At 45.7% G+C, this 57,671-nt stretch carries 51 protein-coding genes, 1 tRNA gene and 1 pseudogene (1 of these 53 only partly in view); 26 read left to right on the top strand and 27 right to left on the bottom strand.

From position 1 onward, the window contains the following. On the top strand, nt 1-121 hold the final stretch of the coding sequence (locus R7Z47_RS04510; protein WP_053307156.1) for an outer membrane beta-barrel protein. 431 nt of this gene lie to the left of the window's left edge; only the last 121 of its 552 coding nucleotides appear in the window; its start codon lies off the left edge, out of view; its stop codon occupies nt 119-121. A 68-nt stretch (nt 122-189) separates the two neighbouring features. On the opposite strand, the gene R7Z47_RS04505 is transcribed toward R7Z47_RS04510, so the two are convergent. The 5 genes from R7Z47_RS04505 to R7Z47_RS04485 form a co-directional block, all read right to left on the bottom strand. Then, on the bottom strand, nt 190-1,095 hold the full coding sequence (locus R7Z47_RS04505; protein WP_258485621.1) for an EamA family transporter: 906 nt from the start codon (nt 1,093-1,095) through the stop codon (nt 190-192). Nucleotides 1,096-1,161: 66 nt separating this feature from the next. After that, nucleotides 1,162-1,866, bottom strand: coding sequence for a phosphonate utilization transcriptional regulator PhnR (gene phnR / locus R7Z47_RS04500; RefSeq protein ID WP_005442366.1), 705 nt, complete (start codon nt 1,864-1,866; stop codon nt 1,162-1,164). 9 nt (nt 1,867-1,875) lie between these two features. After that, nucleotides 1,876-3,600 (bottom strand): putative 2-aminoethylphosphonate ABC transporter permease subunit, encoded by a 1,725-nt coding sequence (locus R7Z47_RS04495; protein WP_213895814.1) that lies wholly within the window; start codon nt 3,598-3,600, stop codon nt 1,876-1,878. Nucleotides 3,601-3,608: 8 nt separating this feature from the next. Beyond that, on the bottom strand, nt 3,609-4,715 hold the full coding sequence (locus R7Z47_RS04490) for a putative 2-aminoethylphosphonate ABC transporter ATP-binding protein (protein WP_005432488.1): 1,107 nt from the start codon (nt 4,713-4,715) through the stop codon (nt 3,609-3,611). A gap of 788 nt (nt 4,716-5,503) precedes the next feature. Further along, entirely contained in the window at nt 5,504-6,514 is a 1,011-nt protein-coding gene (locus R7Z47_RS04485) for a putative 2-aminoethylphosphonate ABC transporter substrate-binding protein (protein WP_262606717.1), read from the bottom strand. Between the two features lie 266 nt (nt 6,515-6,780). Between R7Z47_RS04485 and phnW the strand changes: the two genes are divergently transcribed. The 3 genes from phnW (at nt 6,781) to phnX (ending at nt 10,182) form a co-directional block, all read left to right on the top strand. Next, on the top strand, nt 6,781-7,884 hold the full coding sequence (gene phnW / locus R7Z47_RS04480) for a 2-aminoethylphosphonate--pyruvate transaminase (protein WP_262606718.1): 1,104 nt from the start codon (nt 6,781-6,783) through the stop codon (nt 7,882-7,884). 26 nt (nt 7,885-7,910) lie between these two features. Further along, complete coding sequence (locus R7Z47_RS04475) at nt 7,911-9,290, top strand: aspartate aminotransferase family protein (RefSeq protein WP_262606719.1); 1,380 nt, start codon at nt 7,911-7,913, stop codon at nt 9,288-9,290. Nucleotides 9,291-9,366: 76 nt separating this feature from the next. Beyond that, complete coding sequence (gene phnX, locus R7Z47_RS04470; protein ID WP_005384359.1) at nt 9,367-10,182, top strand: phosphonoacetaldehyde hydrolase; 816 nt, start codon at nt 9,367-9,369, stop codon at nt 10,180-10,182. An 86-nt stretch (nt 10,183-10,268) separates the two neighbouring features. On the opposite strand, the gene R7Z47_RS04465 is transcribed toward phnX, so the two are convergent. Further along, nucleotides 10,269-11,297 (bottom strand): LacI family DNA-binding transcriptional regulator, encoded by a 1,029-nt coding sequence (locus tag R7Z47_RS04465; RefSeq protein WP_005384358.1) that lies wholly within the window; start codon nt 11,295-11,297, stop codon nt 10,269-10,271. Between the two features lie 248 nt (nt 11,298-11,545). Here R7Z47_RS04465 and R7Z47_RS04460 point away from each other — a divergent pair, with 248 nt between their 5' ends. Genes R7Z47_RS04460 through R7Z47_RS04450 form a run of 3 tightly spaced genes read left to right on the top strand, consistent with a single transcriptional unit; the run spans nt 11,546 to nt 13,601 of the window. Then, complete coding sequence (locus tag R7Z47_RS04460) at nt 11,546-11,989, top strand: PTS sugar transporter subunit IIA (protein WP_005374077.1); 444 nt, start codon at nt 11,546-11,548, stop codon at nt 11,987-11,989. A gap of 58 nt (nt 11,990-12,047) precedes the next feature. Further along, complete coding sequence (locus R7Z47_RS04455; protein WP_005374080.1) at nt 12,048-12,335, top strand: PTS sugar transporter subunit IIB; 288 nt, start codon at nt 12,048-12,050, stop codon at nt 12,333-12,335. A 9-nt stretch (nt 12,336-12,344) separates the two neighbouring features. Further along, the gene (locus R7Z47_RS04450; protein WP_005384349.1) at nt 12,345-13,601 is read left to right on the top strand and encodes a PTS ascorbate transporter subunit IIC; all 1,257 of its coding nucleotides are present in this window, start codon (nt 12,345-12,347) and stop codon (nt 13,599-13,601) included. A 201-nt stretch (nt 13,602-13,802) separates the two neighbouring features. Here R7Z47_RS04450 and R7Z47_RS04445 read toward each other — a convergent pair whose 3' ends face one another. Then, complete coding sequence (locus R7Z47_RS04445; RefSeq protein ID WP_011999176.1) at nt 13,803-14,165, bottom strand: ATPase; 363 nt, start codon at nt 14,163-14,165, stop codon at nt 13,803-13,805. A 9-nt stretch (nt 14,166-14,174) separates the two neighbouring features. Then, the gene (locus R7Z47_RS04440; protein ID WP_025768035.1) at nt 14,175-16,205 is read right to left on the bottom strand and encodes a S8 family serine peptidase; all 2,031 of its coding nucleotides are present in this window, start codon (nt 16,203-16,205) and stop codon (nt 14,175-14,177) included. Nucleotides 16,206-16,671: 466 nt separating this feature from the next. Here R7Z47_RS04440 and R7Z47_RS04435 point away from each other — a divergent pair, with 466 nt between their 5' ends. Then, complete coding sequence (locus R7Z47_RS04435) at nt 16,672-17,928, top strand: type 2 secretion system lipase (protein ID WP_017819748.1); 1,257 nt, start codon at nt 16,672-16,674, stop codon at nt 17,926-17,928. 151 nt (nt 17,929-18,079) lie between these two features. Here the strand turns inward: R7Z47_RS04435 and R7Z47_RS04430 are convergent, their stop codons facing one another. Beyond that, a complete protein-coding gene (locus tag R7Z47_RS04430) occupies nt 18,080-18,682 on the bottom strand; it encodes a TetR/AcrR family transcriptional regulator (RefSeq protein ID WP_005384344.1) in 603 nt (200 codons plus the stop codon). Between the two features lie 111 nt (nt 18,683-18,793). Between R7Z47_RS04430 and R7Z47_RS04425 the strand changes: the two genes are divergently transcribed. Beyond that, nucleotides 18,794-19,336: a carboxymuconolactone decarboxylase family protein gene (locus R7Z47_RS04425; protein WP_005374097.1), complete on the top strand. Its 543-nt coding sequence runs from the start codon at nt 18,794-18,796 to the stop codon at nt 19,334-19,336. Nucleotides 19,337-19,431: 95 nt separating this feature from the next. Here R7Z47_RS04425 and R7Z47_RS04420 read toward each other — a convergent pair whose 3' ends face one another. Genes R7Z47_RS04420 through R7Z47_RS04410 form a run of 3 tightly spaced genes read right to left on the bottom strand, consistent with a single transcriptional unit; the run spans nt 19,432 to nt 23,964 of the window. Next, a complete protein-coding gene (locus tag R7Z47_RS04420) occupies nt 19,432-20,808 on the bottom strand; it encodes an efflux transporter outer membrane subunit (RefSeq protein ID WP_213893583.1) in 1,377 nt (458 codons plus the stop codon). 14 nt (nt 20,809-20,822) lie between these two features. Next, complete coding sequence (locus R7Z47_RS04415; RefSeq protein ID WP_262606720.1) at nt 20,823-22,787, bottom strand: MacB family efflux pump subunit; 1,965 nt, start codon at nt 22,785-22,787, stop codon at nt 20,823-20,825. Nucleotide 22,788: 1 nt separating this feature from the next. Beyond that, nucleotides 22,789-23,964, bottom strand: coding sequence for an efflux RND transporter periplasmic adaptor subunit (locus R7Z47_RS04410; RefSeq protein WP_005384341.1), 1,176 nt, complete (start codon nt 23,962-23,964; stop codon nt 22,789-22,791). Nucleotides 23,965-24,734: 770 nt separating this feature from the next. Between R7Z47_RS04410 and R7Z47_RS04405 the strand changes: the two genes are divergently transcribed. The 4 genes and pseudogenes from R7Z47_RS04405 to R7Z47_RS04390 all read left to right on the top strand — a co-directional run bounded on the left by R7Z47_RS04405 (nt 24,735) and on the right by R7Z47_RS04390 (nt 27,961). Next, nucleotides 24,735-26,078, top strand: coding sequence for an OmpP1/FadL family transporter (locus tag R7Z47_RS04405; protein ID WP_262606721.1), 1,344 nt, complete (start codon nt 24,735-24,737; stop codon nt 26,076-26,078). 78 nt (nt 26,079-26,156) lie between these two features. Continuing rightward, nucleotides 26,157-26,875: pseudogene (locus R7Z47_RS04400) on the top strand (carbonic anhydrase). A 79-nt stretch (nt 26,876-26,954) separates the two neighbouring features. After that, nucleotides 26,955-27,506 (top strand): YtfJ family protein, encoded by a 552-nt coding sequence (locus tag R7Z47_RS04395; RefSeq protein ID WP_005374105.1) that lies wholly within the window; start codon nt 26,955-26,957, stop codon nt 27,504-27,506. Between the two features lie 20 nt (nt 27,507-27,526). Beyond that, entirely contained in the window at nt 27,527-27,961 is a 435-nt protein-coding gene (locus tag R7Z47_RS04390; RefSeq protein ID WP_005480927.1) for a hypothetical protein, read from the top strand. Nucleotides 27,962-28,040: 79 nt separating this feature from the next. Here the strand turns inward: R7Z47_RS04390 and R7Z47_RS04385 are convergent, their stop codons facing one another. Both R7Z47_RS04385 and yjjG read right to left on the bottom strand, forming a co-directional pair. Then, on the bottom strand, nt 28,041-28,580 hold the full coding sequence (locus R7Z47_RS04385) for an NUDIX hydrolase (protein WP_262606722.1): 540 nt from the start codon (nt 28,578-28,580) through the stop codon (nt 28,041-28,043). Between the two features lie 51 nt (nt 28,581-28,631). Beyond that, a complete protein-coding gene (gene yjjG / locus R7Z47_RS04380) occupies nt 28,632-29,306 on the bottom strand; it encodes a pyrimidine 5'-nucleotidase (protein WP_005374109.1) in 675 nt (224 codons plus the stop codon). Nucleotides 29,307-29,444: 138 nt separating this feature from the next. On the opposite strand from yjjG, the gene R7Z47_RS04375 reads away from it, so the two are divergent. The 4 genes from R7Z47_RS04375 to R7Z47_RS04360 all read left to right on the top strand — a co-directional run bounded on the left by R7Z47_RS04375 (nt 29,445) and on the right by R7Z47_RS04360 (nt 31,879). Continuing rightward, nucleotides 29,445-30,368 carry a LysR family transcriptional regulator gene (locus R7Z47_RS04375; protein WP_262606723.1) on the top strand — a complete coding sequence of 308 codons (924 nt, stop codon included), beginning with the start codon at nt 29,445-29,447 and terminating at the stop codon, nt 30,366-30,368. 115 nt (nt 30,369-30,483) lie between these two features. Then, nucleotides 30,484-30,798 (top strand): hypothetical protein, encoded by a 315-nt coding sequence (locus tag R7Z47_RS04370; RefSeq protein ID WP_167415756.1) that lies wholly within the window; start codon nt 30,484-30,486, stop codon nt 30,796-30,798. A 47-nt stretch (nt 30,799-30,845) separates the two neighbouring features. Next, nucleotides 30,846-31,532 (top strand): helix-turn-helix transcriptional regulator, encoded by a 687-nt coding sequence (locus R7Z47_RS04365; RefSeq protein WP_005374113.1) that lies wholly within the window; start codon nt 30,846-30,848, stop codon nt 31,530-31,532. A gap of 164 nt (nt 31,533-31,696) precedes the next feature. Continuing rightward, a complete protein-coding gene (locus R7Z47_RS04360) occupies nt 31,697-31,879 on the top strand; it encodes a hypothetical protein (RefSeq protein ID WP_005393690.1) in 183 nt (60 codons plus the stop codon). 70 nt (nt 31,880-31,949) lie between these two features. Here the strand turns inward: R7Z47_RS04360 and R7Z47_RS04355 are convergent, their stop codons facing one another. From R7Z47_RS04355 to R7Z47_RS04335, 5 genes are all read right to left on the bottom strand, one after another. Then, nucleotides 31,950-36,068, bottom strand: a complete 4,119-nt coding sequence (locus R7Z47_RS04355; RefSeq protein ID WP_318129843.1) for a M66 family metalloprotease — start codon at nt 36,066-36,068, stop codon at nt 31,950-31,952. Between the two features lie 31 nt (nt 36,069-36,099). After that, complete coding sequence (locus tag R7Z47_RS04350) at nt 36,100-36,969, bottom strand: hypothetical protein (protein ID WP_005384146.1); 870 nt, start codon at nt 36,967-36,969, stop codon at nt 36,100-36,102. Nucleotides 36,970-38,004: 1,035 nt separating this feature from the next. Next, nucleotides 38,005-38,235 carry a hypothetical protein gene (locus R7Z47_RS04345; protein WP_085569221.1) on the bottom strand — a complete coding sequence of 77 codons (231 nt, stop codon included), beginning with the start codon at nt 38,233-38,235 and terminating at the stop codon, nt 38,005-38,007. Between the two features lie 87 nt (nt 38,236-38,322). Continuing rightward, nucleotides 38,323-38,877, bottom strand: a complete 555-nt coding sequence (locus tag R7Z47_RS04340; protein ID WP_031780875.1) for a sugar O-acetyltransferase — start codon at nt 38,875-38,877, stop codon at nt 38,323-38,325. Nucleotides 38,878-39,006: 129 nt separating this feature from the next. Then, nucleotides 39,007-39,405, bottom strand: a complete 399-nt coding sequence (locus R7Z47_RS04335; RefSeq protein ID WP_005374132.1) for an OsmC family protein — start codon at nt 39,403-39,405, stop codon at nt 39,007-39,009. Between the two features lie 202 nt (nt 39,406-39,607). On the opposite strand from R7Z47_RS04335, the gene msrB reads away from it, so the two are divergent. Both msrB and R7Z47_RS04325 read left to right on the top strand, forming a co-directional pair. After that, complete coding sequence (gene msrB, locus R7Z47_RS04330; protein WP_005374134.1) at nt 39,608-40,750, top strand: peptide-methionine (R)-S-oxide reductase MsrB; 1,143 nt, start codon at nt 39,608-39,610, stop codon at nt 40,748-40,750. A gap of 33 nt (nt 40,751-40,783) precedes the next feature. Beyond that, complete coding sequence (locus R7Z47_RS04325) at nt 40,784-40,930, top strand: DUF2256 domain-containing protein (RefSeq protein ID WP_005374142.1); 147 nt, start codon at nt 40,784-40,786, stop codon at nt 40,928-40,930. A 61-nt stretch (nt 40,931-40,991) separates the two neighbouring features. On the opposite strand, the gene R7Z47_RS04320 is transcribed toward R7Z47_RS04325, so the two are convergent. From R7Z47_RS04320 to R7Z47_RS04310, 3 genes are read right to left on the bottom strand one after another with little or no spacing between them, the layout of a single operon-like run. Beyond that, a complete protein-coding gene (locus R7Z47_RS04320; protein WP_017819732.1) occupies nt 40,992-41,699 on the bottom strand; it encodes an SDR family oxidoreductase in 708 nt (235 codons plus the stop codon). Then, complete coding sequence (locus tag R7Z47_RS04315; RefSeq protein ID WP_138939785.1) at nt 41,699-43,243, bottom strand: cryptochrome/photolyase family protein; 1,545 nt, start codon at nt 43,241-43,243, stop codon at nt 41,699-41,701. The genes R7Z47_RS04320 and R7Z47_RS04315 overlap by 1 nt, the downstream gene beginning before the upstream one ends. Beyond that, nucleotides 43,243-44,595, bottom strand: a complete 1,353-nt coding sequence (locus R7Z47_RS04310) for a DASH family cryptochrome (protein ID WP_005384162.1) — start codon at nt 44,593-44,595, stop codon at nt 43,243-43,245. The genes R7Z47_RS04315 and R7Z47_RS04310 overlap by 1 nt, the downstream gene beginning before the upstream one ends. Nucleotides 44,596-44,944: 349 nt before the next feature. Here R7Z47_RS04310 and R7Z47_RS04305 point away from each other — a divergent pair, with 349 nt between their 5' ends. Beyond that, nucleotides 44,945-45,958, top strand: coding sequence for a GGDEF domain-containing protein (locus tag R7Z47_RS04305; RefSeq protein ID WP_047102820.1), 1,014 nt, complete (start codon nt 44,945-44,947; stop codon nt 45,956-45,958). Nucleotides 45,959-46,048: 90 nt separating this feature from the next. Here R7Z47_RS04305 and R7Z47_RS04300 read toward each other — a convergent pair whose 3' ends face one another. After that, a complete protein-coding gene (locus R7Z47_RS04300) occupies nt 46,049-46,627 on the bottom strand; it encodes a malate synthase (protein WP_064354490.1) in 579 nt (192 codons plus the stop codon). A 174-nt stretch (nt 46,628-46,801) separates the two neighbouring features. Here R7Z47_RS04300 and R7Z47_RS04295 point away from each other — a divergent pair, with 174 nt between their 5' ends. Beyond that, nucleotides 46,802-48,358 carry a DUF3612 domain-containing protein gene (locus R7Z47_RS04295; RefSeq protein ID WP_154204162.1) on the top strand — a complete coding sequence of 519 codons (1,557 nt, stop codon included), beginning with the start codon at nt 46,802-46,804 and terminating at the stop codon, nt 48,356-48,358. 387 nt (nt 48,359-48,745) lie between these two features. Here the strand turns inward: R7Z47_RS04295 and R7Z47_RS04290 are convergent, their stop codons facing one another. Next, the gene (locus tag R7Z47_RS04290; RefSeq protein WP_258644750.1) at nt 48,746-50,101 is read right to left on the bottom strand and encodes a sensor domain-containing diguanylate cyclase; all 1,356 of its coding nucleotides are present in this window, start codon (nt 50,099-50,101) and stop codon (nt 48,746-48,748) included. 132 nt (nt 50,102-50,233) lie between these two features. Between R7Z47_RS04290 and R7Z47_RS04285 the strand changes: the two genes are divergently transcribed. Both R7Z47_RS04285 and R7Z47_RS04280 read left to right on the top strand, forming a co-directional pair. Then, nucleotides 50,234-50,839: an alpha-ketoglutarate-dependent dioxygenase AlkB family protein gene (locus R7Z47_RS04285; protein WP_053349380.1), complete on the top strand. Its 606-nt coding sequence runs from the start codon at nt 50,234-50,236 to the stop codon at nt 50,837-50,839. A 69-nt stretch (nt 50,840-50,908) separates the two neighbouring features. Then, complete coding sequence (locus tag R7Z47_RS04280; protein WP_064369491.1) at nt 50,909-51,997, top strand: DUF3541 domain-containing protein; 1,089 nt, start codon at nt 50,909-50,911, stop codon at nt 51,995-51,997. A gap of 53 nt (nt 51,998-52,050) precedes the next feature. Here the strand turns inward: R7Z47_RS04280 and R7Z47_RS04275 are convergent, their stop codons facing one another. Next, nucleotides 52,051-53,259 carry a NupC/NupG family nucleoside CNT transporter gene (locus tag R7Z47_RS04275; RefSeq protein WP_017635515.1) on the bottom strand — a complete coding sequence of 403 codons (1,209 nt, stop codon included), beginning with the start codon at nt 53,257-53,259 and terminating at the stop codon, nt 52,051-52,053. A gap of 412 nt (nt 53,260-53,671) precedes the next feature. Here R7Z47_RS04275 and R7Z47_RS04270 point away from each other — a divergent pair, with 412 nt between their 5' ends. From R7Z47_RS04270 to R7Z47_RS04260, 3 genes are all read left to right on the top strand, one after another. Next, on the top strand, nt 53,672-53,854 hold the full coding sequence (locus R7Z47_RS04270) for a hypothetical protein (RefSeq protein ID WP_021035910.1): 183 nt from the start codon (nt 53,672-53,674) through the stop codon (nt 53,852-53,854). After that, nucleotides 53,819-53,902, top strand: a tRNA-Leu gene (locus R7Z47_RS04265). Before R7Z47_RS04270 ends, R7Z47_RS04265 begins: the two co-directional genes overlap by 36 nt. A gap of 32 nt (nt 53,903-53,934) precedes the next feature. Next, nucleotides 53,935-54,546 carry a DUF2913 family protein gene (locus R7Z47_RS04260; protein ID WP_005374167.1) on the top strand — a complete coding sequence of 204 codons (612 nt, stop codon included), beginning with the start codon at nt 53,935-53,937 and terminating at the stop codon, nt 54,544-54,546. Between the two features lie 78 nt (nt 54,547-54,624). Here the strand turns inward: R7Z47_RS04260 and R7Z47_RS04255 are convergent, their stop codons facing one another. Continuing rightward, a complete protein-coding gene (locus tag R7Z47_RS04255; RefSeq protein WP_005384172.1) occupies nt 54,625-56,025 on the bottom strand; it encodes a tryptophanase in 1,401 nt (466 codons plus the stop codon). A 298-nt stretch (nt 56,026-56,323) separates the two neighbouring features. Next, complete coding sequence (locus R7Z47_RS04250; RefSeq protein WP_213965380.1) at nt 56,324-57,568, bottom strand: NADH:ubiquinone reductase (Na(+)-transporting) subunit B; 1,245 nt, start codon at nt 57,566-57,568, stop codon at nt 56,324-56,326. Nucleotides 57,569-57,671: the final 103 nt, after the last annotated feature.

Here is a 57,671-nt window from a genome sequence, read left to right as displayed (position 1 = left end):
AGCGGCTGGCGGTATCGGCTGGAGCTATAAACACTTTGGTTTGAATGCTGAGTATGTGTACTCAAAGAACAGTGATTTTGATTCCGGTGGCGTGATGTTTGGTGCGCAACTGCGTTTTTAAACAACGCTTACAAGTTAATACAAAAGGCAGCGAGAGGCTCATTCGCTGCCTTTTTTCGTGAATATAGGTCAATACGCAAGCGCAAGAATGATCCCCGCCACGATCGAAGTAACGCCAAGCCCTCGGGTGAAATACCATTTCTCTGACAGAAACCAAATCCCCATAAACAATCCAAACACGATGCTTATTTGCCTTAGTGCCACCACCAAACTCACATTGTCTGTCATGGTCATCGCAAACAGCACCAAGCCGTAGGTGGATGCCATCATTACCCCTGCCATGCTGGCTGTTTTGCGGATCTGCCACGCAGTCTTAATCTCATCTGGCTTGCCTGTAACCAAGCACCACACAAGGGCAGGAATACCAATTGCCCAAAACTGCACGCCTAAGTAAAAGATCGCACTGTACTGATCATTCAAGATCTCTGATGCTTGTCCTGTGAGTAAACTCAGCGCTTCTTTGTCGACCACCGAGTAACCCGTTGTGCCTATTGCAGCAATCAATGCCCAGAACACACCGACGTTCAAATAAGAGCTCAGCGTCATCTGACGAAAGTTCGTCAGTGGTACCAGCATACAACCAAGGGTAATCAGCAAGAATCCAAGCCACTGCTGACTGGATAATTCATGCCCTAATGCCACACTGATTGCGCCGACCATCATCACAGGCAACGCCCGAGCAATTGGATAAACCACCCCCACGTCTGCGTGCTTATAAGCGACAATCAAACCGACTAGATAGACCATTTGTGAAATGCCGCTAATGAACAGCAATCCCCAAAACTCGCTCGGTAATGATGTCCAGCCAATGGTCGCCACATACCAAATCAAATAAGGGGTAAGAATGAAACATGCAGAGAAGCTGGCTGCTATAGTAAACGCGAGTCCAGAGCCTGAATTGCTTTTACCAAGGATATTCCAGCCCGCATGGAGAACAGCAGAAAAAACGACGAGACCAATCGCCAACAAATCCATTTCAATGTTCCTGTCTGAATAAAATAAAGGCCCCGAGATGGAGCCTTAGATGATGAGAAAATCCACTTAACGATTGAGTTCCGCCAGAGATTCAATGCTGATGGCATCGTGTCGCCAATACTCGATATCGCAATCAATCAACTCACCGTGCTGGTTGTAGTTGATGCGCTCCACTACCATCGCGGGCGTACCGGCTGTCGCACGCAGTGCCTGAGCCATTTCACCCAATAAAGTGCTGGTTGAAATGCGGTAGCGAATCTTTTGATACGTCACGCCATAATGATCGCGGTAAATGTCCGTCAGTGAATTTGATAAATCGTAATCCAACAGGTTCGGAAACAGCTCTGGGCGAATGTAGTTTGTTACGAATACCACAGGTCTGTCTTCAAGGTATCGCACACGGTCGACTCGATACACGTCCGAGAAAGGTTGCAAGTCCAGTAAGCGCGCGGCTTGTTTGTTTGCCAACGTCCCTTTTGCTGCAACCAACTCCGTTTTTGGCACACGATTTTGCGCTTTCGCCATGTTCGGGAAGTTTAGCGTTTGGGTGGGGTCGTAACGCAATGGCTCAGGTGAGATAAACCAACCTCGGCGATCTTCGCGATAGATTCGACCTTCCGCTTCTAGTAGTGATAAAGCTTCACGCAGAGTGACGCGTGTAGTATCGAACGACTCCGCCAACTTACGCTCTGCTGGCAGTTTTTGACGCGGCGATAGCATGCCCGCTTCAATCTGTTCAACAATCGAATCTTTAATTTTTACGTATTGCACGAAGTGTCCTTATCTTTTGCGCCAAGCTTGTGTGCGATTCTCTAACAATTTACCCAAAGTCATCTGAACAATCTTCGCAATTGCGGCAGCCATCATAATCATCACCGCCATTGCCGCTGCAGCGCCAGTTTGACCTGCATCGTCCATATTCAGAATCGAGACCGAAGCCGGAATCGTATCGGTTGAGTAAAGGAATACTACCGCAGAAGTGGTGGTCAATGCATTAACAAACAAGTAAGTCGCAATGTCCAAAATCGCAGGTAAACACACAGGTAATGTCACTTTAAAGAACAACTTGTATTGAGGAAGCTTCACCGATGCTGCCGTGGCTTCAATCTCCGATGGCAACTGCTTTAGCGCTGTCAGGGCGGTCATGTGACCCACCGTGTAGTAATGCACTACCGTATTAATCACCAAGAATGCCATGGTGCCATAAAGCACGTTCAAAGGATTGTTCGCATCATTGAAGTAAAAGATGTAACCCAAGCCAAGCACCATACCCGGAACCGCCATTGGCACCACGCTGAGCATTTGCATCACTTGACGAATTGGACCGAACGCACGCCCTTTCTCAATGCAGTAAGCACCGACAAAGATGATGGCTGTACCAATAACCGCTGTCCAACCTGCCAGCGTTAGCGAGTTGAAGAATGGGCTCCAACCGTAAGTGCTCATTTCAGCAAAGTTGTAGTTGTTTAGCGTCAACGCTTTATTCCAAGGCCAGAACGTCACTAACGAGCCATACACCGCCATACCCAAAACCGCCAACACTGCGATAGAAATGATGCTGCAGTAAACCAAACAAATGCTGTCGCGCGCTTTGTTGGGTTCTGGCTGATATGGCACCGAGCGAGTGTCAAATAAGCTCTTTTGCTTTTTCTGTACCCAGCGGTCTGCGCCGAATGCCATTACCGCAGGAAATAGCAGCATAATGCTGGTCACCGCACCCATGGCAAAGTTTTGCTGTCCCACAACTTGCTTGAAGATGTCAGTCGCCAGAACGTTATAGCTGCCACCAATCACTTTCGGCACACCAAAGTCCGTGATAACCAGTGTAAAGACGACGATAAGCGTACTGATCAAACCGTATTTCGCCGCAGGTAACGTCACCATAAAGAAAGTTTTGATTGGTGAGGTTTTAAGTGCGCGGGCTGCTTCATACAAGCGGGAATCTGAAGTACGTAGTGAAGTGGTTAAGATCATCAATGCATGAGGGAAGGTCCAGAAAATCAAACCCATCGAGATCCCAATCACGCCGTAAATCGAGTTTCCTAACAGCATCTCTTTGGCAATGCCTTGATTACCGAAAAGGAAAATCAAACTGATCGCTGGTAACAACGAAGGCGCAAGAATTGGCGCAGTACCTAGGATTTGAAACAAACCTTTAAACGGCATGCATGAACGAGTCAGCGCGTAGGCATAACCGAACGCAAGCACACCCACTACCGAGGTCACAATCACGCCCAAAGTGAAGGTGTTGCCCACCGACACCCACAAGCTTGAAGAAGAAAAGTACGTCGCAAAGTTTGCCAAACCAACGAATTCGCCATTGGCATTTTGCACACTCTTGGTCAACATTGCCCAAAGCGGCATTAAGATGAACAGCACCATCATGGTCGACAAACTAGCGAGCAGACCGAACAACACAAGGTTGTCGCGGCTAACACGTCCGAGTAAGGATTTTGCTTTGTCTTGTGTGGTCAGGCTATTCATCGTCATTGTCTTCGCATCCATGTTTACACCTACGCTGCTAGCGCTTTATCAACCGAGGGCACGGCGTAACCATGCAGCCCTTCTTCAGCAAACTGGATGTAACGTACATCGCCCGCCTTGATATTGAGTTTTTGAACCGTTTCCACAGGCACATCCACTACGATGGTTTTCGTTGAGCTGTCGTTTTGCAATACGCAATCAATGCGGAAAAACGCCCCTAGAAACTCGGTTGCGGTAACTCGCACAGGTAAAGAGTTGGTGTAGTTTTCAACGAACTTGATGCTTTCAGGGCGCACCGCAAGGTCGAAGCGGTCACCTCGTTGAATCTTACGATTGGTCAAGCTTGGCGCTGGCATCAAGGTTTCGGCAATCCGTACTTGGGAGTCCGTAGCTACTGAGGTTTCTATAAAGTTCATGCTGCCGACAAACTCAGCAACAAAGCGCGTCGCTGGTTGTTGGTAGATCTCTTGAGGTGTGCCGACTTGCTCAATCACACCATGGTTCATTACCACGATACGATCCGCCATCGACAGCGCTTCGTCCTGATCGTGCGTAACCATGATGGTGGTGATGCCCAGCTTGCGTTGCAGCTTACAAATCTCGTCACGTAAGTGAACACGTACTTTTGCATCCAGCGCTGACAGCGGCTCATCCAATAACAGTAGACCCGGAGATAGCGCCAATGCACGAGCCAAAGCAACACGCTGCTGCTGACCACCAGAAAGTTGGTTAGGGAATTTCTCGCCAGAGGTTGGAAGACCAATGGTTTCTAACCAGTAATCCACTTTCTCTAACGCTTCTTTGGTCGACATACCTTGGTTCTTCAAACCCACTGCAATGTTCTCTTGCACAGTTAGGTTCGGAAACAGTGCGTAAGATTGGAATACGATGCCAAAATCGCGTTTCTCTGGTGGTAGGAATGTGGTCTCTTGACCATTTTGAAAAATCGCACCAGACGTTGGCAAGTCTAAACCTGCAATGGCACGTAATAGGGTGGTTTTACCGCAGCCAGAAGGACCTAGAAAACAAACGAACTCGCCCTTTTCAATCGCTAGCGAGATTTTCTTTAATGCAGTGAACTGTCCGAATTGCTTCACTACATTTTCGATATTTAGGTAATGTTGGTTAGTTGACATAACACACGCTCCAAATGGTATATACCAACTTTAATTTTGGAGTGTTACGTTCCAATGACAAATTTATAGCCAGAAGATGACAAATAGATGAAGAGAAGCGAAGTTTGTTTCCACACTTGCAACCCCCTCCAACTCCCCCTTTTCTCGACATGCTTTGCCAAGCATTTGAACGCGGTTATCAAGGGGGAGGGTTTTCTTTGCTGCAGTGAGTTCGGTGCCTTCCCGACGTCATTCTGAAGGAGCCTAGGCGAGTATTCAGAATCTACTTGAAGCGTGTTGGATGTTGCATTGTGAATTAAATTATCCGCTAATGCTGAACCAGTCTCTCCCCTTTACTAGCACGACTGTTGCAGTCCCCCGAAGTTAAAGCCAAGGGGAGGTTAGGTGGGGTTGATGGTTTAACGTTGAGTTAGGTGCTTACAACCTCCTCCAACTCCCCTTTTTTCGGCATGATTTGCCAAGCATTTGAATGTGGTTATCAAGAGGGAGAGTTTTCTTTGCTGCAGTGAGTTCGGTGCTTTCCCGACGTCATTCTGAAGGAGCCTAGGCGAGTATTCAGAATCTACTCGAAGCGTGTAGTGATGTTGCATTTTGAATTGAATTTTTCGCGAATGCAGAACCAGTCCCTCCCCTTTACCAGCGTGACTGTTGTAGTCCCCGGGAAGTTAAAGCCAAGGGGAGGTTAGGTGGGGTTGCTACTTTTAGGCTTTTTACTCTCACCTCTTCTAAAAACGAAAAAATCCACCTCAACCGAGGTGGATTTCAGCGTTCAACTCAAGCAAATTCAATTAAGACTTTGGCTCTGATTTCGCGTCGAACTTCTCAGACCAAGCCGCTAGAATCTCTGCACGCTTGCTGCCCATTTGCGCGAAGTCCATCTTCGCCATGTTCTCTTGAACGTTCGGGAAGTTAGACACGGTCGCTTTCACTTCTTTATGTGCCACCACTGGGTACATTTCTACGTAAAGCTCGTTTGCTGCTTTAGAGATTGACCAGTCGACAACACGTTTCGCTGCATCAGACTCTTTTACTAGACCAACAGCTTCTGATTCCCAGCCGATGCCTTTTGGTGTGATAACCGCTAGTGGTGCGCCTTGTGTTTTCAGCTTCGCGCCGCGGCTCGCCATCGAGATACCGATAGCTACTTCACCCATACCCGCTTGAACACATGGTTTAGAGCCAGAGTGCGTGTAGTGTGTAATGTTCTTGTCTAAGTCACGCATGTAATTCCATGCCTGATCTTCACCCATGTTTTGTAGCCAAGCAGAAACCTGCATGTAGCCAGTGCCTGAAGACGCTGGGTTCGGCATTGCAATGTGACCTTTGTAAACCGGCTTCGTTAGGTCTTCCCAAGACGTTGGTTTCGGTAGGTTAAGTTGTTTCGCTACCGCTTCGTTGAAACAAACTGCGTTAAAGAACGCATCGTTACCGAACCAAGCTTGGTTTGATTGAGGGTCGTTTAGATTCGCGTGCAGCTCTTCCAAACCTTTTGGTGTGTAAGGCTTAAGAAGCCCCTCATCTTTAAGCAGTGCCATTGACGAGCCAGCAAGACCCCAAACCACTTCCGCTTGAGGGTTGTTCTTTTCTGCCAGCAATTTCGCCGTCATGATACCGGTGGAATCGCGAACCCACTTAATCTTGATATCTGGGTTATCTTTCTCAAACGCAGACTTGTATTTAGCAAGAATGTCAGTTTCGAAAGCGGTGTAAACCGTGACTTCCTGTGCTGCCATTGCATTCGTAGCTAGCAGAGAGACAAGTGCAGCCAGCGATCCTTTCATCAAACGGTTTTTCATCATTTTCTCCAGTTAATTTGGCTAAGTTTTAATTTGGTCTGTACCAGTTGACGATATACACCCTACTGAGCCTTTGTGACGAAATCATGACCATTAAATGGCAGTTTTACGAAAATTTGCGATGAATAATCGTTCAATTGATTCGCCATTTTCTGGATATTAAAGTTTTATGAAATTGGAGATTCGCCTATTTACTGCCCTTTTCTTCCTCGCTAGAGTGAACTCGAAATTTGGTGTAGACCAATTAGCCTATTCTGATGGAAATCGAGATGAAAAACGAATACCTACTACTGACTCCAGGTCCTCTATCTACTTCTGAAACGGTACGTGAAGCCATGCTAAAAGACTGGTGTACTTGGGATGATGAATACAACAAAGACATTGTAGAAGTGATCCGCACTAAGCTTGTAAAACTGGCGACGGAGCAAGACGGCTACACCAGTGTACTAATGCAAGGTAGCGGCACCGCATCAGTCGAAGCAACGATTGGCAGCGCCATTGGCAAAGATGGAAAATTGTTGGTTGTCGACAACGGTGCTTACGGTGCGCGTATCGCTCAGATCGCTGATTACCTAAATATTCCATGCCATGTAGTTTCCCCAGGCGAAACATCACAGCCACACTTGAACGAGGTGGAAACTGCATTGGCATCGGATCCTGCTATCACACACGTGGCAATTGTTCACTGTGAGACAACCACTGGTATGCTTAACCCAATTGAGGCATTTGCTTCTGCGGCAAAAGCACACGGTAAAGTCGTGATTCTCGATGCCATGTCGAGCTTTGGTGGCATTCCTATCGATATCGCAGAGCTAGGCATCGATTTTATGATCAGCTCAGCGAACAAATGTATTCAAGGCGTACCGGGTTTTGGCTTGGTGATTGCAAAACAAACTGAGCTCGAAAAGTGCCAAGGTCAGGCACGTTCTTTGAGCCTTGATCTTTACGACCAGTGGCACTGCATGGAAGTGAACCACGGTAAATGGCGTTTCACGTCTCCAACGCACACGGTTCGCGCTTTCTACCAAGCACTATTAGAGCTGGAGCAAGAAGGCGGCATTGAAGCTCGTCATCACCGTTACCAAACTAACCAGAAAACACTGGTTGCAGGTATGCGTTCTTTGGGGTTTGAGCCACTACTGAGTGATGACCTTCACTCGCCAATCATCACTTCTTTCTACTCTCCGACGCACAGTGATTACCAGTTCAAAGCGTTCTACACACGTTTGAAAGAGCAGGGCTTCGTGATCTATCCGGGTAAGGTATCGAACGCAGATTGCTTCCGCATCGGCAACATTGGTGAAGTTTACCCAGCAGATATCGAGCGCTTAATCGGTGCAATTGAAAAAGCAATGTACTGGCAAGTTGCGTAAAGCAGCCTTCTGATTGAGAGAGCGTTATGACTCAGAATATCAAACCGACCCACTTCCGCAGCGAAGGCGATGTTAACACAACACCAGCGCGCCAAGCTTGGAATGCATCGATGGACGATGAACGCACACAAGCATTGTTGAAGCGTGATTCGGAGGTCTTTCTTCATCAAGCCATGTCGACGCCTTGCTTAGATACCTTGGAAGCAGCAGAAGGCATCTACATCCAAGATGCTACCGGTAAAAAGTACATGGATTTCCATGGCAATAACGTCCATCAACTGGGCTACGGTCACCCGCATGTGATTAAACGTGTGCAAGAGCAAATTGCCAAACTGCCGTTTTCACCACGTCGTTTTACCAACGAGACCGCGATTGAATGTGCCGAAAAACTCACCCAAATCTGTGGCGGCGAATTGAACCGCGTGCTGTTTGCTCCGGGTGGCACATCTGCGGTTAGTATGGCTCTTAAATTAGCACGCCACATCACGGGAAACTACAAGGTGGTGTCTCTGTGGGATTCCTTCCACGGCGCATCATTGGATGCCATCTCAGTAGGTGGCGAAGCGTGTTTCCGACAAGGCATGGGGCCATTAATGGCAGGTGTTGAGCGCATTCCACCAGCCGTATCTTACCGTGGTGCTTTCCCAGTCGCGGACGGCAGCGACGTGCATTACGCCGACTACCTTGAATACGTGATTGAGAAAGAAGGTGGCGTGGGCGCGTTTATCGCAGAAGCGGTTCGTAATACCGACGTACAAGTGCCGAGTAAAGCCTATTGGAAACGCATCCGCGAAATCTGTGACAAACACAATGTCATGCTGATCATCGACGACATCCCTAACGGCATGGGTCGCAGCGGTGAATGGTTTACCTACCAAGCCTATGACATCGAGCCAGATATGCTCTGCATCGGTAAAGGTTTGGGCGGAGGGTTAGTGCCTATCGCTGCCATGGTAACCAAAGACAAATACAACACTGCTGAGCAAATCTCAATGGGTCATTACACTCATGAGAAAAGCCCTATCGGTTGTGCTGCAGCACTGGCAACTATGGAAGCCATTGAACAAGACTGCTTGCTAGATAAAGTCAAAGCCGACAGCCAGTTCATGCGTGAAAAGCTGCTAGAGATGAAAGCCAAATACCCAGTGATTGGTGATGTGCGTGGCATTGGCATGTTGTGGGGTATTGAGTTGGTCACTGACCACGAAAGCAAATCGCGCGCGTATGACGAAGCGGAAGCTGTGCTGTACCAATGCCTCAACAACGGCGTGAGCTTCAAGGTATCGCAAGGCAATGTGATTCAACTCAGCCCACCGCTGATCATCACTCGCGAACAACTGACAGAAGCGTTGGCGATCTTTGAAGAAGCCATCGCCAAAGTGTGCAAAGACTTTAACTACTTCTAACCTCAAAACCAATTTATCCAGAGCGCGGTTCCAACATATAGGCAAGCGCTCTAGCAAGCAAGAAAAAGGATTGAACATGAGCAACTCACCAATTCAAGCAGTGATCTTTGACTGGGCTGGCACTATCGTCGATTTCGGCTCTTTTGCGCCAACCAGCATCTTTGTGGAAGCATTCAAACAAGGCTTTGATTTTGAAATCGACCTTGAAGAAGCGCGCGAACCAATGGGACTTGGTAAGTGGGATCACATCCAAGCTGTGGGTCGCATCCCTGCGGTTGATAAGCGTTGGAATGAGAAGTTTGGTCGCTCAATGACCAGCGAAGACATCGACGCTATCTACGCAGCATTCATGCCTCTGCAAAAAGCAAAAGTGGCAGACCATGCAGACCCAATCCTTAATGTGATTGAAGTTGTGAACGGTCTGAAAGACAAAGGCATCAAGATCGGTTCTTGTTCTGGTTACCCTCGCGAAGTGATGGATGTGCTGATTCCTGTTGCAGCGGATTACGGCTACAAACCGGATTACGTGGTAGCAACGGATGACCTGCCTCAAGGTGGTCGCCCGGCACCATTTATGGCACTGAAGAATGTGATTGAGCTGAATGTAACTGACGTTAATGCGTGCATCAAAGTGGATGACGCAGCACCGGGCATCGATGAAGGTCACAACGCCGGTATGTGGACCGTTGGTTTGCTGCTTTCTGGTAACGAAGCGGGTCTAACGTTTGAAGAATACCAAGCCGCGGACGAAGCAACGCTTGATGCCGCTCGTGAAAAAGCGCGTGCAAAATTGATCAAGAGCTCGCCGCACTACCTTATCGACACCATTGCTGACTTCCCAGAAGTGGTTGCAGATATCGAACGTCGCCTAGCAGCAGGTGAGCGTCCTTAGTCGACAGTCACTATTCTCACGCATAAAAAAACCTCTCAGCATCGAGAGGTTTTTTGTATCACGTATTAGTTTCTAACCAAATGAGGTTAGTTGATCGCAGTACTAGCTCGGCGTTTTAGCTTAAAGCCCATGTCCGTTGCATGCTCTACAGGCTCACCTTTAATGGCTTGCAGTAACTTGTCTGCGGCTTTCGTCCCCATACGTTCGTAATCGAATTCCGCGCAGGTCAAACTTGGGTAGGCGTGCTCACCCATGGAAGAGCCTTCCAAACAGATAATCGCAATGTCGGTCGGGACTTTCAGCACTCGGCGGTGACACTCAAACAACGCGCCAATCGCAATCTCTTCATGGCTACATACCAGAGCATTCAAACTTGAATCGCGCAGCAATAACTTTGCCAACCCTTCCGCACCTAATTGTGAAGATGGCGCTTCGTGGGTGGTTAAGAAATGGTCCGGTGCAAGGTAGTTCTCAATCATCGCGCTTTGCCAGCCGTGTAGCTTACGTTGCAAAGTGGAGTGATCGCCACGCGCACCAATGAAACCCACGTTCTTGAAGCCTTGTTCAATCACATGCTTGGTACAGGCTTTACCCACCTCAAAATGGTCAACGCCGATATTGAGGTAACTGGCTTTCGAGCTTAACTCAGCAATTTCCAATACTGGCGTGTTCGAGGCTTCCAAAAGCTGATTAGTACGTTGGCTGTGTTCATTACCAAACAACACCACTCCGGCTGGACGGCTCTCAAAAAATGTCGAAAGCAGTTTCTCTTCTTGCTCTACCGAGTAGTCGCTGTAACCAAGCAGCAATTGATAACCCGCCTTGTTCAACGCTTGTTGAAAGCTCGGTAAGAAAAGCGCGCACGCTTTTTCAAACAGGGAAGGAATGATAAGAGCGATGGAGTAACTTTCAGCAGACGCCAAAGCCCCTGCCGCTTTATTCGGGATATAGCCGAGCTCATCAACCACTTGTTGAATCTTTTCTCTCAGCTTGTCAGATACTAGCTCGGGCGTTCGTAATGCTCTCGACACCGTCATGGTGCCTACGCCGGCTTTTTTAGCGACGTCCGCCAAGGTGACATTGCCAGTACTTCTTCGTTTGCGAGGTTCGCTCATTGTTCTTATTTAGTGTTCTCTATTTTCTGCCGCGACATCTTACCACAGCGTTTTAGTGGTTTTGATATTAGCGCATTAGAACTCGATCACAAGCATATGAAACTCGGATGACTGATAAAAATGGTAGCGCTATCACAATTTATGATAGCGCTATCAGATAGCGCTACCATTTGTGATCATTCTCAGGTTTTTCTGACAAATTGATCGATAAAGTACCCATCAACAAAACAACAAACCGGAAAGATCCAATGCTACGTGAACTGATTACCTCTGATGTGATTCGCATCCATTCTGATGCTACTGACTGGAAAGATGCGGTGAGCAAATCCTGTGAAGTACTGATTGAAAATGGCGCGATTGAGCCAAGCTACGTGGACGCTATTTACCGCTCACACGAAGAGCTCGGTCCTTACTACGTGGTAGGTCCTGGTATGGCAATGCCACACGCTCGCCCTGAAGATGGCGTTAACCGTTTGTCTCTTGCCATCACGGTGATTCAAAGCGGCGTGAACTTCGATTCTGAAGGTAACGATCCAGTGAAAATGCTGGTTACGCTAGCCGCGACAGACAGTAACTCGCACGTGGATGCGATTTCTAAACTAGCTGAGTTGTTTATGAATGAAGAGCATGTAGAAGCCATCTGCACCGCTCAAAACACACAAGATGTTCTCGCGGTCATCGAAAAATACTAACTCCTGATGTGCCCTTCGAAATGGGCATACCCCCCTATAAAAAGAAAAGGTCTGAATTATGAAAATTATGGTTGTTTGCGGTCACGGTCTTGGTACTAGCCTAATGATGGAAATGAGCATCAAAGGCATCGTGAAAGAATTGAATGTAAACGCAGAAGTGGATCATATCGATCTAGGTTCTGCAAAAGGTACGGATTGTGACATCTTCATCGGTACTAACGACATCGTTGAACAGTTGAATGCACTTGGTGTTGAACCACGTATCGTTGCGCTTGATAACATGGTCGACAAAGTGGCAATGAAAGAGCGTCTATCTGTAGCACTTCAAGAGCTTGGCGCTCTATAAGGTGGCGTTATGGAATTTTTCAGTTTCTTAATGAACGATGTCCTATCAGAGCCGGCGGTTCTGGTAGGTCTTATCGCCCTAATCGGCTTAATTGCCCAGAAAAAACCGGTCACCGAGTGCATTAAAGGCACGGTAAAAACCATTCTTGGTTTCATCGTGCTTGGTGCGGGTGCGGGTCTGGTTGTAACTTCTCTGGGTGACTTTGCGACGATTTTCCAACACGCGTTCGGCATCACTGGCGTGGTTCCAAACAACGAAGCTATCGTCTCTATCGCGCAAGAAGCGTTTGGTAAAGAGATGGCGATGATCATGTTCTTCGGTATGTTAGTGAACATCTTGATCGCTCGCTTCACGCCATGGAAATTCATCTTCCTAACAGGTCACCACACGCTATTTATGTCGATGATGGTAGCGGCGATCCTTGCTTCTAGCGGCATGAAAGGTGTTCCACTGATCGCACTTGGCTCTCTGGTTGTGGGCTCTGTGATGGTGTTCTTCCCTGCGATTGCTCACAAGTACATGAAGCAAGTAACAGGTTCTGACGACGTTGCGATTGGTCACTTCTCTACCCTTTCTTACGTACTAGCGGGCTTTATTGGCAGCAAGTTCGGTAACAAAGAACACTCTACTGAAGAGATGAACGTACCTAAGAGCTTGTTGTTCCTACGTGATACGCCTGTAGCAATCTCGTTCACTATGGGCATCATCTTTATGGTGACGTGTATCTTTGCTGGCGGTGACTTTGTACGCGAAGTTAGCGGTGGTAAGCACTGGTTCATGTTCGCGCTGATGCAATCCATCACATTCGCTGGTGGTGTGTACGTTATCCTTCAAGGTGTACGTATGGTTATCGCAGAAATCGTTCCGGCGTTTAAAGGCATCTCAGACAAACTAGTACCAAACGCGAAACCTGCGCTTGATTGTCCGGTTGTATTCCCATACGCACCAAACGCAGTATTGGTTGGCTTCCTATCGAGCTTTGCGGCGGGTCTTCTGGGCATGTTCCTACTTTACGTGATGGGGCTTACTGTGATTATCCCTGGTGTCGTTCCACACTTCTTTGTAGGTGCAGCGGCAGGTGTATTTGGTAACGCTACAGGTGGTCGTCGCGGTGCAATCTTGGGTGCTTTTGCACAAGGTCTACTGATTACCTTCCTACCAGTATTCCTAATGCCAGTGCTTGGTGACCTAGGCTTTGCTAACACAACCTTTAGTGACGCAGACTTCGGCGCTGTTGGTATCTTACTGGGTCTGATTGTTCGCTAAGTAGCCTGAATATGACTAGCTGATAACTGACTTGATTGATGCGGGAATAGGCTCATCGGCATCAATCCTAGAAAATCTATAGTCATAGCAAATGACTGACTTTAGAAGAAACCAGTTATAGAAAGTAATCGTAGAAAGAAAACAAACGCCCCTCACGTGAGGGGCGTTTTTCTTTTTGGCACTATCTCAAGGAAGTTTGGCTTATTGAAGCGTAGTTCCGTTAGATAGCAGCTTTCTTGTCGGCTCTTGCTCAGTGTATTCGACCGCATCGTGATCCGCGAGCTTATCGACTTCCGCCTGTTCACCCACCACAACCAACACGTGTTGTTTCACCAGAGCGTCGACCACTTCAATGTTGTGCTGACGAAGAAGCGCTCTCACCTCGCTCTCTTTTCCTTCATGATACTTAACAAAGTAGCGTGCAGGTTGCTGCTCGGCTTGATCTTGGCGTTCATCCACGAGAGGAAATCCTTGATTGTTTGCCAAGCTGCTTGAGCTCAGTCCGATTGCCAATAGTGCGGTAGCGCCTACCACAGACAAAGAAAGTAAGGTCAACTTCTTCATAGTCACTCCTTATTGAAAGGTCAGAGTCCAACTGTTGATGGTGCCTGTGTCTCTTCTGGCACTGTCCACCGCTTTTAGTTCCCATGTGCCTTGCGATTCAAAACCAGAAAAATCCGCTTGGAACGTGTTTTTTATATCGTTAGCGCTGCCGCCAGTATTATTGTGAAGTACAACTTCTCCACCAGTCGGTGACGTTAAAGTCACTCGTAGATCACCGATGTAAGTGTGGCTAATATCAACGTCAATACTTACTGTGCCTGAATCACCAGAGCGATCGACTTCTACTGCACTGATTGCGCCAGAAGATTTATTATCTGGAATCGCAACAGGGCTGGTATTTGAGAAGCTAGAGTCCGAAGAGCTACCACCATCAGGTCCATTACAGCCAGCGTCCAAGAACAGCTTCGCCGCTTCAGCATTAACTAGGCCGTGGCCAGTACGGTTGTCTCGACCAGCAACATCAATATCTGTTGCAGTTTTCACTAGGGCATTACGTACTTGCGCTGCTGTACAGGTTGGGTGGTAACTCCACACCAAGCCAGCTACGCCCGTTACGTGCGGTGTCGCCATTGATGTACCATTGTAGTACTCGTAATCTTCACCAGAGGTTGTTGCAACAGTAATTTCCTGACCAACATACCCCAATAGCTCTTGACCAAATGCACGATCAACCGTTACCGAAACCATACGATAAGCGTTGTTTGTGTCTACCAAGAAAGGGTTTTGTAAACCAGGTAGTTCAGAGTTGCTGTATACGATTGCAGCTCGCGCACCCGCATTGTAACAAGCCTGAACCGCATCTACTTCAGGGTAGTTTCCTGAAGACTGGTTGCCGATACGCTCAGTCAAACAAATTTTGCCCGACATATCACCACAGTTAAAGTTACCGCCAGAGACATCACAGCTATCTAGCGTTGCAGTTACTGAACCCGCGATTGGATCCGGAACATACGAAGAACCGTTATTGATCAAACGATTGTGAGGAACAATCCCACGATCAAACTGACTGACACCATTCAAGGTAATATCAGAAAGTTTACCTTCACCTACCGTAACCGTTGATAAGATCGCCACACCCGGGCCTGAGATCTCAACTTGATTAGTAGATTGTGAGAACGCTGCATGATCATTTTGATTATCAACAGCCGCAACAGACATCACTGAGTCATAAGAAGCTGGATAGCTGTGCGCTGTATTGCCATCATTACCCGCTGCGGCGATCAATAGAACGCCTTGATCGTAAATATTTTGCAGTGCATTTTGCTCAGTTCGGCTTGATTGACTACCACCAAGGCTCATGTTCACAACGTTAGCACCATTATCGGCACAGGTTTGGATTGCTTTAACAAGCCCAGATGAGTAACCCCAACCCGATTCGTTAAATACTTTCACGATGTGCAAATTCACATTCTGGTTTGGCATCACACCCTTTACACCTTCGGTGTTGGCAATCGCAGCAATCGTACCCGCGACGTGAGTACCGTGGGCATTGTTGTTACCCGGATCACTCCATGATCCCGTACCACTATCGTTAGTACCAGCAACGCGGTTTCCGCTTAGGTCGTTGTGCGAAATGTCGTACCCTGAATCGATAATACATACAGTGCGATTACCCGCATTGAAGTCAGCTAACAGTTGAGCATTAACCGCTTCATATCCCCATGGAGTCGTTTCGCTGAGCAAATAGCGAGGTGGATCGACTTCCACGTATTCCACATCACTACGGTTGCGAAGCGGCTCTAAGTCATCGCCATCCAATTCAACGCTGTAAATGGCGCGATTGCCCAGTTTTTCCACCTTACGTGCCTTCACCTGTTCTAGAACAGACTCCTGCGCGATTCGTGGCCCCCAGAATGAGTTACCCCCCATTGAAGAACGGCTGACTGCATCTTCTTTGAATTTGACGATGTACTTCGTCGGTAACTTAGATTCATCAAATCCCATTGGTGGAGCCGCAAACGCTGACATCGAAGTGGTCAGTGCTATTGCTACGGCAGACAACGAAAATAAGCCTTGTTTTTTACTTGTTGTGTAGTGCATTTGCCCTATTCCTTATTTGAGCTAATTTTTATTCACTATATTCTCATGAAAAGTCATCATCATGATGTTTGCATGAGAGCTTCAGCTATAGTTTACAGAGCAAAAATGCCAAACAATTTGTTTCATGAATATACAAATTTGTACAAAAGATCATTCAATAAACACTTTAAGTTAACATTAAAAATTATCTACAAAACCTTATAAAGCAATTACTTAATTAACAAAAAGTGAATGTTAAATTAATGTTAGTGAGTAATTATTCTAAATATCACCCATTTAATCGATTGCTATGCTGAATGGATTTTTTGACCGTGGTGCCAAAACTGAAATATTGAATATTTAGTTGTTGACTGTCTTGAGCATTTACTCAGAATTAGAAGGTTTAGTGAGAAAAATTCTCATCTAAATACTGTTATAGCCGAGCGTATTCACGCATTCGGAACAATAACCATTACAAGAAGAGTGAATGATGAAAAAAACAATCACACTATTAACTGCATTACTTCCGCTTGCCTCCGCCATTGCAGAGGAGCCAACTTTATCACCAGCAATGGTTTCTGCGGCTGAAGTGGTTAGCGCGCAAGAAAATCAAACTTATACGTACGTTCGATGCTGGTATCGTACGAGCCACTCTAAGGACGATGCGGCTACCGATTGGAAATGGGCAAAAAACCAAGATGGTAGTGACTTCACTATCGATGGCTATTGGTGGAGCTCTGTTTCATTTAAAAACATGTTCTACACCAATACCTCACAAAACGTAATTCGTCAGCGTTGTGAAGAAACACTAGATCTAGCGAACGAGAACGCAGACATTACATTTTTTGCTGCTGACAATCGTTATTCTTATAACCACACGATCTGGAGCAATGATGCTGCAATGCAACCAGATCAAATAAACAAAGTAGTGGCTTTGGGCGATAGCTTGTCTGATACAGGCAACATCTTTAACGCGTCCCAATGGCGCTTCCCTAACCCGAATAGCTGGTTCTTGGGTCACTTCTCAAACGGTTTTGTTTGGACGGAATACGTTGCTAAAGCCAAAAACTTACCGCTATACAACTGGGCAGTTGGTGGCGCAGCAGGTGAAAACCAATACATCGCGCTAACTGGTGTCGGCGAACAAGTTTCTTCTTACTTAACCTACACAAAGCTGGCGAAGAACTACAACCCTGCTAACACATTGTTTACGTTAGAGTTTGGTTTAAATGACTTCATGAACTACAACCGTAGCGTGCCGGAAGTAAAAGCGGATTACGCTGAAGCTCTGATTCGTTTAACAGACGCTGGCGCGAAGAACTTCATGTTGATGACACTGCCAGATGCAACCAAAGCACCACAGTTCAAATACTCAACACAGGAAGAAATTGAAACGATTCGTGCGAAAGTATTGAAGATGAACGAGTTCATCAAAGCACAAGCGATGTACTACAAAGCCCAAGGCTACAACATCGCATTGTTTGATACACACGCACTGTTTGAGAAGTTAACCTCGGCACCAGAAGAACACGGTTTCGTAAATGCAAGCGACCCTTGCTTAGACATCAACCGTTCATCCTCTGTTGACTACATGTACACTCACTCATTACGTTCTGAATGTGCAGCATCTGGCGCAGATAAGTTCGTGTTCTGGGATGTGACTCACCCAACCACAGCAACGCATCGTTATGTGGCTGAAAAAATGTTAGAAAGCAGCAATAACTTAGAAGAGTTTCGCTTTTAATAAGCCGTTGTTGTTCATTGCAAGTTAATCTGCATAAAAATGACCACGATGCTTCGTGGTCATTTTTTATCGATATCGACCCCCGATAACGGGTTTATTTGAGCTCGCTTACTTCAAGCCGTTGATTTAGAGACGTTGACTTTGAGCAGTCTCATTCAGCGTTCTGTTTTGGTACGTTACCGCGGAAGCTGTTCACCATAATAGAGATCAACGTCTTTAAGGTTTCATCATCACTGCGGTATGAGTAGGCTCGTATACCCGTAAACTGAACCTGGAACAACTGAGCAAGAAGCAATGTATCCTGGGCTTCAATTTCGCCATTCTCGATTGCTCGCTCAAACAGCTTTGCAAGAAAAGATTCAAATTGGTTTGCTAAGCTGTTTGTTTGATTGCGCAGCGCATTAAAATCCTCAGCAAATTCACTTGCTGATTTGACTAACATGCACACTTCACTGGGATTAGAGTCTCGCTGATTGATAACCACATCAATCGCGAAAGCTTCTATTGCATCTAGAACCGTTGTGTTCTGAGCTAAATGCAACTCAAACAGGGCTTGTAAGTTCGCAACGTACATTTTTAGCGCTTCACAATATAGCCCCTCTTTTGACCCAAACGTCGCATAAATACTTCCAGGACGCAGATTAACGCTATCTTGTAAATCACGTGTAGATGTTGCATGAAAACCTTTCTTCCAGAATAGATCCGAGGCGGCTTTCACCACTTCATCACGTTGGAATTTCTTTGTATTCGCCATGAGCAATTATCAATTTTGAACATATGCTCAATTTTATATTGAGCGACCGCTCAAAATCAACTATCCTGTTCTTGCCTAATCCGCTCATATCCAATTACAGGAGATTTAAACATGGCAGAATTTAAACTGTATACCGCAGAAAACGCACCCGAAGGATCAAAGCACCTGATTGAAAATTCAGTCAAAGCGTTTGGCATGCTACCAAATCTTCATGCTGTTATGGCTGAAGCGCCAACCTTGCTTGAGGGTTATCAAGTTGTGCATGAGCTCTTTCAACAAACATCATTTAACGCAGAAGAATTGACCGTCGTATGGCAAACCATCAACGTTGAACATGGTTGTCACTACTGCGTTCCTGCTCATAGTGCGATCGCGGCGTCAATGAAAGTGGATCAGGAGATTGTCGATGCTCTCGTCAACCAAACACCATTGGCAGACGAAAAACTTGAAACACTACGAGAGACAACGCTTCAAATGGTGCGCCAACGTGGTGTAGTGGAAGAGTCTCAGATAGAGAAATTCTTTGCGGCGGGTTACGGACAGCAGCAACTGCTTGAAATTGTTCTTGGTCTAGCGCAAAAAGTGATGAGTAACTACACCAATCACCTAGCTGACACCCCGGTTGATGCACCTTTCAAGAAGTTCGCCAAGTAACTTAAGCTTTTATTACTGGTCCCATTCATGGGACCAGTAATACCTTCAAAAAGGCTTTGTTGCATGGCGCTTCGCTAGTGTGAGCTGACACCTAATTACAACGGCGCAACGTCGGTTCCTCCTAAAGACTGGTAAAGCGTAACCTGAGTGAGAAACTGGTTGTAGCGGTTCTCCAACAAAGAAGCTTGTGCGTTTCTGGTGTCTTCTTGGGCATTCAAATAGTCCATGATCGATGTCGAGCCATACTGATACCGCGCAGCATATATGGACTCAGCGGCACTTGCGGCATCATATTGTTCTTGTAAACGCGCCGCTTGATACTTCAATTTTTCTCGTGCCGACAAGGCATTTTCGACATCTTGGAATGCGGCGTACAACACTTGGCGATAGCTCACAATGGCCGATTGATAGTCTAAATCGGCAATGGCTTGGCTGTTTTTCATCTCATTCCACTGCAAAAACGGTAGCGTCATATCCGCACCTAAACTGCCGATCGGGTTGGAAAGCAGGTTTTTGAGCGCTTGTGACGATCCCCCCAAAGCCCCAGTGAGCGTCAGCTTAGGCAAATAGTCCAAATCTGCTGCGTCTTTATTTGCTAGCGCGGCTTTGACTTCGTAAATCGCTGCTTTAATGTCGGGTCTGCGGATCAATAAATCAGACGGAGCACCAACACTCAACGATGGCATATCGCCTTCAGGCAGCATTTGGATGTTTGCACTGATGCTCTTCGGCGGTTGATTGAACAAAATCGCAAAGGCGTTGTTTGCCTCAAGTAAACTCTGTTCAAACTCACTTTGCTGCGCTTGTAAGCTTGCCAACGTACGTTTGGCTTCAAGCACATCTAACTGATCCACAGCGCCAAGTTGGTACTGTTTTTCAATCAATTGTAGCGTTTGAGCTGCGTCTGCCACATTACGCTGACTGAGGTTTAAGCGCTGTTTTAGATAGCCGATTTGCCAATATAACGATGCCGTCGTTGCCACCAAACTTTGTGCGGTCGCCTCGCGATCTTGTTGACTTGCCATCGCCGTCCACTTGGCTTGGTCAACGTCTGCCGAGATTTTTCCCCACAAATCCAACTCGTAATTGACGGACAAGTTAGTGCTGTAGCTATCTGCCGATTCCCCGCTATCAAGAGATTTTTGAACTTGTCCTGATGTGGAAGAACTCAACGTAGGGAAAAAGTCATCTTGCGTTAAACCCAGCTGTAAACGCGCTTTCTTTAGCGTTAGCGTTGCCAGCGTCAAATCGTTGTTTTGAGCCAACACCTGAGTAATGTATTGATTAAGCGTTGGGTCGTTAAACGCCAACCACCAAGGATCCATACTGACATCACCCGCAACATGCATCTGTTGCCAATTTGCAGGCACTTGCACCTCAGGAGCTTGATAGTCGCTACGCATAAGCGAACCACAACCTGACAACCACACTGCGCTTAAGGCAGCCGCGACCAATCGAGTCTTGAATTTCATTGTGTTACTCATTTTTAGTCTCTCGCTAGCGCTTCTATAGGATCGAGTTTGGCGGCATTGCGAGCGGGTAAAAAGCCGAAAGCGATGCCAATCAACGTTGAGCAAATAAACGCCCAGATGATCGAGTTCATTGAGTAAATCATTTGGAAGCTGCTGCCAGATGTACTGAATGCAAAACCAATCAAAAACGCCAAGCCAATACCAGCAATGCCACCACACAAACACACTAGTACCGCTTCAATCAAAAACTGACGCAAAATATCCGCTTGCCGCGCACCTACAGCCATTCGCACACCGATCTCTTTCGTGCGCTCTGTCACCGACACCAACATGATGTTCATTACGCCAATTCCGCCGACAATTAGGGAGATCACCGCAATCGCTGAGATCAGTAACGTCATGGTTGCGGTGGTTTTCTCGATGCTCTGACGAATGGTGTCAGTGTTAATCGTGAAGAAATCTTCTGTACCGTGGCGCATTTTTAACAAGTTGATGATGCTCTGTTCTACCGCTGCGCTTAGGGCGTTCTCATCAATCCGTACAGTAATGCCGTTGAGGTAACGTTGTCCCATCATGCGCCCAGACATGGTGGTGTATGGCACCCAAATTTTCAGCGCGTCGCTGTTGCCAAACGCGTCTTCTTTTTTCTGCGTGACACCCACAATACGCACTGGCAATGAACCAAGAAAAATCACTTCACCAATCGGATTTCTATCCGCAAACATTTCCTTTCTGGTGTTGTCATCAATCACTGCTTCTTGGGCGAGTGAGTTCACGCTCTCTTCATCCCAAAACTGACCTTTGGCGATCTCATAACCGCGCACACGGAAATAATCTTCCCCAACCCCTTCCACAGACGCGGTTACATCCTGATTGGCGTAACGCACGGTTAAGCTGTTGGATAAAGACGGCGTGACACTGTCGACAAAAGGTAGACTCTCCAACGATTTAGCATCGTCGGCGGTTAGCGTTTTCACTCGTCCGGAGCGGCGGTCACCAAACCCTTTGCCCGGCCTGACATCAATGGTGTTTGTTCCCATGGATGAAATATTCGACAAAATTTGCTGTTGTGAACCATTACCTAGTGCCACCACGGAAACCACCGAGGCTATACCAATAATGATGCCGAGCATGGTCAAAAACGTGCGCATTCTGTGGCTAGACATCGCCAGCAGCGCCATTTTTAGCGCGTCAATAAAACTGTCCCACTTCCACCACTTACTGGCGGCTTGCGCTGGGCGATGAAAAAACGCGCTCGGTGTCTTTGCTGCTTGCTCATTGATTATAACTTGTGCATTTGGCGTATCTGCAATGATTTCACCATCTTTGATTTCAATGATGCGATCCGCAAAGTTCGCCACGTTCATATCATGAGTCACTAAGATGATAGTATGCCCAAGTTGATGCAATTCTTTAAGCAGTGCCATCATCTCTTGCCCACTGTGACTGTCTAATGCGCCAGTGGGCTCATCGGCGAGAATCACCTCACCACCGTTCATCAGTGCACGAGCAACACTCACGCGCTGTTGCTGGCCACCACTCAGTTGGCTGGGCTTGTGAGTCAAACGATCTTCCAGCCCCAAGCGAGCCAACAGTGACTGCGCTCGCTCCGCTCTTTGACGATGAGGAACTCCCGCATAAACCGCAGGTACTTCCACATTTGCCACCGCGGTTAAATCCCCCAGCAGATGGTAACGCTGGAATATAAAGCCAAAATACTCGCGGCGCAGTTCCGCCAATTGGTCGGATTCCAACGTCGAGACATCTTGCCCATTAATGAAGTATCGACCGCTGGACGGTTTATCCAAGCAGCCGAGCACATTCATCAGCGTCGATTTACCTGAGCCCGATGCACCCACGATCGCGACCATTTCACCGCGTTTTATCTCTAAATTAATGTGGTTCAACACGGTAAGCGACTCGTCGCCAGAGACAAATCGTCGAGTTAAATCCTCAACTTTTAAAAGCACGTCACTCATCTTAGAACCTCATTGGAGGTCGACGACGATCACCTCGGCTTGATGATTCTCCATCCATAGCATTGCCAAGAACAACTTGGTCGCCCTCCTTCAAACCTGAGAGAATTTCTGCGTTCACTTTGTTGTTAATACCCACTGTCACGGGCTTTTGCACCACTTGGCCCTGTTCAAGCACTGGCACGGTATAGTTGCCTTTGCCGCCAGATTTTTGCAGCACTTGTGAAGGGACAATCAAGGTATTTTCCGATTGCTCAAGGACAATCGAAACTTGCGCAGTCATGCCGATGCGCAAAATACCTTGCGGGTTCTTCACATCAAATACAGCGTTGTAGTAAATGGCGTCGCTATCTGAAATGCTCAAATCGCTGTCATCGCCATCCATGATTGTTGGCCCCGGCTCAATGGCGCGCAATGTGCCTTTAAACTGCTGATTCGGTTTGCCTAAAATGGTGAACAGCGCCGTTTGGCCGGGGTGAACAAAAATCACATCGGCTTCCGAAATTTCGGCTTTCACTGTCATCGTATCTAACTTAGCTAACTCGATAATAGTTGGCGTGGTTTGATTGGCGTTTACGGTTTGTCCTTCTTCCACCGCGGTGTAGACCACCGTGCCATCCATCGGTGCGTTGATGGTGGTGTAACCGAGATCTAACTGCGCATTGTCGACGTTGATTTTGGCTTTCTCGATTTCGGCATCCAGTTGCGCTAACTCGGCTTTGTAGATGGCGAGCGTCGCTTCGGCATTCTCGTAATCAGCTCGTGAGCTCGCTTTCGCTGCCAACATGCCTTTTTGGCGCACGTATTCATAGTTTGCTTGTTTAATCTGCGCTTGCTTAGCCTGGTACTGAGCGTTGAGACTATTAAGAGACGCTTGGGCTTCTTTGAGGCTGTTTTGCTGAGTCAGGCTGTCAATCTGTGCAATCAAGTCCCCCTGTTTTATCTCATCCCCTAAGTTCACAGCGAGGCGTTGAATTTGCCCAGATACTTGCGCACCTACATTCACCAATTTGGACGCTTGCAACATGCCGTTAGCTAATACCGCCTTTTCGATATTGCCTTTGCGAACGACTTCTGTCGCGTAAGGAGAAATGGGTTCTGGACGTTGCAGATAATGATAACCACCAGCACCAATAGCAAGTAGGCCACACAAAACGAGCCATTTTTTATTGAGTTTCATAGCAGGAGTGAAGTAAATAATCGTTTTGATTTTATACTGCTATTTGTCTTAGCCGTACAGGGTACGAGACGTAAAGATAGGTAAATTAACGTCAAGATACTGTAGGAATAACATCACTAATGTGGAAAATCCGAGATATTATAGCTACTTCAAAACTTTATCATCCAATAAATATAACAAAGATCATTTTTAATATAGAAATTCAAGTTATAATTATTATAAACAAAACTTTTAAATACCAACAAACCAGTAAAATCTAAACTTATTCAATATGCCATCCATTTAGATTTCATTATGGTCATTTTGATGATTGAATTTAAAGAAGAGTTAAGTGGCAAGTTAAATAAAAAATACCCACATAACACAGGTAAGACCGAGAGGAGTGTGTCATGTGGGTTTAAAACGATAGTTCTCTTGCTGATTCGAACTACCAACGTTGGGATGCAATGGAAATACAAATGACTCAGAGTTTCCATCACGGACACTTTATCGCTGGATTTGCCTCTATTTGTTAGGGAACAGTCAGCACAATAAAAATAGAGAAGTAATACCGCAAAAATAAAAATATAGGTTCAGGATTTAATTTACACGTAAAATAACTACTATATTCACGCCATGAAGCATTAATAAATTCAACAATAAATATTTATTAAGTTAAATTTACTTATTGTTAGCACACTGTTAGTTTTACTCCTAAACACACTGGTCAGATTTGTTTATTTTACTACTTTTCGTTGCAATACAACTTCTAATTAATTCATGAGAAAAACATGCAGCGACAATTAACTCTTTCACCAATTTATTTATTAATCGGGTTAGCCTCCTCGACGGCGTATGCCGGTGGTTTTCAAATTAACGAACATTCTGCGACGGGTCTTGGTCGCGCTTTTGCTGGTGATGCCGTCATTGGTGATAATGCGTCTGTAGTCAGCCGCAACGCCGCAGCGATGACGCTGTTTAAACAAAATGCCTTATCGTTCGGTGTCACTTACGTCAAACCTGACGTTACCGTTAAAAATGCGCAATATCATCGAGCTAACATTAATGCGGATGTCAATGTTGGTATGGGTGGTTTTCCTCCGTCCCCTCAAGCTGACATTACCCCGTCCTTCTCTCAAACCGTGACCGACATTGATGACGTCGATGGCGTTGGTCAACCAGCCGTTGTACCCAATTTTTACTTTATTCACCCTATCAACGACGACTGGTATCTAGGCTTATCGGCATATTCCAACTTCGGAACCGACATGGAGTTTAAACCAAACTATGGCGCACCTGTTTTTGGCGGTGTCACCAGCGTAGCGAGTGTCAACCTTGGCGCAAGCTTGGCATACAAGGTGAACGATCGTTTTAGTATCGGTGGTGGTATTGATGTGATTTACGGCTCTGGTGAGCTGTACCGCGATATGGACGTGGGTGTTTGCGTTGGTGGGAACATACTTGGAAACGAACTAGAACAACGCTGTGGATCCGTAAAAGGCAACGCACTTGATGTGGAAGCTGGCGGCATTGGGCTTGGCGCGAACATTGGCATGATGTACGAGTTTAACGAACGTCATCGCTCAGGTTTAAGCTACAAGCACAGCCCTAACATTGATGCCAAGGGTGACATCCACTTTGCTGGCGAATCGTACGACTCGCTTGCTATGCCGCTACCGGATATTGCGGAGTTTTCCGGTTATCACCGCGTCTTACCTAAATTTGCCCTGCACTATTCTGTGCAGTGGATTGGTTGGTCAGCATTTGACAGCTTGAAAGCTGATGATCAGTTGCTAAAAGATTTTCAGTGGCAAGACTCCGCGCACTACTCCATCGGTGCGACTTGGTACGCCAATGAACGTTGGACACTACGCACGGGTTACATGTTCGACAAAACACCTGTCGATGAGCTGACTTCGCTTTCTATCCCAGATTCGAACCGTCACTGGTTATCTGCGGGGGCCTCTTACCAATGGTCATCAGATACCACGGTTGACATCGGCATGACGTACTTGATTGGTGAAGATGTCAACGTAGAAGAGTACGCGTATGAAGGTGTTCCTGCACCGATGGTGACGGGCGTTACCCATTCAAATGCGTTCCTAATTGGTGCCCAACTCAGCCACCGTTTCTAATTCGTCAGGCAGTGATCAAACCTCTAGGTCATTGCCTTGTAACAACGCTTATCAAAGCGACCGAACAGAGACATTATTATGAACAAAACACTACTTGCTTTTTCACTCTCACTTCTCGCTCTAAGCGCAGCTCAGGCTTCGGAATGGGGCTATGGCAATGACAAACACGGGCCAGAACACTGGGGAGAAATCGCCAAAGACTGCGCAACCACGAAAAACCAAAGCCCAATCAACATCGACAACCCAGCCGATGCAAAACTGGAAGCACTGAACCTTTCGTACACTGGTCAGGTCATTGGTTTAACCAACAATGGTCATACGCTGCAAGCGCAAGTGAACGGACGTAACAGCTTCACCATCGATGGCGAGACGTTCGAACTGCAACAGTTCCATTTCCACACACCTTCAGAAAACCAAATCAAAGGCCGCCAATATCCACTTGAAGCGCACTTTGTACACGCCAACGCAGAAGGCGAGTTGGCGGTAATTTCGGTGATGTTTGATGCTGGCGATCAAAACGCAGCGCTGTCTAAACTGATCAACGCAATCCCACAAGAGAATCAAACCACGTTCTTTAAAGATACATTTGAGATTAACGACTTACTGCCAAAAACTGCAAACCACTATCGATTTAACGGCTCTTTAACCACACCACCATGTTCAGAAGGTGGCGCTGGTTTGTGCTTAAAGACACTCCAACCTTATCCAAAGATCAAGCCGCGAAACTGATGGAAGTCATGGGACAAAACAATCGTCCGCTGCAACCGTTAAATGCGCGCGTTGTACTTTCTAACTAATCGCCAAATCCGATAAGGGGAATCGTATTTTCCCCTTATTTTGATTCGCTCTAACCTCACTTAGTTACAGGAACCCCCAATGAAAACTCCATCTGTTCTGTCACTCTTACTCGCACTCGCCCCGACACTCGCCTTCTCTCATAACCTTTCTGTCGGTCAAACCACCCCTTCCGTCAGCATTGATACCTATGGCGAAATGACGCTGCAAGGAGACGATGTGGCTTATCAACCTTGGGCAACTCAGCAGATGTTAGGCAAAGTCCGTGTGATACAAGCCATTGCAGGTCGTAGTAAAGCTAAAGAGATGAACGCGCCGCTGATGTCAGCAATCACTGCCGCTCACTTTCCTGAAGATCAGTATCAGACCACAACCGTGATCAACCAAGAAGACGCCATCTGGGGAACCGGTACATTTGTAAAATCGTCGGCAGAGGACAGCAAAAAGACATTCTCTTGGTCTTCCATGGTGTTAGACAAAAATGGCGTATTAGCAACAACTTGGGATCTGCAGCAAGAAAGTTCTGCGATTATCGTACAAAATAAACAAGGCGAAATTTTATTCGTGAAAGAAGGGGCTTTAACTCAAGACGAAGTCACACACGTCATCGAACTGATTAAACAGAATATCTAAACCTAAGGTAAGGAAAAGCTATGAAACTGTTCAACACCATCGCACTCTGTCTTTTAGCGGCTGTAGCCTCTTTCCAATCGGTTGCAGGAGACAACGATTGGGACAAGATTGCAGACAAGACCGTCAGTTTTAAATCGGAAACCGACACAGTCAATCCACTGTCACCATTTGCTAACGCTCGTTTCAGCCACATAAAAATCAAATGTACGCAAGGTACGGTCGATCTGAAAAGCGTTAAAGTAATCATGAAAGATGGTCAGGAAAAGACGTTCGACAGTTTAGGGGTTCTGACTAAAGGCATGTCATCAAGAAGCTTAAGCCTACCAACAAAAGATAACGCGAAGTTAGACAAAATCGAGTTGAACTATGAATCGGTTGGCAGCACTGCGCTGCAAGTCGCGGGGGTGACCAAAAAAGCGCAAGTGGAAATCTTAGGTAAGAAAATCGACGAGTAAGCAATGGCTCAACGAGCTCACCCAAACTAAAAACAGCGGCACTAGGCCGCTGTTTTCACTAAAAAATCGTCATGGATAACTAAATGAATTTCTTCAGCTTCGCCAAACCATAAGCGGCGATGGTGACACAATCTTTGATCGTGCCGTCGATCATCATCTGTTCGAACTCCTCAACAGAAAAAGCGCGAGTGATCAAATCCTCTTCTTCACTGTCGAGTTGATTGCCCACGTCCGTTAAATCAGTGGCGAAGTAGACGTGACATGTCTGATTCAAAAAGCCGTATGCGATAAACTGCGCGCCGACATACGCCATAGCGCTCGCCTGCATGCCCGTTTCTTCACGCAGCTCGCCTTTGGCAAGCTCAAGATGATCCGCATCTGGGTTTGATTCCCACGCCCCTTGTGGGATCTCCCAACAACGTTGACCTACGGTGTAACGGTACTGCTGAACCAAGTGAATCATCCCGTTATCGATAGCCAGAATCGCAGCACAATCAGGTTTGTCGACCACACCATAGATGCCCTCTGCGCCGCTCGGACGTAAAATTTTGTCCTCACGCACCGTCATCCACTTATTCAGGTAAACGACTTTGCTGTCTAACTGTTTGATGTCTGACATGGTTATTCCTTGATTTTTCTGAGGGTTACTGCGGAATAATACCCGATTCGGTTACGCCACCAAAATGTTCTTTAGTTCACTCAAAGACTCAACGGTGTAATTTGGTGCGATACGCTCATCGACGCTTGCGCCTGTGGTATTTAACCAGCAAGTTTCAATACCAAAATTATTACCACCCAGAATATCGGAATGCAGGTTGTCACCCACCATCAGTACGCGCGTTTTGCATGGGTTGCCCATTTGCTGCATCGCGTATTCAAAAATACCTAAGTCCGGTTTTGCTACGCCCACTTGTTCAGAGATCACTACTTTATCGAAGTACTCAGTCATCCCTGTACGCTCAAGGCGAATCGCTTGCAACTCTGTAAAACCGTTGGTGATGATGCCCATTTTAGCTTTGCCTTGCAGCGCTTCCATCAGCTCTTTTGCACCTGGCAACAAGCTGCAAATATCGGCCATTGCTTCTAAAAATGCGCTATTGAGATCTGCTGTTGTGGTATTCAACTTCTCAGCCCACTCGGTAAAACGCTTATGTTTTAGCTCATCTGCCGTTACTTTGCCGTCTTGGTAATCCACCCAAAGCGGTTTGTTTACGGTTTGGTAATGAGCAAAATCTTGTTCAGTAAAATCTACGCCTTTGCGAGAAAACATAAGCTGCAAACCTTTGAAAGCATCAAAGTGGAATAAGGTTTCGTCAGCGTCAAACAGGATCCAATCGTACTTCATTTTCTTCTTCCCAAAATCAAGGTCGTAATACTGGTGCATAGTCTAGATTGTTTTCTTCTTGAAGATAATCTCTATAATTGGAAATTAATTGTATCCTTGTGCTCAACAATAAATGCTTCACGATAATAGGAGATTGATGTGAACGCGATTGCCTCCCTGCCCGTTTTTGTTGCTGTTGTCGAATGCGGCAGCTTTTCCCTTGCGGCCAAACAGCTGAATCTGACGAAATCGGCGATCAGCAAACGCATCAACCAACTAGAAGACGATTTGGGCATTCGTCTCCTTAACCGAACTACGCGTAAGCTGAGCCTGACCGAAGCGGGAGAACGCTATTTTGAGTACGCTTCTCAAGCGCTCAATCTGGCCCAGCAAGGCGTAGACGCGGTATCGGAACTGCAAGGCTCTCCACAAGGTCGGCTCAAAATTACCGTGCCGATGTCTTTCGGTGTTCTGCATATCGCGCCTTTGATCAGCGAGTTTCTCGCTCGTTACCCGAAAATTGAAGTGGATTTAAACCTCGAAGACAAAATGGTCGATTTGGTTAAAGACGGTTTTGATTTGGGGATCCGTATTGGTGAACTCACCTCTTCCAATCTAATCGCAAAACGCCTCGCCCCTTGTAAAAGTGTGCTTTGTGCCTCGCCAGATTACTTAGCGGAGTTTGGAACACCACAAAAACCAAGTGATTTAGTCAGTCACAACTGCCTGCGCTATTCCTATTTCCGTGGCGGCGTCGAATGGATGTTCATCAACAACGGCAGCGAATACAAGGTGCTTCCAAAAGGAAACTTTATCGTCAATAACAGCGAAGCCATTCGCCAGTTGCTGTTAAGAGGTTCGGGCATTGCGCAACTGCCAACATTTATTGCAGGAAGAGACTTTGCCGCAGGAAATCTAACACCGGTGATGGAAGAGTATTCTCTACCAGAACACGCCATTTATGCGGTGTTCCCTGAGCGCAAACACATGCCGTTGAAAGTAAGAGCCTTTATCGATTTTATCAGCGAAAAACTCGGCACAGATTTACCTTACTGGGATCGTTACAACAGCCCAGAAAAATAACCATATTGATGATAAGTGAGTGAGATTTCACTACTGACATGTTCTGACATTCCATCCGCGTAACCTTATTTGGAACTCAACAGGCAATCCGCCAAAACCAATAAGGAATCACAATATGGAAACCGTTATCGAAACTGTGCAATTTCGTCTAACCGCAGGCACAACAGAGCAAGACGTGATCGCCGCTGCCAAACAGTCACAAACGTTTGCGAAGAATCTGCCGGGCTTTTTGTACCGGTCGCTCAGTCACGAAGCGACGGACGATCTGTGGACAGACATCATTTACTGGCGTTCAATGGACGATGCAAAACAGGCGGGAAAACAGATTAAGCAAGCCGCTGAATTTCAGCCTTTGTTATCAATGATTGACTGCAAAAGCTTCGAGCTTAAACATCACAACTTAAAAATGTGCAGTGAGCTAGAGAAGTAATCAGCCACACTACCACTAACAACCAGTAGGTCTAGATAAGGAACATCATGAGCAAATCAGAACGACTGTTTGAGCTACTGACGCTTCTGCGCGCAAAGCGTTACGCCGTGACAGCGAAAGAGCTCGCAGAAAGAATGGAAGTCAGCGAACGTACGATTTATCGCGATATTCAGTCGTTGCTCAGTTCTGGTGTTCCGATTCAAGGTGAAGCAGGTGTTGGCTACCTGTTGCAAGCTGGCTCTCATCTGCCGCCTTTGATGTTCTCAGAAAAAGAGATGATGGCGCTTGAACTGGGTATGCGGATGGTTCGAGCCTGGTCGGATGTTGAACTCGCCGAAGCGTCTCACTCTGCGTCCACCAAAATACTTTCGGTATTGCCCGATAAGCTCAAACAACAAGTGGAAGATTGTCCGCTGATTGTGCCCGATTATCACACCCAATCCGAGACTGCCAAACGAGGGCAGCTTCTGCGCCACGCGATTGATCATCAGTTTAAGGTCAGTTTGGATTACCAAGATGAAAGCGGACAAGTGACCGAAAGAAAAATCCAACCGTTAGGCCAGTTCTTTTGGGGCAAAGTCTGGACGCTGGTCGCCTGGTGCGAATTGCGCGATGACTACCGCCAGTTCCGCCTCGACCGTATCCAAGCACTGCGTATGCACGATGAAGAGTTTCAGAGTGCGGAAACCAAATCTCTCAAACATTATATTGCGCAGTATGAATCGAAAGATTGAGTGTTCTTCATCCTTCCATCACAAGGATTCTAAATTGCTCTGCTCAATGCGAGATATTTGGAAAGGCACATTTAGTTAAACTAATGTTTCATTTTTAACAGATGCGCAACCAACCTAAGATCGTTAACTTAAGTAGCACGTCAACCACACCGGAGCGTGAAGCTATGAAAGTACTGATTCAATACACCCAAGCAGGGAAATATCGAGATCAAGCGTGGGAGTCTTTAACTCTTCGATCTAAAGGTGATATGCAGGCCGTTACCCCTTCTTATGCTGCCCAACTTATCGAACAAAGCAAAGCGACACTTGTGATGACAGAAGACGGACAGATCATCTTTCACTCCTAAATTCCATCAATCCTATGACGAAAAAGGCCTGCATTGCTGCAGGCCTTTGTATGAGTGAATTAAGAGTTATTTACTGGAAACTCACTGCCGTTGGTAGGCGATCAAGCATCTTGTAGTAATCACCAGCTACAGCGCCAATATCACCACGCAAATACGCTTGAATCATATTGAGATCTTTCAGCCAAAGTTCTTTGTCAGCATCTGAAGACGCCATGTACCCTGCGTACACATTGTCGACCGCGAACATCATGTCTTCGGCGTGATCGTTGTAAATCAAAAGCATCGCATCAGTGTAAGCTTCGAACGCTTTCAGCTCATCGTGCGCTTTACCACCTTTGTAGCTCAATGTGCCCGAAGTTGCATCGATGACCAAATCACCCGAAGTCACATTCGCTGTCGTAAAGTTGATGAAAGACTGGCTGAACGACAGCACACCTGCCGCGATATCCGCATCAATGGTTCGCTTCATTGCGTTGACCATTGGCGCATCCAGCAGCAATACAGGATCGTGGAACGCTGGGACAATCGCTGTTCGGAATGGCCCCCAAGCGCTATCGATGCTCTCTGCAACCTTGTTTAGTGTTGCATGCTCATAGCTATCTAGGTACGTTTTTAGATCGTAACCTTTGGACGTCACCAGTTGATTTGCGTAGTCGTAAGCCAGCTTGTTTGCTTTTGTTGCCACAAACTTCTCGCCGTCGATAACAAACTCAACCTTGTCACCCGCGATAATACCGTAGCGGTCTTGTTGCTTCGTAAACGTATCAAACTGAGATTGACCACGAGTCTTCACTGTGTAGTCGTAAGACTTCATTTGGCGCACACCCATTCTCAAGATGACATCGCCAACACGTCCGCGACCTTCTGCGCCAATATCAAGGAACCTTGCAATACCACGAGGCATTGGTGGTAGGGACTCCATTTGCTCAGTGATGTGTAGGTTCACGGTAACACCTTTTAGATTGGTGTATTCCTTACCGTCTTTACCCACCAATTTAACTGGCGTATTTAACGCATCATTTGCCACGATGTTGCCCATGATGTCTTCGTATTCAGCTTGCACCCCAGGGATATCAAGCAGCGATGCAAAGCTCACCTCATCGGTAAAACGGTTCGAGAATCGACGTGCTAAGAAGTGGCTCGCAAGCGCTTTGTCTGGCCAGTTACCCAACACAGACACCGCATTTGACCAAGGGTAATCCGGGTCAAAGCTACCAATTGAGTTTAGGAAGCGTCCATTCGCAGTTTCCGCAACAGCTATATAGCCCTCATCTGAATCTTCGATAAAGCGTGCTGCCAAATCATCAAAACAGCTGGCTGTTGAAAGATCGTAATCAGCCGGAATTTGGTGTGAGTTGTTGTCTAACAGTTGACCAAAAGAAATCACTTTTTGGTTGCCTGCCGCATTTTCTATCACACATTGATGCTCTGGTGTGCGCAAGATATCAAGGAAGAACGCCGCGGATTTTTTCGCCCCATTCGCATAATCACAGAACCATGAGTTATCGGCTTTGCCTTCGCTACAGTATTGAGGGTTTGAAGCAAGGCGCAATAAGAAATCACCCGGCTTATCCGTTGACGAAGTGTAACCTAAATTGGTGTACAGGTTATCGATGCGCTCAAGATCTTCCATCTTGTCACGGATAGCGCTCATTTCCATGTAACGGCGCACTAAGTAACCAGGATAATCGGACGAGAATAATCCTGTGGTCCCATATAACTCCAAGTTGCGTCGATCATAGCTATCGAGATAGTTCTGCCACTCGTAAGAAACAATTTCTTCTAGGTTTGTACCTTCGTCAAAACGGTTACAGTCGCTGTTTAGAGAAACGTTCCCATCGGTACAGAAATCGTAAGACTTACGCTCAATTTCATTCACTTTATCTAGGTAGTAAAGTGCGCCATAACGAGTTTTCGCATTCAGTTCAGGATCATCAGACAACGCAGCGATATCGAATCGGCTAAAGTCACAGTTGTAGAGTGATTTGCCTTTCTCGTCCCCCGTTAGCGCCTTCACTTCAGAACACACCATCAGCGATGTGTTGTCTGGATTGTTGCCAAACTTGTATGCAAAGCTTTGTTGGTAGGCTTGCTGATCAGCGAGGTAACGAGCATATGCCGCTTTGTCTTCATCGCTCGCACTGTCTGCCGGTTTCGCAACAGGTGCAGGAGCTGAACCTGAAGAATCTTGAATCGTCTCGACTTTACGGCCGTAGCCGAACTTAAACGCCGCAATGTCGTACAGACCCCAAGTTGGCGTTTCATCCAACATGCTTGGTGCGTAGTCCATTGTCGAACTGTAAGCAGGAATGTTGTTCAAGCCGAGTTGATGCGCTTGCTCTAGCGTGTAGTAGTTCGCTTTGTCATTTGAGCCTTTAAAGTTATGGCGCAGACCCATGTTATGACCAAGCTCGTGAACAAGCGTATTGCTGTAAGTCGCAACCGTAATCGCATCTGCGGCTTTCACTTGCAACTCTTTTGGCAGGTATTTCCAACGCTTAAGCTGACGCGATACTTCGTTACCTGCGTCATCAAGTTTGATCTCAAAGTAACGCTCGTCATCCAACTTCAAGTTGTCCAACATGGCCTTGTTGGTTGAAGAAACCCACGACGCTTCGATTGGATAGACGTTGTTCTCTGCCCAGAAAGACAAACGGTTCTCTTCAGCTTCAACCACCTTTTCAAACTCCATGTCATCATTGACGTTTTTCATTAGCTGAGTTGGGCTCTTCGTCGCTGCTTTTCCAGAAACGATGTCTTCTTTTGAAACGAGCGGCGCATGAATGTTTTCATCCGATTTCAGGCTCGCCATCGCCGCCATTGTAGAAAGCGCTTCAATTCTATCCGCAACTTCTGTTTTCACAGATTCGCTGCTGGTTGGCAATGGATCTAAGCCATCTAAGTCCAGTTGATTACGATTATAGAAACGCGCCAAGTTATCCCAATAGAAAAGCACACCCGTTCTTGCAACGCCTGCGTATTGGTTCACGTGGCCTTTGATGATTTCCCCCGTCATCGGGTTAGAAACCGACGGGCCATAGCCAAGCAGACCGTTAGCTAAAGGCTCGTCAATCAGGTTAATCACGTTGTAACGCAGATCTCCTGGGTGAATACCAGCCGCTTTGGTTTTGTTCACAATCTCGATTTCAGGCTTGCCTGCATCCGCCCCAAATACATTCAGCGCTTGGTTCATCTTGTCGATCGATTGCAGCGTTGCATCCAAGAACAACTTGTTCTTCTCTTCAAAGAAATTGTCGCTCAAGTAATATTTGATAGAGCCTTGATCTGGGTTGAAACGATTGAGGTAAACCACATCACGGTCGTATTTATTCGTGACTGGGTTAAGCTTTTTCGTCGATGTGGTGAAGAAACCAATGTCGTTCTCATCACCCACTGGGTACAAGATCGGTTGGTAACCTTCGGTTGCCACTTCACTTTCGTGCACTAACGAGTAGTAGAAACGAGATTTAAACGCGCCATCCACAAGCGCTTCATCCAAGCTCGCTTTCGTTGCAAAGTTGATGTAGTCAGAAATATTATCTAAATCGATACGGAACGTGCGCTCTAGTTCGAAATTGAGAAGACCGTTTTTAGGGTCAAAGTCCCACGAGATCAATCGTGGTGCGCCAATTTCATCAATGCCCTCGGTAATGCCATACAGATCTTCCATATTGAATTCTGCAATTTCGAGATCTTCAGGGCGAGGAGTGAAGTGGGTTTTCTTCTTGTAGTTTAGGCTTGCGTCTTCGTTGGTTTCTTCTTTGTTGGTGCAATCACCATGCGCGTCTTCTTGACAGCGATACGCCGCAAAGTCACCCGGAATCGTCAGCACTTGCGCGAAGTTAACGCCGTCGTCGTCTGCGACAAATTTCTCTTCACCGCAGTAGTTATTAGCATCTTTGCTTAGATGCGCGTCTGGGTAGTTTTTATCGTAACTGCGAACTTCCAGACCTTCTTTGGTAAAACAAAGCTCAACGTAACGAGGTGAACCTTGTAAGAATGGGAATTGGTTAAGAGCAAAGCGTGGAGCGGCACCAGTCGTCGGAACGTAAAACCAACGACCGTCTTTAAGATCTTTTACTGCGACTTCTTTTGCATCTCTTTCGACATAGTCATACGCCTGATCATCTGCGCCACAGCCTGCAAGTGCGGCCGTTATTGCTGACACCAGAGTCAATTTTTTAAACATTATTTGGATATCCTTAATTGTTGTAGTTTTCCTAGAAGGAGTAAGTCACTGTCACGATGTAAGACGCTTTCTCTTGGTCCAACAAATCGATGTTGCCCAAGGTGCCTCGCTCTGCATCTTGATAGAAACCCGTTGATGATGCCGCGAGTAGCAATGACCAGCTTTCATCAAACTCGTATGTGCCGTACAACGCCCCCTCATACTGCCAACTGCTTCTGCGCGTACCTTGATAACTGATGCTGTTACCACCTAACGCCGTAATCCCCACTGCGAACGATTCCCACGACTTTTCCGCAACAGCAAACAACGAGTAAGTCCACTCAGTCAGCGAGCGTCCACCCATGGTTTTGTATTCGTGGAAATTTTTTCTCAGTCTTGGCGAAACCGAAAAATCGACGCTCCAAGCTGAAAAAGAGATCGGCACATCTAAACGAACCGCGGTGTGCAGTTCATCTTTACGAGATGTTTCTGAAGTTGGAATGGTGAGCTGACCCGCAACGCCGATTTTCCCTGTATCTCCAAAGCGATATAGGTTCGTGTATTGCAAGCCCAACACCGAATCTGTCGCGTAGGTGCCGACTTCATCTTCTAGGGCACGATAGCCCCCCGTAGAAAAATAGGCTTTTGTGTCGCTCGAAAAGGAATAAACGAGATCGCCTCCCCACGAGAAATTGCGGACAGAACGGTAGTCGTCTTTATCGTAAATGTTTGTATCGTAAGATAGGTAAACGGCCCCACTAAACTTACAAACAATACAGGACGTATCTCCTTCATTTTGTGTAGATTCAGGCGTGCTAGTGCTATCAATTACACTCGTTTCCACCGCGAATGATGGCGCTGAAAACAGCGTACCCAACAACATTGCAAGCGGCGTCATCATCCACTTTGTTGTGTGCTGCATGTTTTGAAACTTCCATGAGAATTAAGTTCATTTGAATAAACTTAAAGACAAACAGATTATTGGGATGAAATTCCATAAAAATTCAGATAATCAACCCCAATAAACCTATCAACCATAAAATTACTCTTATGGTTAAATCCTTATTTAACTTTTTAATACTATTTATCTGAGTATTGTTGCGTTCTACTTTGCTTAAAAACGTACTTTAAAATGACTTTTTATAAATAAAGCCATACACCACAACATTAAAGAAGCAGCAAAGCAACGTCATTAAAACAAAAGTTAAAAGACAATTATTATCAACAACTTAAAATCAACAAAAACAGTTAAAATGAATGAGTAAAAATGTATAAGTTAAAATACAATAAAAATACAAGAACATCATTCCGTTTAATTTTAGTCGTTATTGTATTGAGAGAGTTTAATTTTCAATTTCTAAAATTGGTGGGATACACATAAGAGAAATCATCAAAACCATCCGTTGTTAATAATGAATTTCGCATTTAAAACAAAAGATAGAAACAAGATCAAATTCATGTTTTCTAATATATCCATTCAACCTTTCACAAGTTTGAATAGAAAATCAAATCTTTAGTCAATCTAAAAACAAAAAAACATTCACCAAGTGAATACACAAAAGATAAATCAAAACTAAATAGCACATACGGTCAGCATATTTGTGAATTACTATTCATTAATTATTTTTTTATAAATTAAACGTTAATGTGACCAATTTCACACAATTGCGCTACATACAACATAAAGCAAACGAAATTTAAGTGTTTACTGACCCAAAACGTGTCGATAGAACAGAGTTTAAACATCGAGCTGAAACACGTATTTCCCACCAAAATTTATTATATATAGCAGTGAGTTATCTGTATCCAAGCGGTTAAAATGCGTACTGATGTGACTCATATTTGAGAGAGGAACACAAGAAGAGCAAAAGCACTAAAAGAGGATGATGCGACTTGAATAACCAGTGCTTCAAACCGCACTTATGAACTTATGCAGAGAAAGAAGGACTATCAGTTACTATTGAATGGTTTTATGACCACAGTTTTCGCAGATCAAATGACGTTCAAATTCATCCATAGAGGCAAGGAAGGCGCCGAATACTACACTTTTGAGAAAGCCAGCGATGAACTCTTTCTTTTTGCGATTTTTATCACCTTCAAAACCACTTTTTTTTCTAACTAACACCACGACATGATGCGTTTCTACCCCACATGTAGGGCACATGAGGACTTCTGTCTTGTTCGACATCTTAGACTCCTTGATGAATTATCCCTTTCTGCTGGCATGATTCTCTTACGCCTGTAAAGCGAGTCATCATGCCATCACTATCGATTCTTACTCTTCTTCGTTGAGACGACGAATCAACTTAGCTGGCGTGCCTCCGTATAGACAATCTGGCGGCACATCATGGTTGACTACCGAGTTCGCCGCAATAACCGAACGAGCGCCAACTGTTACACCTTGGTTAATGACGGAGTTACCGCCAATCCACACATCATCTTCAATCGTGATGGGTTTACAAAACGTTTCCCAACGTCGGCGACTGCGGTAATCAACAGAATGAGAAGCGGTATAAAATTGCACGCTCGGTCCAATGAGCACGTGGTTCCCGATGGTAATTTTGGCACCATCGAGCATGACCACGTTCATGTTGATAAAGGTTTCTTCACCTATTTCGATGGTCTTACCAAATTCACAATGAAAAGGGGACTGGACAATACAACGGCCTACCTTGCCAAATAGCTGCTTTTGCAATTCGTCGCGCTGACTTTCGTCGGTGTTATTATTAAGTGCTCTAAGTGCTTGAAGAGCATGGCTTCTAATGGCGTCAATTTCTTTGTCCATGCCATCAAAGACCTGGCCAGACATCATTTTTTCTAGTTCTGTCACTGGAAGACTCCTACAACCTGCAATTACTGCTTTCAGATTCTTCACAAGGTACGTGAACTGCGAAATAAAAAAAGAGAAAAGCCCGGACTTTTCTCTTTCCTGTTTTTATATTTTGTGGAGTCTGTCAACTTACACAATTTCCCAACTGTGGGTCATCTCAACACCTTCGCCTAGCATTAAGCAAACCGAGCAGTATTTTTCTAGCGAGTCAGCCGCCACTTTTGCTACGACTTCTGGGTCAAGCTCGTCACCTGACACTTCAAAGTGGATATTCACTTGCGTAAAGATACGCGGTGCGGTTTCACGACGCTCTGTGGTTAGCTTGGCATTAACTGACGAAACCTTTTGGCCTGCTGTTTTCAAACCATCAACAACATCGACAGAGCTACAGCCACCAGCAGCCATTAGTACCATTTCCATTGGGCTTGGTGCGGTTGCACCACCATTGCCATCCATCACTACGGAGTGGCCCGACTGAGATTGCCCAAGGAATTTAAAATCTTCTATCCATTTAACTTCAGCTTGCATGATTTACCTCATTTAGCATCGCTTATTCAAGGCATCGTTGCCCTTACTAGCGGTGTGTTTCTTGTCGATACTTTAGCTCTATCGCATAAAAGGGCAACGGAATTTTCAACATTACTGTAATTTTTTCGCTCGGTTACCTTTCTCTATACGTAACACTTTTTATTTAAGTAACACTTTCTACAAAAATAACGATGAGGTAGCTATGAAGAATATGTCTAAGTTATTGGCCGGTTTCTCCTTCGCACTTCCAGTCTTGTTTCTACTATTGAGTAAAACAGGTACCGCCGATACGATGGATAAGCTGAAGGCTTCAGAGAATACAAGAATCGCAACGCTAGCTGGCGGTTGTTTCTGGTGTACAGAATCGGATTTAGAGCAACTGCCCGGCGTAATCGATGTTGTATCAGGTTATTCAGGTGGTCATATTGAAAACCCGACTTACCGCCAAGTCTCTTCTGGTAAATCTGGTCATATTGAAGTGATTGAGGTGAAGTACGATCCTGCTGTCGTGAACTACGAGCAAGTGCTGGACTACTTCTTCCGTCATATCGACCCTACCGACGATAAAGGTTCATTTGTTGACCGTGGTCCTCAATACCGTCCAGCGATCTTCTACCATAATGCGGAGCAAAAGCAGATTGCTAAGCAGTTTATGATGGAAATCGACAAGGCGATGATCTATCCAAAACCGTTGAAAACAGAGCTGATCGAGTTTGAAAAGTTTTACCCTGCGGAGTCGTACCATCAGGATTACTACAAGAAGAGTAGCTTGAAGTACAAATACTACCGCTACGCATCAGGTCGCGATAAATATCTCGACGAAGTATTTGGTGAAGATCGAAAAGAAAGTCCTAAAACACTTCGACAGTTGATTGAAGAAAAAAAGCTGCTTTCGAAAGTGAAAGCGTACAGTAAACCTGCTCAGTCTGAAATCAAATCAAACTTAACAGAGCTACAGTATTACGTGACGCAAGAAGAAGGCACGGAGCGTCCGTTTGATAATGAATACTGGGACAACAAAGAAGCGGGAATTTATGTGGATATTGTGACCGGTGAACCGCTATTTTCTTCTACTGATAAATACAAATCTGGCACAGGTTGGCCAAGCTTTACTCGACCAATTAACCCGGGTTACATCGTGGAGAAAACCGATTATAAACTGCTCTACCCTAGAACGGAGATCCGCAGTAAGTTTGGTGATTCACACCTAGGTCATGTGTTTAAAGATGGTCCGAAGCCGACGGGATTACGCTATTGTATGAACTCTGCTGCGATGAAATTTGTACCTGTGAACAAGATGGCGAGTTTAGGCTACGGCGATTACCTGTACCTATTTGATAAGTAGTTTTAACCAAATTAGGAGTGAACATTCAGCGCGATGAAAGGTTTTAAATCCAACCTTCCCATGAAAGTCTGTCCGGTCTGTCAGCGCCCATTTTCTTGGAGAAAGAAGTGGGCGCGAAATTGGGAGGAAATCGTTTATTGTTCTGAGCGTTGCCGAAGAAATAAATCAACGAAAACGTAGGTCACTCCGACCCTCTCTGGAGTATGTTATTTCATTTGTATTAACGTTTGTACGCGTTTTCTTACCAAGGTAATAACGTCCCATCATAAGCCCAAAACGCCCCGCTATCTTGCGGGGTTGCTTTTTCTATCAAGCCTAATAAATCCTTAGCAACTCGCTCTGGCGTGAACAACTTTCCCTCTGGGACATTGGTTTGAAAAGGTGCCGACAAAGCGGTATCTGTGGTGCCAGGGTGAAGTGAAAGCACCGTGCCATGTTTGACCACTCTTTGCCATTCGATCGACATGGTTTTTAGGAACATGTTTAATGCGGCTTTCGATGCTCGATAGCTGTACCAACCACCTAACTGATTATCGCTAATGCTGCCAACTTTGGCCGAAATGGTCGCAAACTTGGGTGCAGTACTGCGCTTTAGCTTGGGCGTGAAGTATTTCGCCAACAGCAAACTTGGCAAAGTATTAACCGTGATGGTTTGCTGAAAGAAGTCTGCGTCGAGCGAGCTAAGATTCTTCTCAGGACCTTTCTCTTGGGTGTGCAACATACCAACACAGTTCACCAACCAATCGACGTGTTCAATCTGCTCACTGAACGCTTTTACCTGCTCGTCTTGCGATACATCCACTTGATGCCAAACGACATTTGGGTGTTGCCAATCTGGTTGCTGCTTACGATAAGTGGCATGCACGCGAGCTTGAGGAAACCGAGCTGCGGCTTCTCTCACCATCGCCAAACCAATTCCACCATTGCCACCGACGATGAGTATTTCCATCACAAGTTCTCCACGTTTTCTATGTAGTGCTCTGCGGTATCAAGAATCGCTTGGCGTTGTTGTTCTTCCATGTTGTCCCAAGAGCGGAAAATCATCCCGATTCGTGGATTGGCTGCGAGGCGCTTGTCGTGTTTGTTCATAAAGCGCCAATAAAGGCTGTTAAACGGACACGATCCTTCCCCACTCCTCGCCTTATTGTCGTAATAGCAACCCTTACAGTAGTCGCTCATTTTGTTGATGTAAGAACCACTCGCCGCGTAAGGTTTGGTGCCAACAATGCCGCCATCCGCAAACAATGCCATGCCACGTGTGTTCGGCATTTCGACCCATTCAATCGCATCAACATAGATACCGAGATACCACTCATCCACTTGATCTGGGTCGATCTCGGTTAGCAAGCAAAAGTTACCAGTGACCATCAATCGTTGGATGTGGTGTGCGTAGGCGTAATCGAGGGACTGCCCAATCGCATTGCGCATACAAGCCATTTTAGTTTCACCATTCCAGAAGAAATCTGGCAGCTTTCTTTCTGCGCCCAATTCGTTGTTTTTCGGGTAATGAGGCATGTTCGCCCAATAGACCCCTCGAATGTACTCTCGCCATCCTAAGATTTGGCGAATAAACCCTTCAACTTGAGAAATGTCGATGTCCGCGTTGGAATGAAATGCCTTGAGTGAAGCATCAATGACTTCTCTCGGGTGCAGTAATTTGCTGTTAAGCGAGAATGAAATTCGGCTGTGATACAAGCTCCACTTAGCGTCGTGCTGGCCTGTCATGGCATCTTGAAAACGTCCGAATAACGGCAGACAGACTTGGCAGAAATGCGCGAGTAAAGAGAGGCTTTGCGCGCGATTAATCGGCCACAACAAGTCCCCTTCGAGATTTCCGATGGTTTTGATGTCATGTCGTGCCAGCCGCTCAATAATGCCGTGGATGTCAGTACTGAACATCAAAGGTTGTGGCAGTTGTTCAATGTCTTTGGCTTTGAGCTTGTTACGATTATTGGCATCGTAATTCCATTTTCCGCCGACGGGCTTTCCGTCTTGCATCAAGATGTCGAAGCGCTTGCGCATACGGCGGTAAAAGTGCTCCATCATGATGTGTTTACCTTGAGGAAACTGCGATTCTATTTCCTCAAACGGCAACAAAAAATGTTCCGAGTCGACACAACGCGTCACGACCCCATCAAGCTTTAGTTTGGCTAACTGCTCCAGAAGACGGTATTCATCCGGGCGTTGATATTCAAACTTACTTGCACCAACTTCACTCGCGTAGTGTTGCAAGACTTGCTCAAGATCGTCGAAGGATTGTGTGTCATCCAACGTGAGGTGCAGAACTTGGTGACCTTCACTCTGACGCTCTTTCGCAAACTGTTCCATTGCGGAAAAGAACGCACACACTTTCTGAATATGATGCGTGACGTAAGTATTCTCTTGCTTGAGCTCCGCAATCAGGTAAAGCACTTGCTCATCCGGTTGCTGAAACCAAGAGTGCTCACTGTTAAGTTGATCGCCCAAGATCAATCGTACGGTTTCAAATTGCATTACGGTTTCTCCGATGACGAAGCTTTGTCACTGCTACCCATCACAATCGGCCAATCGACCATGTCTACACTATCCAAATGCGCGCCAGGACAACGACCTTGCCACCTATCGATGAACTCCATGTGCGGGTCGTACATTTCGGTTTGCTTTTCGAGGTTGAATTGTCGTGAACCACGCGGATCAGCACCAACGCCTGCTAAGTATTGCCAATTTCCCCAGTTTGATGCCACATCGTAATCGACCAGTTGTGACTCAAAGTACGCCGCGCCATAACGCCAATCGAGGCCAAGCTCATGCACCAAACAACTGGCAACTAACTGTCTGCCACGATTCGACATATAACCCGTTTCATTAAGTTGGTGCATACACGCATTGACGATAGGAAATGGCGTTTCACCTTTCTTCCATTGTTGAAAACGGTGCGCGTAAAAGCTGGTGAGTGGTGCTCGATTTTGGATGCCACCGAATCGGAAGAGCTGTCGCTTGTGTCGACGGGCATACCAATAAAAGTATTCACGCCAAAGCAGTTCGAAGTAAATCCAGTAGGTTGAATCATTTGCACCATTCTCCGCTTCATAACGTTTCAACATGGCATAAATAGTTTTCGGAGAAACGCACCCATGAGCTAACCAAGGAGAGAACTTGGTGGAGTAATCCATGCCATCTAAACCGTTGCGTGTTTGTTTGTATTCACTGGCTAGTGTGGAAGCAAAATACTGGCGACAATGTTCAAGCCCGCGGCTTTCTCCACCATGAAACGCAGCTTTTGCGTCAAAGTAATATGCAGTAACGGAAGGAAGATTCACACCTAAAGGAATTGGAGGTAACGAACGGATACTCTCGTGGGGCCGAGAGATGTCTAAACCTTCAACTTGCTTTCTAAACTGCGTGAAAGTGGTAGGCAGATTGCTCAAGTCAAATGGCAGTTGTTCTTCCCTTAACAGGGTCCGGATTGCTTGCTGTTTTATTTTTACATGAGAAGCGCCTTCAGCTACGCGATCTAACGCTTGTTGCTCATCCGAACCGGGAAAGGCGTCAGCATATATATGTGTGACGCCGAAGCGATTAACAGCATACTTGATTGCTTGATCGGGCGTTAGTTCAACCGCCCATAATCGCTGACCAAGGTGATTCAAAGATTGATTGAGTTCACTAAGCGATGAGTCGAGAAACTGCAATTTCGCGCGCCCGAAAGAGGCTTCCTGCGCAAAGTGATGCAAGTAAGGCGTCATTGAAGGGTAGCAATACAAGCAAATTAACTCGTCCATTTCTACACTGGCGCTTTTCAACAGTGGGTTGTCGTGCAATCGCAAGTCGTTCGTGAACCAATAAAGTCCTATTTTCTTTTTCAATTCGCACCCTCAGATGTTAATTCTTCGTCTACGAGTTCTTTTCACGGAGACCCTGACGTTAAGCCTTTTGATTTACTTGCTTTTATACGAAAACGAGAGTTTGACGATCATTAGGTTACTAACGTTTACACAGAATCCATTTGCTGGATATCTCAAAACACGCAATACCACCAAATGCCTGTACATGTTTCATACTGATATTTTATAAAATTCGAATCCAACGGTATTGATCACGATCTTAATCACTCATTTTCTATATAAACCATGCAAAAGTGATAAAAATTAAAGCGACATTAGTTAATATCCGTTAATCTAAGCCCAATCCCATTTTGCTAGTACCATCGCAGAAATGACCGACGAGTTTAAGAAATCAACCGCTAATTTAAAAAAAGCGGTCCCACTGATGATCAAAAACCATGTTGCTGCCACGCCAGCCAACTACGCGCTTTGGTATACCTACGTTGACAAGACCATTCCAGAACTCAACTTTGAGTTAGACATGGTGTTAGAAAACTACGGTATTTGCCCGCCAGCAACCAATAAACAGCTTTACAACAACTATGTGGCCAGCAAAGCAGAAACCAGCCTTGAAGATCTTAGAACCAATGTAGAAGTTCTGCTACACGAAGTATCCAGTTCAATGAGCGATACGATTTCAGATACTTCCTCCTTTTCTGAGATGGTAGACAAAAGCTTTAATAAACTGGAAAAAGTTGAGGACAATAGCCTAAGCATTGAAGAAGTGATGGTAGTGATTCGTCAACTTGTCGCAGAGTCACACGAAATTCGTCACTCAACAAAGTTTTTGAATAGCCAATTGACTAACGCGAGTGAAGAAATTTCTCGCCTCAAAAACCAACTGGCTGAAGTACAGCAAGATGCGTTGTTCGATGGTTTGTCAAACCTATACAACCGCCGAGCATTTGACAAAGATCTCTCTTCACTTATTGCATCAAATCAGGCAATGACCTTGATCATGCTTGATATCGATCATTTCAAATCATTTAACGACAATTACGGGCACCTTTTTGGCGATACAGTATTAAAAGCCATTGCCCGCCGGCTACAACAAAGTTGTCGAGATGGGATATGTGCGTACCGTTTTGGTGGTGAAGAATTCGCGTTAATTGTACCTAACAAATCTCTGCGAATTGCTCGCCAATATGCAGACACACTACGCCGGATGATAGAAAAACTGCGTATCAGAGATAAGCGCTCAGGCACACAAGTTCACAGCATTACCGCTTCTTTTGGGGTAGCAGAATTTGAGCCGGGTGATACGCCTGAAGCCTTAATCAATAAAGCCGATAAACAGCTTTATGAAGCAAAACAACTCGGTCGTAACCGCGTGATGCCAATTTAAATAAACTGACTAAGCGAAAACGACTTTTACGATGAAAAAGAAAACCCCGCGCTGTAAAGTGCGGGGGTTTTGTATCCAATCATGAGTATCTTAATCGACGCTGTAACAGTAACTTAGAATGTAGTCGTCACCATTTTTTGCGGTATATTCTTTATCTTCACTGCATGCCATCGGCTTACCTTTTTTGTCGCCTTTGATTAGACTTATCCAATGGCGCATCGCGGTTGGTGCATTGCCAGTTAGTTCAGGATGAAACGTCGTGCGAGTTTCTAATTGAATATCGTCAATGTCCACTAATTCCACGCAACCAGTGCCTTTGTGACAGCCAAACAGCACTTCTACATGATTGCCCGAATCATCTTTAAACAAAATCGACTTTGGATCTTCCTTTCCACCAGTGTACGCCACAAAATGTTTCGGGCTTTTCAGGCCGCTGTGTGTACCGTCTTTGAAATAAGCCAAAACATGGCGGTAATCAATCACGTAACTTGATACATCTTGGTGCGACCCGTTCTCCAATGGGAACATGCGGTCAAGGAGTTGCTTCGCTTTTACTTGTTTCTCACTCTGCTGCTCAGCACTTACCGCTTCGACGGCAAATACGGCTTCAGCGATAAATGGGCGTTGTTGTTGTTGCATCTCTTTTTTATCGAAGTTCAGCATATTCATCGTCATATCCTCGCACTTAAAAACTCGTCCTAGAGTAAAAACTTAAATCCTTTATTTAAGTTTCAGGCAATTCTGTGAAGTGGATGGTTAATTTCCTTGCCTGCTCATTATGTAGACTAGCGAAATATTGACTACAATTTCACAACAAAAATTTTACAATGTGAATTTTACAAAATGTCTGTGTCAAAAAGCCTTATTCGTCAGTCTCATTTTCTTGGTACGAAAATTCGTAACCTAAGAAAAAACAACCATTTAACGATGGAAGATTTGTCTGCCCGTTGTGTAAGAATTAATCCAGAGTACGCTCCTTCGGTTTCTTACCTTTCGATGATTGAGCGCGGCAAACGCGTACCGAGTATCGATATGCTCGAAGTGATCGCGGAAGTTTTTCAAAAAGATCCGGCGTGGTTTTTAGATGATGAACCCGAATTAGAAGCCATCACACCCAACAAAGGAAATCGTGGCGGGATTAGTGGCATGGCGTTGGAGCCGAGCTTCCTGTTTTCCAATGATATTCTTCAAATCGCGATACCAGAAATGCTCTCCCAAACAGGTATCACGGGGCGTCAATTCGCCCACTTACTGATCCGCGCACACCAAGAAAACCATCAAAACCATTTTCCTGATTTAGAGCGCGCCGCCGAAGAGGTCGGCTTGAAGCGGCTGAATCTATCTGTAGAAGATCTCGTAGACATTGCAAAGAGTATGGGATTGGATATCCGCTGGGTAGATCGAGCGCCACAAGATGTGATTGATGAACTGGGCGTCAGCGCCAAACAGTTGATTACGTCTTTCATGGAGCCACCTGGGACTATTTATCTCAATAAACGAATGCGTGACTATCCAACCCGATTGAAGTATGACTTGGCGGTATATATCGGCCATCGAGTGCTCCATAGCAGCGATGCAATGAATAACGTTTTATCTATCGGGCATCAAAACAATTGGGAGCAAATGGACAGCCCTGTGTCGAACTCTGAACTCAATTCGCAAGATATCCTGCAAGCTTGGCGTGATTTTGAGTCCAGCTTTTTTGCTGGTGCCTTGCTTTGCCCCAAAGTACCATTTCGTCAGTTGCTTGACCGTTCTGGTTACGAAATTGATGTTCACAAAAAGGCCGGCGTTTCTCCTTCCGTTGCAATGCGTCGCATGACGGTGGTCTCGCCTTACCCTCATTGGCACTATTTTGATGCCTATGGCCCCGGCAAGTTAAAAGCCGTGTATCGCGGAAATGGTATTCCATTGCCTTGGGGCAACATGCGCAAAGTGAACGACCCTTGCCAGCACTGGGCGGTATTCCGACGCCTTTCCCAGCCTTTGGATACCAGTTCAGCGCAAATTTCGATTTTAAATGTTGGCGACGAGCCACGTATCTACTGCTGCGAATCGGTCAACGTATTTGACCCTGCGGGGAATAATCGCGTGCTATGTGCCGGTATTGATCTTAACCCTGCCATTTCTGCACAAGGTGGCGATTCCGTTTCCATAGCGGAAGAACTTAAGTCCCTTTGTGTCGCTTCCGGCGGAAGTAGTGTTATTCCTCCCCACATCAAAAAAGACTTAACGACTATCGCTAAGATATTAAACATCAACTGGATAGAGCGCGGGATTCAAACCCAAGCAAGGTTAATCTGCTCCAGAGGGGCGGTTTGTCCAAGACAACCTAGTTGTTACAGCAAGTGCGGAGAAGCAGATGAGACGGGCAACGATGTGAATATCATCGGACTTTAGAAAGAAAAAACGCCAATCACAATAAACGTGATTGGCGGTATATACTTGTGAACAATTTGTATTCACTAACAACGTCAGTTGGCTAGGTGACCCTCGGCTTAATAAGGGTCACTCTAAGTAAAGCACGATGCGTGCCAACTTTAAAAAAGCCGTTTTTTAGTAGATCCAGATGCATATCGTTGCTTTATTAACCATTAATTTCGCAAACTGCATTTGCAAAATGCAACATTATGCAAATATGCCACTTAATGCACTGCTAATAACGACTCTCTCAGCAAAGTGTCTGTGAACATATGAAGTCACATATTCTTGCACCTCAATGATGATGAGATTTCGGACTCCCAACTTTACCATTCTTCTAACCCCTTATTGAAACTGGGTTCAGGCTCATCCGCCATGCTTTTGTTGATACATTCTCTCATCGGCTATTTTCATCATTTGCTCAGGAGATGACATTTGCGGGTCAAATATCGCGTACCCAATACTGGCTTTCAAATAGATAAGCGTTTCATCGTAAATGACGGGCGTCGAGCATAGCGCTAATCGAAGTTTTTGTAGAAGGGACTGAACATTTTCTTCCGTTCCTGGGTGATGAACTACAACTAAGAACTCATCACCGCCCATTCTGGCCACGATGTCTGATTTACGCAGAGAGCTTTTTACCCTTTCAGCCGTAGCGATTAAAACTTTGTCACCTGCGTCGTGACCATAGGTGTCGTTAATGTGTTTAAACCTATCTAGGTCAATATTAATTAAGGCGAAGCTATAACGCTTTTTATAACGTTTCGCTATTTCAAACTGCTGCTTGTAAAACTTCATAAAATAGCGACGGTTTGGTAAATGCGTGAGTTCATCGTGTAAAGCTCTGTCATCTGCAATGGTATACAGTCGATAAATGGCGAACAGCGCGAGGCTAAGTGCGAATATAATGGGATAGCCGATTACTCTAGCTAAATGCAACTGATGCCAAGAGATTTGGCGATCAGCTTTGCCTCCAGAGAAAACCACCATACTCCACCCACCATAAGGAAAATGAACCATCTCTTTTGCGTATGCCATGCCATTTAAACTTTGCGCGCCAAAGAAAGCATCACCAAATGAGCCACCGCTATCGTAACCACGGATCATTAAAGGGTAGCGATACGAGAAATCAATTACGCCGGTTTCTCTCATCAGAGCATCGAAATCAATCACCGCACTGATCACTCCCCAGTAGTCCTGATTCATTGGAGGATCAAGAAAAACAGGCACACGCACGATCAAACCTCGGCCACCTTGAATCAAAGTCACTGGCCCTGCGATGAAAATTTCTTGTACATCCTTGGCTTTTTGCACCTGTACCCACTGCTGTGGCACTGCGCGGTAATCAAGGCCGATTAGGCGCTCATTACCTTGGCGTGGAAATACATGACTAATTACATCATTTTTCGCGATACCGATGATTGTAATATGTTTACTTTTATTTAGGATTCGGTGAGCGGCGATACTCAATTCTTCTTCTTGATTTTTAGGAAGTAACGTAATGAGTGTCGCTAAAGTACTGGCTTTGTAGATATCCGCCATAAGTACCGCTTCCAAATTGGAACGGAGAATGGAAAGTTGTTCTTTGGCCTCAACTTGAACTCGCTCTTTGTGAAGCTCTTGCTGGTTTCGATTTAACAGCTCAATAACCCCAATACACAAAGCGAAAAAGGTGAGGAAGAACAATGCAAAATAGCATCGTTTTCTGGGTAAATAACGCATTTTCTCCCCACAACTCGTATACAACTACGAGATTTTTTATTTATTGTTAAAATTCTTATTATCACAAGAATAACCAATCATAATCAGAAAGGTAACAGTGATTGACAACTTTTATGTTTTAGGTGTGAGATGATGCATCAACAAGGCGATTTATTTGGCGGCGATCTATGGCAAGAAGTAGAAAGAGGAAAACTTTATTATGATCCTCAATTTCTTAACCATCTTGAGGCGGATAATTACTTTGACCAACTTCGAAAGACACTGCCATGGCACCAAGAACACATTACTATGTTCGGCAAGTCAGTACTTCAACCTCGCTTACAAGCGTGGCACGGTGATGCAGCATATACTTACTCAGGCTTAACCATGCAGCCTCACCCTTGGACTCCTGAGTTAACTCAGCTCAAAGTGCGTTGTGAATCAGTTGCTGATGTCACTTTTAATTCTGTTCTCGCTAACTTATATCGACACGGCCAAGACTCAATGGGCTGGCACCAAGATAATGAACCAGAGTTAGGGAGAAACCCTGTTATCGCATCTTTGAACTTAGGTGAAACACGTCGATTTTTGCTTAGAAATTTACATTGTAAAACTGAGATTGAATACGAGCTTTCTCATGGCTCCTTACTGATTATGGCTGGCGAGCTTCAGCATCACTGGAAGCACTGCGTACCAAAAACCGCGAAAACCAAAGATGAACGTATCAACCTGACTTTTAGGCAAATTTTCAACTATTGACTCAGCTTTTACATTCTCAATTAATATTGATGGTAGGTTTAGGTTCAGGACTTCATAGGGAATGGATTTATGCGTATTAAACCTCTTAGCTTAGCGGTCTTACTCTCTTGCTCACTTACCTTTGCTGCTCAGGCATCACAGGAAGACGTACCGCTTCTCGATAATACTCAATCAGCGCAGTTGATTCGTAGTACCTACGAACAAGAACTGTTCACTTTCCCGGCGTTTAAAGAGGGCCATTTTGGCTTACGCATGTACCGCCAAACATTAGATGAGAAATATCACGCTGCCATTTGGACCGACATGGCACAAGTAGCCAGCCGGTTAAACCAATTTGCTAATGAAGTTGTTGAACCAGAAGACATCATTCTCTATTCATCTCAAAGGCTGACCACGTATCAAGAGAAAGAAACCGAACGAGGGCAGCGACGCTATACCGTGACTAAACACCATCCTGAGTACCTTTATCTTGGTGTGGATTTGCTTGGCGCAATGGCAAGAGCAAACGAATATGGCCTAAAGCATAAACAAGACAAAACGCTGAGAAAAATTATTAGGCGCTACGATTTCTCGCGTTACGTTACGGACAAAGAGATGATAGAGGCATGGGCAGCTCAGCTTGCAAACCAAGTCTACTGGCTTCGTCAGCTAGGAGAGCAAGATGTGGTCGAGGAATTCACTCAAACCTTCCGTGACACCTACCCCGACGATAAAGATAAGATGCTTTCAGCTCAGCAGTATTGGAACAAACTCTATGGTATGACGCACATCATCTTTGCCGATTCACAGTATTATCAGGAGCGAGTAAGCGAGAAGAAACACCAATGGATTTATGATTACTTTCGCAACAATATCGACACTATCCTACTGCGCGCCAAAGAAGACGTGATTGCGGAAGTCGGCATTTCGTTTTTGTTAGCAGGCTTGGACCATGATCCGGTCGTAAAGAAAACTCGCCAAGCCATTCGTCATGCAATCAACGCAGAAAAAGGGATGATTCCGTCGGTCGACGGTAACTTTGATCTCAAGTACGGCGAACACCGTAACGTGCTAGCCATCATGCTGCTCGATTGGAAAGGGGTACATAAAGCGCCGACTTATCAAGAGCACCCAGAGGCTTTTAAATCGATACCTTACGGCTTAATGCCCAAGCCTTAGAATAACAAAACCCGCCATTTAGGCGGGTTTTGAGTGTGGATCTTCAATCTAAATTAGAGAGAGATAAAAATTCCCGCTAAGCAAGCACTCATCAGGTTAGCGAGTGTACCAGCAGCAACCGCTTTTAGGCCTAGACTTGCAACATCTTTGCGGCGCTCAGGTGCCATCACGCCGATAGAGCCCAACTGAATCGCAATTGAGCCAATGTTCGCAAAACCACACAACGCAAAAGTGATAATAATTTGAGTATGCTCAGACAGTGTCGCTTTGTGCTGCACAAAATCGATAAACGCAACAAACTCATTCATCACCACTTTCTGACCAATGTATGAACCCGCAGCTAGAATTTCGTGGCTTGGCACACCAATCAACCACGCTAGAGGTGCAAACAAATAACCAAAAATCGCTTGTAGCGTTACGCCAGAGAAACCAAGTATCTCACCCAAGTTTTCTAGCCCCGTGTTCACCATCGCGATAACACTCACGAAAGCGATAAGCATGGTACCAACAGCAACGGCAACTTTCATACCGCCCATGGCACCGCTTGCTAGCGCATCAATTACGTTGCTTTCTTCTGATTTATCTAGCTCAATATTGTTGTAATCGCTTGGCGTTTGACGCTCAGGAACGATGATTTTTGCCATCATCAAACTACCTGGTGCTGCCATAAAGCTTGCCGCGATCAAGTATTTGAGGTCGACCCCTAAACCAGCATAACCACCAAGCACACTGCCCGCCACTGAAGCCATACCACCAGCCATCACAGCAAACAGTTCAGAGCGAGTCATGTTAGAAAGAAATGGACGAATAAGAAGTGGTGACTCGCCTTGAGATAAGAAGATGTTCCCTGTTGCAACCAAAGACTCTGCTTTACTCGTACCCAAGAACTTCTGGATAGCGCCGCCAATAAATTGAATCACTTTTTGCATAATGCCCAAATAGTAAAGGGCGGAGATAAGAGCACTGAAGAAGATGATGATAGGAAGGACACGAATAGCGAAGATAAAGCCAGAAGAAGCGAGGTCACCAAAGAGGAATTTAATCCCTTCATCAGCAAAGCTGAGTAGCCCCGCGACACCATTACTTAAACTCGCCAGCGCCGCTTGACCCAACGGGAAATAGAGCACTAACGCAGCAAACCCCATTTGTAGCATCAAGGCGCGAGATACAGTTTTCCAATTAATGGAAGAACGACCCTCAGAAAGTAGGAAAGCACAACCTAGCAGTGCAACAATACCAAATAGACTAAATAGAACACTCATGAGCTGGACCTACTAAACGTTGAAAAAGAAAAAAGAGCCAAAGGAATTGGCAGAAGAAAGGGACAACGCAGCGAGCGATAACTCACTTTTAGATCCAGAATGTAGACAGAACGAATAGTTCGACATCTTATTTTTACCTTATACAAGCAATTGAACGTAGCTGGTCCGGTCCGTGGGGTCATTCACTGCTGGCGAGCATGTTGCTTGGCCTGCTCCATGTGACGGCTTGTATGGGTAAGGGTCCTGAACAACTAAACCCTAATTCCCGCTTAAACGGGACGCAAGTATAGCCAACAAAAAGAGATATTCATCACATTTATTTACGCAAACGTTCAAGCGTTCAAAATTTAGGCAAAAGCACTCTTTTGTCGTCATACTATTAATAAAAGTAAGGGCATAAGGATAGGCGTTGATGGTAAAAAACATAAAAGTGACCAATAAATATGCAATCAAACTCGAAAGAGCCAAAATTCGTCATTTTGCTCTCGCCAACAGGTGGATTTTGGTTATAATTCGCGTTGCTTCTTTCGAGGCCTCTGAGTATTCAGAGCATCATGATGCCGAGATGGTGAAATTGGTAGACACGCTAGCATGAGGTGCTAGTGCCTTTGGTGTGAGGGTTCGAGTCCCTCTCTCGGCACCATTATCCTTCTTCCCTAATTTTGTTCGAGTGTAATGCAAAGTTCTAAGCAGGCAAGACAGTCTACAGATGCTAATCAACTTCTGAGTGAGCTTGCGGTTCACGCTTTATTACACCTGCACTTTAAAATTCACGCGTCCTCGCATGGCCTCTCCCTTAAAGAACGTAATGACTTACTTCAGAAATGGCTGAAACCAAAACTGAAGAGTAATCGCTATAAGCTGATTAAAAAGCCGTTAAAGTCTTTGACTCAGCAGGCAAAAGGTGAGAACGGAAATCTGGAAGCATTACTCGAGCGCTGCGTCGGTGCAGACAAACCCAGCAACCCTCAACCCGATCTAGATAGCTACTTGCTGCTGATCAACGAGATTGAGAAGAAACTGGGGACTACCGTGTTATTATCTCGACCGGAAGACGTCGACTTATCTCACGACCAACACGGCTGTTTGCTGTGTGTGCTTTCTGAGAACTTAAATCAGCACTTCGATGATAATAACGCCCTAATAGCTCCTATTTCGATGCTGTTCCGCGGACCAATGAGTCAACGCTCACTTTTCCTTGGCAGCATTTACGCCAGTGGTACCTTCAATTATGAAGTGCAGTATCAAGACGACCAGTTCGTTCGCATCACGTTAGAGTTAGCCTAACTGTAACGCTAAGAAATAAACGAATCGAAAAAGGCCGCGAAACTCGCGGCCTTTTGATTATCTAGATTTAAACTTGAGTTAATCGATCTCTTTAAATCGAGCAGTAAAGTGGCGCAGCACTGGTGGCTCGTACTCGAAAGTGAGCCCTTTTAACTCATGTGCACGATTTTTCAGTTCGATAATCGCATCCGCAATGTAATCCATATGATCGTTTGTGTAGACACGACGTGGAATGGTCAAACGCATCAACTCAAGCTCTGACGCTTTTTGTTTACCCGTTTCCGGATCTCGACCAAGCAGCAACGATCCTATCTCTACTGCTCGAATACCCGCTTCCAAGTACAAAGCATTACACAATACCTGCGCAGGAAACTGATCAGCTGGAATATGTGGCAAAATCTTAGCGGCATCCACAAACACCGCATGACCACCCGTTGGGTATTGAATCGGAATACCGCCTTCACGTAAGCGCTCACCTAAGTATTGAACTTGGCTAATTCTATAGTGAAGAAAATCCTCATCCGCGGCTTCATACAAACCGCGAGCGAGCGCTTCCATATCACGCCCAGCCATGCCGCCGTATGTTACAAATCCTTCCATGGGTACGCAGCGCGTCTGCACCGCCTGGAACAACTCCTTATGATCACGAATACAACACATGCCACCAATGTTTACCATCGGGTCTTTCTTAGCTGACATGGTGAGCATATCACCGTACTGGTACATCTCACGGATGATTTCCAGAATCGATTTATTCTCGTAACCCGCTTCACGCTGCTTGATAAAGTAGGCGTTCTCACAGTAACGAGCCGAGTCAATCACCACTGGAATATCGTACTTGGTTGCAATCTCGTACACACTGCGCATGTTTTCCATCGACACAGGCTGACCACCGGAGCTATTACAAGTAATCGTGGTGATAATTGCACAAATGTTATGCGAACCGTGCGCTTCAATTGTTGCCACCAGCTTATCGATATCAAAATTGCCCTTCCAATCATAAGGCGTAGTGGTGTCGAATGCTTCTTCCGTTACCACGTTAATCGCTTTACCGCCATTGAGTTCAATGTGACCCGCTGTGGTATCAAAATGGTAGTTCGAGATAAATACTGGCGTTTCGCCACCACGCACCTGACGCATACGCTCAATCAAAGCTGGGAACAAAATTTGCTCGGCACCACGCCCTTGGTGTGCAGGCACGGTGAGCTTATAACCGAAGAAGTGCTCCACTGCATCACACAGGTTGTAGTAATTTCGACTCCCCGCATAGGATTCATCCCCCATCATGATGCCAGCCCACTGATTATCACTCATGGCACCAGTGCCAGAGTCAGTCAGCAAATCGATATAAACATCATCACTACGAAGAAGAAATGGATTATAGCCCGCTTCTTTTAACGCGACTTCACGGTCTGCCAAAGTCGTCATTTTGATTGGCTCAACCATTTTGATACGGAAAGGTTCTGGAATACGTTTCATTGTTAATTTCCTTATACGCATTGCCCTACGCAGTTTCACGTAAGACTAAAAAACAAATAGATAGAATGCTTTTCAATGCGATTGCATTGAGGAAATCAACGAGAAGAGATTTTACTAAGAAGAGACAAGCAGTAGTCTAGGTTATACCAGAACGACAGCACCAAACGGCTATCGAGAATATCCTTTATTCTCATCGTCTTCGTCCTCCTGATAAAAATAAAAAGTCAGAAACCCCATGTCTCTGACCTTTTCAATATAGTGCAGTTTTCAATCAATTTTCAGTGAGGTCACCCTCATTTTAAGAAGGTCTCGCCCTTTTCATTCTGCGTTTGATATTACTTTCTTTGACTAGGTAATCGAAAAGTGGCGCGAATAAGTTAGCAAATAGAATAGCTAACATGATGCCTTCTGGATAAGCCGGGTTCAGCACTCGGATAAAAATCGTCATCACGCCGATTAATAGTCCGTATGCCCATTTCCCGTTATTGGTAAAAGCTGCCGAGACAGGGTCTGTCGCCATGAAGAAGGTACCAAACGCAACCCCACCAATCACGAAGTGCCAGTAGAACGGCATGGAGAACATGGGGTTAGAGTCTGAACCGATCGCATTCAATAGTAATGAAGCTCCGATTAAACCGACCAACACGCCCGCAACAATTCTCCACGATGCAATCTTCATAAAGATGAGAACCAAGCCTGTTAGTGCGATCAACAACGTGGAGACTTCACCCATCGAGCCTGGTAAATTACCAACAAAAGCATCTCCCCATGAAATTGGCTCTCCCGTCATATTATTTATCAAAGCACTTTGCCCTCCTTCATACCATTGGCTGAGTGGAGTAGCGCCAGAGTAACCATCAGCCGCGACCCACACGGCACCACCGGACATGTTGGCAGGATAGGCAAAGTATAAGAACGCGCGCCCTGCTAAAGCTGGATTTAGGAAGTTTCGTCCAGTACCACCAAAAATCTCCTTCGCCACAACAATACCGAAAGTGATACCTAAAGCCGCTTGCCATAGTGGAATTGTCGGAGGAAGGATCAGCGCAAAGAGTATAGAGCTGACAAAAAAGCCTTCATTTACCTCATGCTTTCGCACAATAGCAAACAGAACTTCCCAGAAACCACCAACGATAAACACCGTCGCATAAACTGGAAGAAAGTAAGTAGCACCAAGCCACATTTTACTTCCCCACCCCGCTTGTGAAACCGCATCTAACGAGCCCCATACCCAACTCAGTTGCCATGAAGAAACAAGCGCTTGCTGAGCTGAGGCTTGATCCATTCCATACAACAAGGCATCACTCGCTTGCTGGCCTATGTTGTACATACCCCAGAACATGACAGGGAAGACCGCCAGCCACACCATGATCATAATACGTTTTAAATCGATGCTATCTCGAACGTGAGTCATGCCCTGGTTTACCTTACCAGGCGTGTAAAAAATGGTTTCGACAGCTTCGAAAAGTGGGTAGAACTTGTGATACTTCCCACCTGGACCAAACTTAGGTGTCGCTTTCTCAAAGTAATGTTTAAGGCTCATAACGCTCCTCCTTTATCTAAAAGATGGTACGCACATGTGTAAAAAGCGATCGTTTTTTAATCTCTTCGTCTTCCTTCTTCGTATTTCACCTTGTTCGCCACTC

Origin of the sequence: Vibrio sp. 1641 (genome assembly GCF_033339995.1) — a bacterium.
Taxonomy (GTDB): Bacteria; Pseudomonadota; Gammaproteobacteria; order Enterobacterales; family Vibrionaceae; genus Vibrio; species Vibrio alginolyticus.
Note: the sequence above shows the minus strand (reverse complement) of the source record. Positions and strands in the feature narration are given on the sequence as shown.

What these genes read in the sequence shown, in the direction of transcription:
- R7Z47_RS04505 (WP_258485621.1), bottom strand. Translation starts at nt 1,095, where the DNA reads ATGGATTTGTTGGCGATTGGTCTCGTCGTTTTTTCTGCTGTTCTCCAT.
- R7Z47_RS04495 (WP_213895814.1), bottom strand. Translation starts at nt 3,600, where the DNA reads ATGGATGCGAAGACAATGACGATGAATAGCCTGACCACACAAGACAAA.
- R7Z47_RS04490 (WP_005432488.1), bottom strand. Translation starts at nt 4,715, where the DNA reads ATGTCAACTAACCAACATTACCTAAATATCGAAAATGTAGTGAAGCAA.
- R7Z47_RS04485 (WP_262606717.1), bottom strand. Translation starts at nt 6,514, where the DNA reads ATGATGAAAAACCGTTTGATGAAAGGATCGCTGGCTGCACTTGTCTCT.
- phnW (WP_262606718.1), top strand. Translation starts at nt 6,781, where the DNA reads ATGAAAAACGAATACCTACTACTGACTCCAGGTCCTCTATCTACTTCT.
- R7Z47_RS04475 (WP_262606719.1), top strand. Translation starts at nt 7,911, where the DNA reads ATGACTCAGAATATCAAACCGACCCACTTCCGCAGCGAAGGCGATGTT.
- phnX (WP_005384359.1), top strand. Translation starts at nt 9,367, where the DNA reads ATGAGCAACTCACCAATTCAAGCAGTGATCTTTGACTGGGCTGGCACT.
- R7Z47_RS04465 (WP_005384358.1), bottom strand. Translation starts at nt 11,297, where the DNA reads ATGAGCGAACCTCGCAAACGAAGAAGTACTGGCAATGTCACCTTGGCG.
- R7Z47_RS04460 (WP_005374077.1), top strand. Translation starts at nt 11,546, where the DNA reads ATGCTACGTGAACTGATTACCTCTGATGTGATTCGCATCCATTCTGAT.
- R7Z47_RS04455 (WP_005374080.1), top strand. Translation starts at nt 12,048, where the DNA reads ATGAAAATTATGGTTGTTTGCGGTCACGGTCTTGGTACTAGCCTAATG.
- R7Z47_RS04450 (WP_005384349.1), top strand. Translation starts at nt 12,345, where the DNA reads ATGGAATTTTTCAGTTTCTTAATGAACGATGTCCTATCAGAGCCGGCG.
- R7Z47_RS04445 (WP_011999176.1), bottom strand. Translation starts at nt 14,165, where the DNA reads ATGAAGAAGTTGACCTTACTTTCTTTGTCTGTGGTAGGCGCTACCGCA.
- R7Z47_RS04440 (WP_025768035.1), bottom strand. Translation starts at nt 16,205, where the DNA reads ATGCACTACACAACAAGTAAAAAACAAGGCTTATTTTCGTTGTCTGCC.
- R7Z47_RS04435 (WP_017819748.1), top strand. Translation starts at nt 16,672, where the DNA reads ATGATGAAAAAAACAATCACACTATTAACTGCATTACTTCCGCTTGCC.
- R7Z47_RS04430 (WP_005384344.1), bottom strand. Translation starts at nt 18,682, where the DNA reads ATGGCGAATACAAAGAAATTCCAACGTGATGAAGTGGTGAAAGCCGCC.
- R7Z47_RS04425 (WP_005374097.1), top strand. Translation starts at nt 18,794, where the DNA reads ATGGCAGAATTTAAACTGTATACCGCAGAAAACGCACCCGAAGGATCA.
- R7Z47_RS04420 (WP_213893583.1), bottom strand. Translation starts at nt 20,808, where the DNA reads ATGAAATTCAAGACTCGATTGGTCGCGGCTGCCTTAAGCGCAGTGTGG.
- R7Z47_RS04415 (WP_262606720.1), bottom strand. Translation starts at nt 22,787, where the DNA reads ATGAGTGACGTGCTTTTAAAAGTTGAGGATTTAACTCGACGATTTGTC.
- R7Z47_RS04410 (WP_005384341.1), bottom strand. Translation starts at nt 23,964, where the DNA reads ATGAAACTCAATAAAAAATGGCTCGTTTTGTGTGGCCTACTTGCTATT.
- R7Z47_RS04405 (WP_262606721.1), top strand. Translation starts at nt 24,735, where the DNA reads ATGCAGCGACAATTAACTCTTTCACCAATTTATTTATTAATCGGGTTA.
- R7Z47_RS04395 (WP_005374105.1), top strand. Translation starts at nt 26,955, where the DNA reads ATGAAAACTCCATCTGTTCTGTCACTCTTACTCGCACTCGCCCCGACA.
- R7Z47_RS04390 (WP_005480927.1), top strand. Translation starts at nt 27,527, where the DNA reads ATGAAACTGTTCAACACCATCGCACTCTGTCTTTTAGCGGCTGTAGCC.
- R7Z47_RS04385 (WP_262606722.1), bottom strand. Translation starts at nt 28,580, where the DNA reads ATGTCAGACATCAAACAGTTAGACAGCAAAGTCGTTTACCTGAATAAG.
- yjjG (WP_005374109.1), bottom strand. Translation starts at nt 29,306, where the DNA reads ATGAAGTACGATTGGATCCTGTTTGACGCTGACGAAACCTTATTCCAC.
- R7Z47_RS04370 (WP_167415756.1), top strand. Translation starts at nt 30,484, where the DNA reads ATGGAAACCGTTATCGAAACTGTGCAATTTCGTCTAACCGCAGGCACA.
- R7Z47_RS04365 (WP_005374113.1), top strand. Translation starts at nt 30,846, where the DNA reads ATGAGCAAATCAGAACGACTGTTTGAGCTACTGACGCTTCTGCGCGCA.
- R7Z47_RS04360 (WP_005393690.1), top strand. Translation starts at nt 31,697, where the DNA reads ATGAAAGTACTGATTCAATACACCCAAGCAGGGAAATATCGAGATCAA.
- R7Z47_RS04355 (WP_318129843.1), bottom strand. Translation starts at nt 36,068, where the DNA reads ATGTTTAAAAAATTGACTCTGGTGTCAGCAATAACGGCCGCACTTGCA.
- R7Z47_RS04350 (WP_005384146.1), bottom strand. Translation starts at nt 36,969, where the DNA reads ATGCAGCACACAACAAAGTGGATGATGACGCCGCTTGCAATGTTGTTG.
- R7Z47_RS04345 (WP_085569221.1), bottom strand. Translation starts at nt 38,235, where the DNA reads ATGTCGAACAAGACAGAAGTCCTCATGTGCCCTACATGTGGGGTAGAA.
- R7Z47_RS04335 (WP_005374132.1), bottom strand. Translation starts at nt 39,405, where the DNA reads ATGCAAGCTGAAGTTAAATGGATAGAAGATTTTAAATTCCTTGGGCAA.
- msrB (WP_005374134.1), top strand. Translation starts at nt 39,608, where the DNA reads ATGAAGAATATGTCTAAGTTATTGGCCGGTTTCTCCTTCGCACTTCCA.
- R7Z47_RS04325 (WP_005374142.1), top strand. Translation starts at nt 40,784, where the DNA reads ATGAAAGGTTTTAAATCCAACCTTCCCATGAAAGTCTGTCCGGTCTGT.
- R7Z47_RS04320 (WP_017819732.1), bottom strand. Translation starts at nt 41,699, where the DNA reads ATGGAAATACTCATCGTCGGTGGCAATGGTGGAATTGGTTTGGCGATG.
- R7Z47_RS04315 (WP_138939785.1), bottom strand. Translation starts at nt 43,243, where the DNA reads ATGCAATTTGAAACCGTACGATTGATCTTGGGCGATCAACTTAACAGT.
- R7Z47_RS04305 (WP_047102820.1), top strand. Translation starts at nt 44,945, where the DNA reads ATGACCGACGAGTTTAAGAAATCAACCGCTAATTTAAAAAAAGCGGTC.
- R7Z47_RS04300 (WP_064354490.1), bottom strand. Translation starts at nt 46,627, where the DNA reads ATGAATATGCTGAACTTCGATAAAAAAGAGATGCAACAACAACAACGC.
- R7Z47_RS04295 (WP_154204162.1), top strand. Translation starts at nt 46,802, where the DNA reads ATGTCTGTGTCAAAAAGCCTTATTCGTCAGTCTCATTTTCTTGGTACG.
- R7Z47_RS04290 (WP_258644750.1), bottom strand. Translation starts at nt 50,101, where the DNA reads ATGCGTTATTTACCCAGAAAACGATGCTATTTTGCATTGTTCTTCCTC.
- R7Z47_RS04285 (WP_053349380.1), top strand. Translation starts at nt 50,234, where the DNA reads ATGCATCAACAAGGCGATTTATTTGGCGGCGATCTATGGCAAGAAGTA.
- R7Z47_RS04280 (WP_064369491.1), top strand. Translation starts at nt 50,909, where the DNA reads ATGCGTATTAAACCTCTTAGCTTAGCGGTCTTACTCTCTTGCTCACTT.
- R7Z47_RS04275 (WP_017635515.1), bottom strand. Translation starts at nt 53,259, where the DNA reads ATGAGTGTTCTATTTAGTCTATTTGGTATTGTTGCACTGCTAGGTTGT.
- R7Z47_RS04270 (WP_021035910.1), top strand. Translation starts at nt 53,672, where the DNA reads ATGGTAAAAAACATAAAAGTGACCAATAAATATGCAATCAAACTCGAA.
- R7Z47_RS04260 (WP_005374167.1), top strand. Translation starts at nt 53,935, where the DNA reads ATGCAAAGTTCTAAGCAGGCAAGACAGTCTACAGATGCTAATCAACTT.
- R7Z47_RS04255 (WP_005384172.1), bottom strand. Translation starts at nt 56,025, where the DNA reads ATGAAACGTATTCCAGAACCTTTCCGTATCAAAATGGTTGAGCCAATC.
- R7Z47_RS04250 (WP_213965380.1), bottom strand. Translation starts at nt 57,568, where the DNA reads ATGAGCCTTAAACATTACTTTGAGAAAGCGACACCTAAGTTTGGTCCA.